Raw genomic sequence first — 55,168 nt, forward strand, 5'->3', positions numbered from 1 at the left:
GTCAGTCGGCTCGTGAAAGATTTGGAATACGAGACGCGCTTGAATTTGTTCGAACGCTCTGGAGGTCGACTTGTTGCAACCGGCGACGCGATGGCACTCTATCGCGAGATCGACCGCTCATTTGTTGGACTTGAGCGTATCGCCGGCTTGGCGCGCGATTTGAGAGAAAGACGAGGAGGTTCTCTGCGCATCGCGGCACTGCCGGGACTAGCAAACGGGTTCCTGCCGGCCTTTGCCGCAGGTTTTCTTGCCAAAAGGCCATCGTTAAATATGTCGCTTCACGGCATGAATTCTCATTTCGTCCTCGAATGGATCAGCACCGGCCATTGTGATCTCGGAATCGTCGAGAACACGCAACTCACCAACGTCACCATCGAAGAACTGCCACCCTGCGATATGGTAGCGGTGCTCCCTCTCCAACACCGGCTCGTGGAACGCGAGCGAATCGTTCCCGAGGACTTTGACAATGAGGATTTCATCTCACTCATACAGCCGTCGGTAATGCATGTCATGGTCGATGCCATAATGCGCGAGCGAGGAATAAACAGACGTATTAAGGCTGAAACTCCACTCTCCATGATTGTTTGTGGTATGGTTTCAGCAGGATTCGGCGTTTCGATCGTCGATCCGTTTACTGCCGATAGATATTCTTCATCTTTGGTAGTTCGGCCAATCGATCCGCCAATCTCTATCAATTGGACAATCGTGCTACCGACGCACATAAAAGCGTCTTCGATTACGAACGAGTTTATAGTCGAGTTTCGAAAAAGCTTTCGAAATTTTCTTTCGGAGCGATCGACTTCAGCAAAGCTTGCCTAGCCGTATGTTATCCTCATCGTCATGAACGACTGATATCGCGAAAATGGGTTTGGGGGCACATTCTTCAGCGCGGTCACTACAGAGTGCGGGCTGATCTGGCAATCCAAGTCCGACGTCAAGCAATCTCCCTCAATGTCAATCGCGCGCAGAACTAAAGCTCCACTTCCAGGGCGAGCCCTCGCGCCCGAGCAATATCCACCGCAACTGACGCCACCGCGAGATCCTGGAGGCCAACGCCCGTGCCGTCGAACAACGTGATCTCCTCCGGCGAGGTCCGCCCCGGCGCCAGGCCGGCGATCACCGCGCCGAGCGGCGTGATGTCGCCGGTCGCGATCAATCCCTGCGCCACCGCGTGCTGCGCCTCACCGATGGTGACGGACTGTTCAACCTCATCGGCAAAGAGCCGAGCGCGTGGGAAAAGAGCCGCCTCTACTTCCTGCTTCCCTTTAGTGTCGGTCCCCATGCAAGCGAGATGGGTTCCTGGGCGAATATGCCCGGAAAGAAGAATCGGTGCGAAGCTGGATGTGATCGTGATGATGACATCGGCCTGTGCCCCGAGTTGTGGCAGGTCGACCACCTCGAAAGGCAGGCCGAGTTCGACCGCCGTGTCGGCCAGCCGCGACAGCATTTCGGGGTGCAAGTTCCAACCAACCACCTTGTCGAATTTGCGCGCCCGCACTGCGGCGCGCATCTGGAAGGCGGACTGGTGACCGGCCCCGACCATGCCGAGCACGCGGGCGTCGGGGCGGGCCAGATGCTTGATCGACACCGCCGAGGCGGCGGCCGTGCGCAGCGCGGTCAGCAGGTTACCGCCGACCGCCGCCTTGATCCGGCCGGTGTCCGGGTCGAACAGCAGCACCGTGGACTGGTGGTTGGTCAAGCCCTTCGCCATGTTGCCCGGCCAGTAGCCGCCCGCCTTGACCCCAAGGACGAGCCCCGCACTGTCGAAGCCAGCCTTGAAGCCGTAGAGCGCGTCGGCATAGCCGATCGCCTCTCGGATGACGGGGAAGTTACGGGCCTCGTCTCGCGCCATGGCAGCGAAGACGCTTTCGATGGCTTCAAAGACAGCGGCCTCGCTCATGAGGTCGGAGATCAGACGCTCCGGTACGATGATCATGGATTGACTCCTCCAAGAATAACACCGGAGCGCCCAGTTGCGCTTCGCAGGTACGTTCTCAATACGCCTTGCCGCGTGCCGACACCGGCCAGACCGTCTCGACCTTACCGTTGCGCACCCCGACATACCAGTCATGGACGTTGCAGGTCGGATCGCAATGGCCGGGCACCAGCCTGAGCTTGTCGTTGACCTTCAGCACGCCCTTGGGGTCATCGATCACACCGTGCTCGTCGCTGCACTTGATGTATTTCACGTCGTCGCGGCCGTAGATGAAGGGCAGGCCGCTGTCGACCGATTGCGCCTTGAGGCCGGCGTCGCAGATGGCGCGGTCGGGCTTGGCGTGGCTCATCACGCTGGTCAGGATGAACAGCGCGTTCTCCCATTCGCCCTTGTCGATGCGGTGGCCATCCTTATCGAGGATGCGGCCGTAGTCAGCGTCCATGAAGGCGTAGGAGCCGCATTGCAGCTCGTTATAGACGCCCGAGCCCGTCTCGAAATAATAGGAGCCGGTGCCGCCGCCGGAAACCAGTTCCGGCTCCAGCCCGACAGCCTTCAGGCCCTCGACGGCGTCCTTGACCATGGCGATCGCCGCGTCGAGCTTCTCCTTACGCGCCTCATAGCTGTCGATGTGCTGCATCGCGCCCTGGTAGGCCTGGATGCCGGTGAACTTGAGGCCCGGCGCCGCGTCGGCGGCCTGGGCGATCTTCACGACGGCGTCGGTCGAGGTGACGCCGCAGCGGCCGGCGCCGCAGTCGATCTCCACGAAGATTTCGAGCTGCGTGCCGTGCTTTTCGGCGGCAGCAGACAGGTCAGCGATGTTGGCAACGTCATCGACGCAGACGATGATGCGCGAGCCGAGCTTGGGCAGGCGGGCCAGCCGGTCAATCTTGGCCGGGTCGCGCACCTGGTTCGACACCAGCACGTCCTTGATGCCGCCGCGCACGAAGACTTCCGCCTCGCTGACCTTCTGGCAGCAGACGCCGACCGAGCCGCCGAGCCTCTCCTGCAGTTTCTGCACGTCAACCGACTTATGCATCTTGCCGTGGCTGCGATGGCGCATACCGTTCGCCTTGGCGTAATCGCCCATCTTGCGGATATTGCGCTCCAGCGCGTCGAGGTCGAGGATCAGGCAGGGCGTCTGGATCTGGGATTCGTCCATGCCGGGGACCGCCGGCACGTCGAAACCGACGTCGAGTTGTTCAGTTTGAGTCGTCGCGTTCATGCTCTTCTCCTCAGTTCCACGGTAATTTGTCGAGATCCACATTGCCGCCCGTCACGATCACGCCGACGCGCTTGCCGGCAAAGACATCAGGGTTCTTCAGGATGGTCGCCAGCGGCACGGCGCTGGACGGCTCCATCACGATCTTCATGCGCTTCCAGATCAGCTTCATCGCGTCGACGATCTCCTGCTCGGAAGCCGTCAGGATGTCGGTGACGTTGTTCTTCACGAAATGCCAGGTCAGGCGTCACGACACGAAAGTGGCGAATCTGTCCGACTTTTAAGAACGTATCCGGAACTCAGGTTGGTTTGACCGTGGTTGTCGTTGCTTTTTCGGCCTTGAGAGCTTCGTAGAGGGCGGTTTTCCCTATTTTCACGCGGGCCGCGGCTTCCCGGACGTTCAAACCGGCCGCCAGATGCTGGCGGGCTTTGGCAAGTTTGTCCGGGGTTACGACGACTTGTCGGCCACCGCGTCGGCCGCGTTCCTCTGCGGCTTGCAGACCGGCACGTGTTCGTTCCCGGATCAGATCGCGCTCGAACTGTGCCAGCGCGCCGAACAGGTGGAAGACCAGGCGACCGCCGGATGTCGTGGTGTCGATGTTTTCGGTGATGGATCGGAAGCCGACGCCTTTGGCCTCCAGTTCGGTGATGATCTCGATGAGGTGCTTCATCGACCGGCCGAGGCGGTCGAGCTTCCAGACTGTGAGCGTGTCGCCGTCGCGAACGTAGCGGATCGCCTCAGCCAATCCGGGGCGGTCAGTCTTCACGCCGGATGCCTTATCCTCGAACAGCCTTTCACAACCTGCTTTGCGCAAAGCGTCGAGTTGCAGGGCGGTGTCCTGCTCGCCGGTGGAGACCCTTGCATAGCCGATAGAGGTCATGAGACGTGGTTTGTCCGTTTTTCCGTTGAATTCGGACATTGTCCGATTTGCCGTTTCATGACAAGGTTTGCGGACAAGAACTGTGGATGCCGCGAAACGTTCGTTTGTCGGACACGCATTTTCCGTTTCGCTGCACTCTCCGCGGCGAAACGGGAAGATCAGAGAATGGCGCGAAGAGCATTACTGAGCGAGGCATGGTGGCAACAGGCGACGATCATCCCGGATAACGAAAGGGAGATCGCCAAACATTACACGCTGGATCGATCGGATCTCGACCTGATCATGCGACAGAACAAGGCCTCGAACAGACTGGGCCTCGCCTGTGTTCTGGCCACGCTACGATACCCTGGCCGACCGCTTGCGGATGGCGAGGTCCTGCCGGCTGGCGTCTTACGATTTCTGGCGCGGCAGATCGGCGTCGATCACCATGAGATCGATCGTTATTTCGAGCGCCCACAGACGCGGCGCGAGCATCTGGCCCTGCTTTTCTACAGAATGCAGATGCGTCCGTTTGTGCCTTCGGACGTGCGGGCACTCACAGGCTGGCTGACACCTGCCGCGCAAACCCTGCGCCAGGCCGATGTATTGGCGGATATGGTCGTGGAAGAACTGCGACGCAGGAGAATTCTTTTGCCAGCGCGGCCAGCGCTCGAAGCCATCATTCATGTGGCAATCAGGCGCGGCATTCGTATTGCTCATCGGGCCTTGGCCGGCGGGATCTCAGAAGGCCAAAAGCTCGATCTGGACAAGCTTCTCGATCCGCGTGAGGGGACAAGCGTGACCATTCTTGCCTGGGCGAGAACGCCGGCATTGTCGCCAGCCGCCGTCAACCTCGACAGAATTGCCGAGCGCATTCGTTTTCTCCGGTCTCTGAACCTGCCGACGACGTTGATGGATCGAATTCCGGCCAAGGTCTTTGACGAATTTGCTGCAGAGGGGACGCGAATGAGCGCGCAGCATCTGCGCGACCTTAACACCGAACGCCGACATGCTGTCCTGGCTGCAACAGTGCTCCACCTTTCCCGCCATCTCACCGATTGCGCGATCGACATGTTCAAGAAACTCATGGGCATCCTGACGCGGCGAGCCAATAACCAGGCGGCTGCTCGCGTCACCCGATCCGTTCGGGAAGTGCAGACGCCGTTGAAGGACGTTTCAAAAGTCTGCCATGCGATCATCAAGGCCAGAGAGAAGGGTGAGGACATGGCCAAAGCGCTTGATCTGGTCATCCAATGGCCAGCTTTTGCAACCAGTGTCCAGGCGGTTGATACGCTGATCGCGCCGGATGTTATCGACGGTAAAATCGAAATGCTCCAGCGCTATCCGACGATCAGGAAACTGGCGCCACAGTTTCTCTCCACTCTCGTGTTCCGCGGTCACGCAGTGGCGGCGAACCTCTTGCGGGCGCTATCCGTGGTCGCGGGTCTATATCGTACGGGCAAAAGGACCATACCCGACAAGGCACCGATCTCCTTTGCGCCGAAGGGCTGGATGCCTCTCATACTCAAAGATGGAAAGATTGATCGCAGGGCTTATGAGCTTTGCCTTTTCAGCGAATTGAAGCGCCGGCTCGATGCGGGCGATATCTGGGTGGAAGGAGCCAAACGCTTCCAGTCTTTCGAAAGCTTTCTCATTCCCACGCCGACATTCGAGCTGATGCGTGAGGAAGGAGCGCTTCCAATCGCCGTTGATACCGATGTCGAGACTTATCTTCGCCAACAGCGCCAGCTGCTGAACGATGGACTGGCTGACCTCTCGCGTCTGGCCGCAGCCGGCGAGCTCGACGATGTAGAACTGACCGGGGCGGGGTTTAGCGTCACGCCGCACAAGGCTATGTTTCCGGATATCGCCAAGTCGCTGAAGCTAAAGGTGGAAAGCCGTCTGCCTGCGATCCGCATCACTGACCTTTTGCTCGAGGTTGACGCCCGAACGGAATTTTCGAACGCCTTTACCCATTTGCGCAGCGGTCGGACGGCCGACAACAAGCTTGCGCTCCTCACCGCCATCCTGGCGGACGGCATCAATCTCGGTCTCACGAGAATGGCGGACGTTTCCCCCGGCATTACGATGCGCCAACTCGCCTGGGCGCACGACTGGCATATTCGCGAGGAAGGTTACACGGCCGCGCACGCCATTCTCGTCAACGCCCAGAGGCAATTGCCTCTGGCAAGCTTGTGGGGCGATGGAACAACGTCATCCTCCGATGGCCAGTATTTTCCGGCGGGCGGACACGCCGAGGCGATCGGCGACCTCAACGGCCGCTATGGTCCCAACCCCGGCGCCAAATTCTACCGGTTCACCTCTGACCAGTACGGCGCTTTCTACATCATCGCCATGAATGCCAATGCGAGCGAAGCCATCTATGTCCTCGATGGACTGCTCTATCATGGCAGCGATCTCGCCATCGAAACCCACTATGTCGATACCGGCGGGGTAAGCGATATGAGCTTCGCCCTTTGCCATCTCGTTGGTTTCCAGATTGTGCCTCGGCTGCGCGGTCTCAAGGATCGCAAGCTCTATCTCTTCCCGGGCGACGCGCCTCCCGAAAACCTGGCGCCGCTCGTTGGCGAGCACATCAACGTCGAGCGGATCAAGGCAAACTGGAACGACATCCTGCGGCTGGTCACGACGATCCGTTCCGGGCAGGTTCGGCCTTCGACCCTGTTGGCAAAGCTGTCCGCATTCCCACGCCAGAACGGACTGGCGTTGGCGCTACGCGATCTCGGTCGCATCAATCGGTCCATCTTTCTGCCCCAGTGGTGGCAGAACCCCGAAATGCGCAGGAACGCGACGGCCGGCCTCAACAAGAGCGAATCCCAGAACACCTTGGCCCGCGCACTGTTCTTCAATCGCCTCGGAGAATTGCGCGACCGGACTTTCGAGAGCCAGTTCTACCGAGCATCTGGACTGAACCTGCTAATCAACGCCATCGTCTACTGGAACACACTCTATCTCGAACCGGCGTTCGCCGAGCTCAACCGCGAGGGCATTCCCACGCCGCTTGACATCATCAAACACATTACCCCACTCGGCTGGCAGCACATCAGTCTCACCGGCGATTACATCTGGACCCCAACAGACGGCGTTGATCTCAGGCCATTGCGGCGCGAAACATCTATCCTCGCAGCGTGATCACCATACGTTCTCAAAAGTCGGACAGATCCAACACTTTCGTGTCGTGACGCCGGTCAGTTCCTTCAGCGGCACTTTCAGGCCGTCGGCGACCGTTTCTGGCGCGTCGTCGGCGATGATGCGGCCGGCCTTGAAGCTACGGTAGGCGTCGTCGGCCTGCTCGGGCTCGGCGGCGTAGATCTTTACGCCGGGCGCGAGATTGGAGAGCGTCAGGCAGCTTCCCGACACCATGCCGCCGCCGCCAATCGGCGCGACCACGGCGTCGAGACCGTCGACCTGCTCGATCAACTCGGCAGAGCAGGTCGCCTGCCCGGCGATGACACGATGGTCGTTATAGGGATGCACGAATTCCGCGCCGGTCTCGGCAACAACCTCGGCAAAGACGGCCTCACGCGACGAGGTTGACGGCTCGCATTCGACGACACGACCGCCGTAGCCCCGGACCGCATCCTTCTTAGCCTGCGGCGCGGTGCGCGGCATCACTACGGTGCAGGGAATGCCGCGCCGACCAGCTGCATAGGAAAGGCAGGTTCCGTGATTGCCGGACGAGTGCGTTGCAACACCCTTCTTCGCCTGCTCGTCGTTCAGGCCAAACACCGCGTTCGACGCGCCGCGCGCTTTGAAGGCCCCAGCCTTCTGAAGGTTCTCGCACTTGAAGAAGAGTTCGGCGCCAGCAAGTCCATTGATGAATGTCGATGTGAGAACGGGTGTGCGATGAATATGGGGTTCGATTAAGGCTCGTGCTGCAAGCACGTCGGTAAGATTCGGAATGTACATATCCAAGCGCGCTCCTTACGCTGTAATCGCTGCGGCGCCTCGATCGGTATCGCTCGGATCGAGAGCAACAGCATCAAGTTCGATGAGGTATCCATGATGAAGCGCCGGGGTGTTGTCACGTTAAGTTTCTCTGGCCGGAAAGGCCAGGGGCTCGTAGATATTCAGGCGAAACAGGCCGCAATTTTCCATGCATCGAAAGCTTCGAGGCGATGGTAGCGAATTGTGTGTGCGGCTCGGCGACGAGATGGAACAGAGAAACAATTGCGGGTCGCTGAGTGCATGGAGACGAACCGTTGCAACGCTCCAGGTGACCGATGACCTTGCATGGTTCGCTCCCGTTTCCTAAACGGCAGATGGCTATTTTCGGCCCGATTATTGAGGCCCTTGTGCGACCAATGGTCAAGGCCGGGTGCCACTTCTGCCTTTGCTGCACCGTAGGAGCGGAGCTTATCGGTGATGATCCGTTTGGGAGCAAAGCCATAGCGCTTCATTAACGCCACAAGCAATCGCTTTGCCGCCCTTTTATCACGCCGCTTCTGCAAGATTTCTTCGAGAACGGAGCCATGTTGATCCACCGCACGCCAAAGCCAGAATTTTTCTCCAGCGCATTTGACGACCACTTCGTCCAAATACCAAATATCGCCGGGGCGCGCCTGACGCCGCCGCAAGTTGCGTGTGATCTGGGGGCCGAACTTGGCGATCCAACGACGAACTGTCTCGTATGATACGTCGATTCCACGCTCAAGCAGCATTTCCTCAACTTCACGCAGACTAAGGTTGAACCGCAGATAAAGCCACACCGCATGAGCAATAATCTGTGGCGGAAAACGGTGACGCTTGAAGATGATATCTGATGTCTGCATCGCCAAAATTTACGCCCAAACCGTCAGGCAGGCAACTGTAGCCCAGTTAACGTGACAACACCAGCGCCGGCACTGGAACGACCGACCGGGCAGGACGCGCTTCACCGAACGCCTTGGCATATGCTGCGTTGAAGCTGCTCCAATGCTCGACGCCGACGATGTAAGCTGTGACTTTCACGACATGAGAAGGCGTCGCACCAGCCGCCTCGAGTACGGCCAGCAAATTCCGGAGAACGAGACTGGCCTGGTTATCGAAGAGATCGTCAGATTGCTCCGACTGGCCTTCTGGTTTGATCGGAAGCTGACCGGAAACATGAATGAATCCACCCGCTCGGGCCGCCTGACTGTAGTGACCCAAAGGCTTCGGGGCGTGACTCGTTAATATGTGTTCTATTTGCGCCATTTCGCGTCTCCGAGGTGATTGCGAGGTGCAGATTGATCTTGACACCGGCTCTGCGCTGTACTCACGACCGCGTAAGTACTTAACTTGCCGGACCCGTTTGCTTGGATTTGCCAATACCAAAGCGGTTTGGTGCGAAGGGCGAAATGTCGATTGAGGTCTTTTCGCCTGCGAGGAGCTCTGAGACGAGCGTTGCGGTCATCGGCGCCCCTGTCATGCCGAGATGACCATGGCCGAAAGCATAGATTACGTCGGGTGTCCGGGTTGCCCGGCCAATCACGGGGAGCGAATCCGGGATGCTCGGCCGGAACCCCATCCATTTGGAATATCGTTCTTCAGAACTCGCAGGCGCGAGGGCTGGAAGAAGTTTTCGAGCGTGCGTATAGAGCACATGCGCACGTTTCCAGTTAGGAGCGGCTGTGAGCCCAGCGAACTCAACCGTACCCGCCACGCGAAGCCCCATTTCCATAGGTGTCGCGATGAATTTTCCTGACGCATCGGTCGTCGGAATGCGTGGAGCGGCTTCCGGATTCGCGATGACGATATGATATCCACGTTCGGTATCGAGCGGGATGTCATCGCCTAGCGAATTAGCAAGTGATTTCGAGTGTGCGCCGGCTGCGACAACCGCTGCATCAACGGCCAGAACGCCGTTCGTGGTTGTAATGCCTTTAAGCGCCCTACCTTCAGTCTCAAAGCCGATGACACGCGCAGATACGAATTCGCCACCGTTCGCGATAAAACGCCGAAACAAGAGGGTCACGAGCCCTTGCGGATTAATCGTGTGACCGTTCTCTTCTATAAGAATGCCCTTGGTAAACGCATGCGACAAGTTCGGATCGAAATCCCGCAACGCATCGGCGCTGAGGATCTGCGTGCGAACACCGTTGAGACGCCGCAGTTCCCAACCTCCGCGGTCCTTGGCGAAGTCTGCTTCTCCACGATATACGGTCAGATGACCTTCATGGCGGATCAGATGGCTCGCATCAGCCTCCTCCGCCAATGACTTGATCAGAGGCACCGTGGACTTGATGAGATTGCGGAGTGCTTTCGCCTGCTCCTTCACCTTGTTTGGTCTTCCGGCTAACAGAAAGCGAATCAACCAGGGCATGATGGTTGGAAAATAGCTGAACCGGATTGACAACGGCCCCATCGGGTCAAGGAGCCACTTCGGCACGCTCGTCAAGTTTCCCGGCATGGACATAGGGACGACGGATGAGCCGTTGAAGCATCCGGCATTCCCAAACGATGCACCTTCGCCAGGAGGGTTCGGGTCAATCAAGGTGACTTTGAATCCGCGGCGCTGAAGCATCAGCGCCGTGCATACGCCGACGATTCCGGCTCCAGCGATGCCTACTTTTTTGTGGTTCTCAGACATAGGATGCTCCCGCGGAGCCGACAGTCTCTCGCTGCCTAGCCACCGTTTCGCGGTAGGTGATAAAATTCGGCGTGCCTTACCTTGCTGCGGTAACGACGATTTCGATCAGGACGTCCTGGCCAAGATCTGAAACCCCTATCGTCGCACGCGCGGGCAAATCCTGTGCGTCGAGCCAAGAAGTCCAGACGTCGTTCATCTCTTGCTTCAGGTTCATGTCAGTGATGAACAAGGTCGCGGAAATTAGTTTCGTCTTGTCGGTTCCCGCTTCTGCGAGGAATTTGTCGAGCTTGGCACAAACTTGCGTCGTTTGGGCCCGCATCGAGGCGCCCTTGAGTTCATCGGCCCGCACGCCACCGAAGTAAATCACATCAGCATATTCAACTGACCGATGCATGATTGGTGTTCTGTCTCGACGTGTGATCATCGTCTTGCTCCTGCATTCATGGAATCGTGCCAACTACAGGTCGCGCTGTAGGCAGGATTCGGTGTTAGGCACTGCAGCTACGTCCGGCTCCACACCTCAGCCCTGGCTGCCTTCATGCCGCCTATATGCATAATATTTCAACATGATAACGCTTAGTCAAATGCCAATTATTGCGCTATCTATAATCAAATATTATATTATCGACGGAGGTTAGAAATATGGTGTTGTCACGTTAACTGGGCTACAGTTGCCTGCCTGACGGTTTGGGCGTAAATTTTGGCGATGCAGACATCAGATATCATCTTCAAGCGTCACCGTTTTCCGCCACAGATTATTGCTCATGCGGTGTGGCTTTATCTGCGGTTCAACCTTAGTCTGCGTGAAGTTGAGGAAATGCTGCTTGAGCGTGGAATCGACGTATCATACGAGACAGTTCGTCGTTGGATCGCCAAGTTCGGCCCCCAGATCACACGCAACTTGCGGCGGCGTCAGGCGCGCCCCGGCGATATTTGGTATTTGGACGAAGTGGTCGTCAAATGCGCTGGAGAAAAATTCTGGCTTTGGCGTGCGGTGGATCAACATGGCTCCGTTCTCGAAGAAATCTTGCAGAAGCGGCGTGATAAAAGGGCGGCAAAGCGATTGCTTGTGGCGTTAATGAAGCGCTATGGCTTTGCTCCCAAACGGATCATCACCGATAAGCTCCGCTCCTACGGTGCAGCAAAGGCAGAAGTGGCACCCGGCCTTGACCATTGGTCGCACAAGGGCCTCAATAATCGGGCCGAAAATAGCCATCTGCCGTTTAGGAAACGGGAGCGAACCATGCAAGGTCATCGGTCACCTGGAGCGTTGCAACGGTTCGTCTCCATGCACTCAGCGACCCGCAATTGTTTCTCTGTTCCATCTCGTCGCCGAGCCGCACACACAATTCGCTACCATCGCCTCGAAGCTTTCGATGCATGGAAAATTGCGGCCTGTTTCGCCTGAATATCTACGAGCCCCTGGCCTTTCCGGCCAGAGAAACTTAACGTGACAACACCGCCATTGCGCAGGATCGTGTAGGCGATGCCCGAGGCCTTGAGCTCGGCTTCGGTTGTCTTGTGTTCGTCGGCAAGGCTTAGCGGCGAGGTATCTGCGGCGAGCAGGCTTGTATAGACGATCCATTTCACGCCGGCTTTCTTGGCCGCAGCAATCACGTTGCTGTGCTGGACGGCGCGCTGACCGACTTCGCTCGACGAGATCAGGAGGAGCGTCTCCACACCCTGAAGGGCGGCAGTCAGTGTCTCCGGCTTGCCGTAATCGGCCTGACGCGCAGGCACGCCGAGGTCGGCAGCCTTTTCCGGCGAGCGGGCAAGAGCGACGATCGAATTTGCATCGACCTTCTGCTTCAGCTTTTCGATGACAAGGCGACCCAGCTGGCCGGTGGCTCCTGTTACTGCGATGGTCATTTTCGAATTCCTTTGTTCATGCAATGACAAAAGTGATATAACGCCGAAACGAACTATTCATAAGTACCAACAAAAAGGTAAGCGATAAAAAATATGAAAGACCCCTCGCAGACCGAAAAGCCAACGGTGCTGCAGACGCTTGGGCGGGGAAATCTGCTTGCCTCTGAATGTCCATCGCGTGTCGTCCTGAAACACCTGACCAGCCGCTGGGGCGTATTGGTTCTGATCGCGCTACAGGGCGGCACCCATCGCTTCAGCGACCTTCGACGGAAGATCGGTGGCGTCAGTGAGCGAATGCTTGCACAGACCCTGCAGTTTCTGGAGGCGGATGGCATCGTCCTTCGACGGGATTTCCAGGTGGTGCCGCCGCATGTTGACTATTCGCTGACACCGCTTGGCGAGGAAGCCGCCGCCCAGGTTCGCTGCCTGGCAGACTGGATCGAGACGAACCTGCCCCAGATCGGAAAGAACTGGGCCGACGGATCGATTGTGGTGGATCGCGACAAGGCGTGACCAGAGTCTTTTGGTCAAATTTACGTCATCTGCCGAGCAATCGTTCGCTTGTGCAACCTGCCCGCTCTTCAATTACCGGAACGCTGCATTCGGACAGTGGGCAGAGGTTGGTGTTGTCACGTTAACTGGGCTACAGTTGCCTGCCTGACGGTTTGGGCGTAAATTTTGGCGATGCAGACATCAGATATCATCTTCAAGCGTCACCGTTTTCCGCCACAGATTATTGCTCATGCGGTGTGGCTTTATCTGCGGTTCAACCTTAGTCTGCGTGAAGTTGAGGAAATGCTGCTTGAGCGTGGAATCGACGTATCATACGAGACAGTTCGTCGTTGGATCGCCAAGTTCGGCCCCCAGATCACACGCAACTTGCGGCGGCGTCAGGCGCGCCCCGGCGATATTTGGTATTTGGACGAAGTGGTCGTCAAATGCGCTGGAGAAAAATTCTGGCTTTGGCGTGCGGTTGATCAACATGGCTCCGTTCTCGAAGAAATCTTGCAGAAGCGGCGTGATAAAAGGGCGGCAAAGCGACTGCTCGTGGCGTTAATGAAGCGCTATGGCTTTGCTCCCAAACGGATCATCACCGATAAGCTCCGCTCCTACGGTGCAGCAAAGGCAGAAGTGGCACCCGGCCTTGGCCATTGGTCGCACAAGGGCCTCAATAATCGGGCTGAAAATAGCCATCTGCCGTTTAGGAATCGGGAGCGAACCATGCAAGGTCATCGGTCACCTGGAGCGTTGCAACGGTTCGTCTCCATGCACTCAGCGACCCGCAATTGTTTCTCTGTTCCATCTCGTCGCCGAGCCGCACACACAATTCGCTACCATCGCCTCGAAGCTTTCGATGCATGGAAAATTGCGGCCTGTTTCGCCTGAATATCTACGAGCCCCTGGCCTTTCCGGCCAGAGAAACTTAACGTGACAACACCCGCCAAATCCTTCGACGCTCCCATTGAGTAAGCTACAGCATCAATGTTTGACCATTTCCGCTCTGCCATTCCCCCGGCCAAACAGACGGCTATTTCTCTGACCAACATTTGCCAAACATCCTCAAGCGTATCTGCAGCAATCAATGGATTTCTATGAACGGACAATCCTAGGTCGCCATCAACTGCCCTGCGATAAACAGATACGCCCACAATTTCCGCACCGAGAACTGATGCAACAAGGGCGTGACCGGCTTCGTGTTTCGCGGTGGAGCGCCGTCCTTGCGGTGCATAGAGCCACCAAATCCATCGCGTGAGCCGTCGAAGCCATTGGATGCATATAACAGCGCTCAGCGTCAAAAGCACGGCTAACACCGCACCTGAAAAAAAAGCAAAGTTCAATGCGTGATCGACGTCAATTGGAGCGTCAGATACAGGTGGCGGTGCAATCATGCTATTATAGCGCCTGTGCAATTAGATCAAAGACGCGGCTTGGCAACCTTGTCCATATCGACGCCCTGCTTCAACTTGGCCTCTATGGCAGCATCCAGGGCGGTCTGATGACCATAGGCCCGCTTGACATCGACAAGGGTGAATTCTGCCGAGTTTAGTTCGGGCTGGAATGTGCTCATGCTGACGACCATGATCCCGTCGCACCGGTCATCCTTAATAACAGAATTTCGCTCCCCAACCTGATATTTCCCTAAGTACTGCCATTGACTGTGAAAGAATGCTGCGCATGGCTTCTGCGCGATCTCAATGTTTCGATTATCGGATGACCGCTGGACTTCTACAAAATCGCAAAGGCTTCCTTCGTTGACGCGATTGCAATTTTCCTTGGTTTTGGGAGCTTCGGTATCCGAGACCAAGCGGCCATTCGCGTAGAGATAGTATAGCTTGAGGAATCCGCCTTCATCTTCGACAATAGAAGGCTGACCGTATTTCTCGGCAACTTGCTTTCGGAAAACGTCTGCGGTCGTAAAGGTCTCAAATCCCACGATACGACGAATCGAAAGCGCTCTGTTATCGTAGACCTCGGAAGCAAAATTCACGTAGACCTGATTCTTTCCGTCACTAGTTCCAGAAGCGATCTCGTTGACGAACTCAATCTCGGCGCGTGCGCCTTCAGGCGTTGATACCGATCCCTTCAGCCGGGTTTCTTCCGGCTCACGACCGTCCGGAAATTCGGCCTTCAGCTTCGTCTTTACGTCCTCTATCGTATCGCCGGGGTGAATACCGAGAATGTCGAAGTTGGCGGATTTCTCGAAACGATCGCCGGCCGGGCTCCTATCGACGGTCTCGAAGGTTTGCGCGATCGCTGTCGAGGCACTGAGCGCCGAGAGGGCGGCTACGATGACAAGGCAAGATTTCATGTCCCCTCCCCTCCCATTTATCGCCAGACGAGCGGCGTAGGCTTGCCGTCAGCGATCGGCATGTCCGACTGGCCGCATGTCTTGCCCTTGTAGGTCATGCCCTTGGAAACCGGTTTTCCTTCGTCAGTGAGGCAGACTGCGGTCAGGTCATAAGGGCTTTTTTGGGCGGCCGTGCAGCCAGCAAGGGCGACCATGGCAAAGGCGATGTAGGTGAACTTCATAAGCGGAAACCTCGTTATAGCTGACGGGAATAGCGATACTTAGCAAAATGCCGCATAAAGCATCAACCGCATCTGCTACATCTCGAAAGTCTTGCCCTGCTCATGTCCCTGCTGGTGGCTGTGAGCCGCCTGCAGGGTGTTGGCCTGCTCGAAGGTTTCTGCGCGTGAGACGATGAACTGCGCGCGCGAAAAGCCCGCCGTGAATGCCTCAAGTCGTTCCGGCGAAGCATTCGGAATCGCACGCGAAAGGCGGTCCCGGTCGAGCTCCAGCGAACCGGGAGCGCCAAAGCGGTCACGAATGTTGGCGATAAAGCCGCGCAATTCGGTCAAGGCTTGCTTATGGTCGCCCTGTCCGAGCACCGCGCCCAGCTCGTGGGCGGGTGTCTTTTCAATCCGGCCGACCAGCTCGCGGGCAGCGGGTGACAGATCGTTGACCGGCTCGCGCATAAGAGTGCGAAAGCGCTCTTCGTCGCGACGAAGGTCCACGGCCAGGGAGCCACGTACCTGCCCGTAATCATGGAGCGCAGCGACGGCGAGCGGAACGGCAGCAAGCGCCTTTTCGCGGGCCGCGTCATCGCGGCCGAAAAGGCTGCGGTTGCCGTGGAGCGAGCCGAAAGCCTCCGGATTGGTTCGCATTTCCTGCGCAAATTCGGAAACGGGACGGCGTTCAACCTCGATGCGGTTGCGCAATTCGGCAAGGACCGCTTGCGGATCTTGCCAGACTGCCGAAACCGCCGTCTCAAGGCGGCTGTTCGCGGCCTGCATGGTCGGCCGGGCCGAAATCCTCTCCGCCACGGTCTCATCGATGCTTCGCGGCCAATCGGTAACGGCGGCAATGAGCGGCGCTTGTGCCTGCTCATACGCGGGTTGGAGTTGGCGAGGATCGGAAGCGGTGAAGGAGAGCCGCGCGCCTGATTCCGGGCGCGGCTCCGGCAGATCGACCACGTTGCCTATGATGATCGCGCCATCATCCCTCTGCATCATGAAGTTGCGACCGGCAGCACCGCTGAAGACGCCGCTATAATCCTGCCCCGGTTCGGTCGTCGCCATATAGATACCGTCCCATGCCGTGACGTGCGGGGCCTGCACAGGGCGGAAGCGCTCAATAGCCTGCTGCGCGACCTCGAGCGCGTTCACGCGATCGGGGTCGGTGATTTCCGCGAACATGCGACGCATGGGCGCCAGGTCGCCGCGTTCATGGGCGGCGACTGAGACGAACGTCATGCGTTCGTCGGAAATCACGCCGAATTCGAGCGGATGCCCTGCCCTTTCGGCAAGGGCCGCGAAGAATTCACGCTGAGTCCGGCCGTTGCCTTCGCGAAAAGGATGGATGGAATTCATCCGGGCGAAGGCGTCGGCCGCTTCCGTTGCGAAGGTTTCGCGATCAAGGCCACGCAAGAAGTTGCGGGATTCGAGATCCGACATGAGGCTACTCAAGCCTCTGTCGATCTCGTTGCCGATCGCGAAATCCTTACCGCCAATCTTGTGCATGGCAGGCATCGAGGCCTGCGTACCGTCAGCGAAAGTGAATGGATGATGGCGCAGCTCGCCCGCCCATTCGAACACGTCCTGAAACAGGTGCTTATGAAGCGCCTGAAGATAGGCCGTGTCGAAAGTGGGTTCGGGGCCGCGACCGCTTCGCAGTTCGAGAAGCCGGATCGCAAGAACCGGGTGCTCGGCCGCTTCTAGCGCCTCGTGTGTCTCAGCCCCTATCTTGTTTCGAAGGGTCTCGCCGTCGGCGAGCGTAAACGACATGCCTACTGGATGCCGAGAATGGACTTAACGCGCGGCATCATCTCGTCAAGCTCGATCTCGCCTGCAATGAACGCGTCAAATACCGGCTGGCATGCCGGGTTCGGGCGAAGACCTTCCATAGCGTTCGAACGAAATGCGCTACGAACCATCTTGCGACGGCGCTCCATTTCATCGGCGGTGATGGCCGGGGCCTTTTGCTTGAGGGCTAATGCCATATTGTCCTCCTGTTCGTTGCGGAATACTCGGAACTCTGTCACATCGGCCTCGCCCTTCGCAAAGGCGAGCGCCTGCTTTGCTGATTCCAAAATCCGTGATCCGGCCTTGCTCATCATTTCGTCCTATCGATGCGTCCGCGCATTTCTCTCAGATAGCGGCGGAAGCGTATCAAAATCTGGTCCATGAAAGGGGCGCTGAACCGGCCTCGTGGCTTCTGGTTCGGATCGAAATAGAACGATCTTTCCAGAACATCATAATTGTACTCGCTGACTGTAATCCAGCCAGCTTTGAAATCGGCCAAACCGGCACGGCGCAATTCCAGCGCCGGGATTGCCAACGCATCCTGATCCGGGCGCGGTTGCGTCGACGATATAGGCAAGATGATCAGATGCGTTATGCCCTGCTTGCTGTCCTTGATGACCATGGCAAGGCAGACAGGCCGCCCTTTTTCTGCGTTCGTGCGGCCTTTCTGCGCCTGCCACTCCCACAGATATTCATACTCCACGATCTCGCCATCATCGAACCGCTTAGTCATCCTGCGGCTCGTCCGAAACATGAGCTAGGCGCTTGTCCAGCTCGGACAGGAGCATGTCAGCCAGCTCGGGCGGGGTTTCACTCGTCCGGTAAACCTTTCGAGGATCTTCGGTGACCTTTGTCATTCGCTCATACAGCTCCACCGGCATAACGACCACGGAAGCACGGCCATGTTTGGTGAGAACAATCGGTTCCCGCATGGCCTCATCATGATAGCGTCCGAAGTGCCGAACGAACTCGACAGAGGAAATTGTTCTATCATTCATGGCTTTAGCCTTCATCTCCTCGTTTTCTGGAAATTCTGTAATAAACAGATTTTACAGAAATGTCAAGCCTTTTCCGTGATTTGGCCGGTCAACAATGAAGAAAATGGGGGGGGTGGACGCGGCTGAGTTAGCGGGGGCTAGGAACCGGTAGGGCTCCGAAACCGCGTCCATCCGTATATAAGCGATTGTTGATATATGGAGCAACCTCCCGGCTGCTCACATCTTCACCACATATTGCCGGGGCGGCGGCGGGATATCCCCCTGCGCGTTGACCCAACAAGGTGAGGGTGGCTGATCTTCCTCCGGTCCCTGCCAGATGATGCGATTTCCTTTCCAGATCGTGACGAAAGCACCGCCGCGCTTTGGCGCTTCCTGTGGTTTCGCCTCGAAATTTCCGCATCGATAATCGCCGCTCGTCGCCGAAAACGAAACCTTGCCGCCGATCAACACGCGGTCGCATGTCCCGCTCGGTCGCTTCACGCGCCGCCCTTTGCCGGTCATCTTGAAGAGCCGATATTCGCTCTCCCAGGACTCGGACGGCGCGCACCAATGCCGACACATGCGGCATTTGCCGTCGATTGCGGGCCGCTCGCTATCGAGTGACGGCCCGCCATTGTGCCCCATACCGCTCATATTCGTGCCCTCAGAAGCGGCACGCGATGCAAAGGGCCTGATTGGCCCGATGGCACGCAAGCGCATAGGCGACAATCTGCGCGACTAAATCCGGGTCGGCTGCGCCGGCCCCTTCCGCCCTGCTCCGAAACTCGGCGGAAAGCTCATTATCATCGGTTCCAACATGGCGGTTTCCGACAAGCCAGCGAATTTGACCGGTTGGGACTTCGGCGCGGGTGGTGACGGTCAACGCTGACACGCGCCCCTTGCGGCGGCTGGCGGCGGCTCCCGCCGCCTGAGCCTCGGCCTCGGTCGCGAAATAGGCTTTGACCAGATTGCGGCGCTGCGCCTCGTGGCTGGCGACAAAGGTTAGTCCGCCGTCTTCTTGATGGTACAGGCACCAATCGGCGGCGTCCCCGCCGAAGAATGGATCGCCGGTCCCGAAAAACTCCATCGCCTGAAAAATCGTGATGCTGCTCATTGTGGATTCCTCGCTCAACGCTTGCGCAAGCGCATGACGCGCTGATTGATGAGTAGGTCACGGCGGGTCTGGAACGTGTATCCGTCCCAATCCTTCCAAGGTTCCCAACCGCTCGGCGTTGCGCGCCCGTACCAGACGCGCACCTCGACCGTTTCCGAATCGATCTCACTCGCAATCGAGACGGTGAAACTACCCCCTAGATTTGAGGGGGTATCGAAAACCGTAACGCTTTCGCCCTTACGCATGGCTCTGCCCTCCCCCGATCCGGATCATGACCTTGCTGCGCCGGATTTCGAGCCGTCCAAAGTCGTTCCATTCCTTTCGCTCGATGACGACGCAGGCGGTATCTCCTGCCCGTTCGGTTATGGAATATCGACGGTGACGGGTGACGCCTTCGCTCCATCCGCGCCGGAGGATTTCCGCGATATGGCGCTTGTCGGTTGCTGTGAGGTGCAGGCCTTCGATAAGGCTGATGCTAATTTTCGACATTGCCCGATCTCCCCTCACAGCAAGGCCAGTTGCTCGGCCTGCCGCATTATTTGCGGCATGGGTCGGGCGGCGATCCGGTCACGTTCGGCCTTCATGCGTTCGCGGCATTCGGCAAATTCAATGCAAACGATCTCGCAAAGGGGGGCAACGTCCTTCCATTTGTCTTGATAAAAAGCCGTGTCGATACCTGCGCCGCCCACCATTTCAAGGCCGGTCTGACGCTCGAAATCGACGCCGCGCCCCTTCTCAAGACGTTGGTAAAGCTGCGTTCCGGAATAGCGAAAGCTGGCGGACTGCTGCGGCACGATGAAAGCGCCATAGTCGGCAAGCTCAGAAGCGATATCGATAACGTGAAGCTCGAAGTCCTGACCGCGATAACGCGGGCCATTCCCCTGCCGCTTCACCCTCCCGAACGGCGGGTTCCCTATGGCGCAATCATACCGGCCTAGATCAAGCTCGCGCCAGTCGAAGACATCGGCATTGATCCAACGGGCCTCCGGCAAGAGTTTGCGCCCGATCTCCACATAACGGGGGTTGATCTCAACGCATGTGATATCGGCCCCCCTACCGCCGCCCCACAGGCTGCGATGATGGATGAAATAGCTCAAAATGCCGATGCCTGCGCAAAGGTCGATCACGCGCCCGCTGCGCGTATCGATCTGGAAATCTGCTGCCATGTCCCACGGCGTGAAGAATGCGCCAGCCGCGCCGGTCTCAAAGTTTGCGCCCTCATGCCAGTTCTGGAAAACAAAATCCTTTTCGTCCTCGGTCAGGCGGTCCTTTGTCAGGATCGCCTCTGCCTCGGCATGGGCCTTGCGCTGTGCTTTGCTGAGTTTCGCCATGGTGTTTTCTCTCCTGATCCGCGAAGCGGTCTTCCTGTCCCGGTGAGGGGCAGGAGCCCGGCTCCTGCTCCCGAGCAGTCGGCGATCCGACCGGAGAGAGGGGGGCAACAGGCAAAACCGGAGGGGGATCACCCGCCCGTAGGGACAGGTTGCGAGGATCCGCGCGGGACGCGCAAAATCCGCGCACCTGGTCCTGCACAAGGGGGAGTTCGCCGGCAACGCCGGCGAGCTCGCCCGCGGAAGGACGGGGAAACCGGTTTTGCCTGTTGCGGGGGAGAGACCGGCGGCCGATCTCTCCCCCTCGAGACAAACAAGCAAGAGCCGCAACGCGGCTCTCCGCTCCTGATTATTTGGGCGATCTTGGCGGGGCTGGCGGCGGGAGAACAGGCGGTTGCTCTGTCGATTCCTCGGGGTTGGAGTGCCGGGAGTCCGAAGTACCGGCCTCTCGTTCCTGTTGTGAGCGTCCGGTCCGGTCAGGTTCTTCAGCGAAAGCGAACGAGCCAAGAACCAAGACGCCGGACATCGCCAGTTGAACAAGCCTTCTCATATGCATGATGAGCATCCTTTTTCTCGTTGACGTGAATAGGACGGCCTACGGCCGGCTTTTATTCTGCGATGGCATGAGCGAAGCGATGGCATCGCCGCGTCAGTCCGGTCGTCACCCGTATGGGCCGAAACGGACGTGCCGGGAGCCTTGACGAAGCAGGCAAGTGACGGGCTTGCGGAGCAAAAGACCGGAAACGCCGTTGCTAAGGCTGGCGAGCGGTGAGGATGGTTCGGTGAGCCGGTAAAGCCGGCGAATAGGGCGGCGGTGCCATAGGCAGACGCAAACAATCCTGCGATACCTCACGCTTCCCTAGTCGCCTTCTCAAAACGGAAACTCATATATCCAGTAACGCAAGCAAACCGGCCGTTAGGTTCCAAATCGCATAATTCTGCATGAAATATCAGCGGTCTAAACTGTGCGCAAAAACCGCATCAACCGGCAAAAATTTCCAGCCAAAGGCCCTCACCCATCACTGTTGCAAGTGCGCTCACCAAGACGATACTGGACGCTTCCTGAAATCTCAACCGATCGACCAGCTCAGGCGAGCGAACCAACAAAGCAGCGACGATCGCCACACCCAAAAGCGCAAACCAGCTCAAAACTGGCTTGGGAAAGCCCAGCGAAGCTGCACCTAGGAAGGCCGCCGCTGCCGCATATCCTGCAATTCGCATCAAGTTCCGATCATCAATCAGCATATACACACACCTTTTTTGGAAACCGCCGTCATTATGCCGCGCGATCTTCGGCTGGTTCAAGACGACGACTTTAGGAATTGCACGGTCGAAACAGCGAGCATGATCGGCGCCAGGACGGGAGATATAGCCAAGGTCAGCGGAAAGACGATCCAATGACCGGTTCTCGACGTATAGAACCTGTTTCGCGACCATTCGGCGATTATCTGTGCAACTGGACCGGTGAACAGGGCTGCAAAGCACATGCCGACGATGATGACCGGAACCGTCATAGCAGTCCCGATATGCCCCTGCAGGAGGATTAGGAAGAGCGTCGCGGCGATCAGAAGCCCGGCGAGCGCAGCGCGCCGGGCATAGATCCGCCGCGAAAGCCTGGGGCTGCTAACCGCGTTCGCAAACGCTTGCCAGCCCTCCCCTACCCGGCCGCCGGGCATTAGCCCTGGGCGGCCGCCTGTTCGGCCGCGCGAGCGCGAGGGTCTATGCCCTCGTCAAGTTCTTTCTGAAGTGCGCCAAGTGCGAGTTCCAGGACCTCGGCAATCGCGTTGCATTCCAGGCGGTCGGCAAACTCATAGATCAGGTTGTTCGTCTCGACCTTCAGCTTCACGGCAAAAGGAGTGTTACGATTGGTGGTTCGTTTTCTACCACGGCGACGTGCTTCGCCCTCTCCTTCTGATGCAACTGGCGCTACTGGCGCGGCCGGTGCAGGTACGGAGTCGGGTTTCGGGGAAGGTTTCGGCTCATTGCGGGTCTGTTCCGGTGCATGGCGTGTCTTGAAACCGGTTGCCTCGGCAAGCTTTTCCACGGACGCCTTTGCAGCAGGATCGGCCTTCTTAGCCTCTGGTTTAAACTCATCCAGATCAAGGCGAATATTGTGCGTGCTCATGTGCGGTGCTCCTTCAGCAAGGCGATGATTTCACCGGTGAACGCGGCGGCGTTAGCCCGAGCCTTCTCAAGTGAGGGAACCTGATCTTCGGTCAGGTTCTCCAGCGTCCTGCCGTAGTTGAAGATGCCCCTGAAGGCTTCTCGTTCGATCAAGCTGGTTTCGAGAAAGCCGATTCCTGCCTCCTCGAATTGCGAGCCGATATCGCGAGCGCTGCGCGTAATATAAGCGGCTGGCGTGCGAGCCCAAAATACTCGTGCAGGCATTGTCTTCCCACTGCTTTTTCCCTGTCTGAGGATGAACTTCAGGGTTTTGGCCGCTTCGTTGGCATCGAGTTTGGACGGCTGCAACGGGATAAGTATCAAATCGCTTTGGGTCAGCGCGTAGCCGGTCGATAGGTTTGCCGAGCCTTCGAGATCGACAACCACAAACATATGCTTGGCGGATTGTTCTTCGATCGTCTCGATGATGTTGTCCTCATGTACATCGCCGATCACCGTCAACGATTTAGGATGAACCGCCTCTGTGGCCCAACCGACAAGCGGCTGATTGGGGTCGGCGTCGATCATGCATACCGAAGCGCCCTGCTCTGCTAGTACGGTCGCAAAAAGCGTGGCGCTTGTGGTTTTTCCACCGCCGCCTTTGGTGGTCATGAAGGAAACGACAGCCATACGATCATCTTCCGTATCTAGTTGCTATTCGGATAGTCGACACATCCGAAACCATGCGAATGTCTTCACTATCGGTTTTATCATCGGATTATGAACGGATGGTAAACGCAATTCCTACGTTTCGCAAAGGTTTTATTATGGTATACCTATTTAAAGCCTATGGAAAACGTTTTGCTTGTATTTGCCATTAGGAAATGAATGCGAAGAAAAAAATAGCCGCTTATTCAGCGGCTAATGGGAGTCTGCCCGCCTGTGTCTCGACAGGTTCGGACTCCGTTAATGCCGGAGCCTTCTGAGCGGGTATCGGGGGAGGGGAGGGGGAGCGGCGATATTCGAATCCGTAGTCTACGGCTTCGCGATAACGTCTCTGATAGAACGCCGGCCTCCTATGGCCGGCAAAGGTGGCCCTGATCGTCCTGAGAGCACTCGGGAAACGATATCCAGCCCTTTCAACGAGCCAGAACACAAGCATTGCTGCCAGGAGAAGAACGGCGGTCCAGACCGCAAGATGGACCGCCAGAAGCAGGAAAAAGAAGACCAGGCGGGCATCAAAGATCATGAGACGGGGTTCTCGCATGGAGTCGCGCCAATGGACCTTTCTTTTGAAGCGGTTGCCGTCTTCGAATTCCTGTTCACTCATCGCGTAGCAACCGAATTAAGCGTGGCCTGAACGTTGGGTACGCCCTGCATGAATAGGACGCCAATGGTGTAGCCGCTGCCAAGCTTGACGAGCGGTCCACTCGGGGCCATGTCCTCGATTTCGCTGGCGAGCTGATCGCCAACACGGCCAGCGCCGGCATATAACGCGTCCTTCAGCTCGGTCTCGCGATCAACGACAGTCGTGGAGTTATTGCCAATGATGATTTCCTGGCTTGGGCGCGACATGGTTTCGCCAAGGCCGGAAATGAAGGCACCGGCAAGTCGCGGCCCATAGCGGGCAAGCCACCGATGATCTACGTCTGATTTGACGGCGATGGAGCCTTTGGCTCCATCAACGGCATATGCCGAGATCGGTACTTCGGTGCCATCTGCCATCACAAGGCGGCTAAATTCGACAATCAATGCGTTCGTGTTGCGGTTTTGCTGAAATGACCCGAGCATTCGAGCGCGATAGAGAGGGCCTTTCTGGAATATCTCGGCGACGACGGGACCGGGCGTATCGGAGTCGGACGCATTGACGGTGCGTGCAAATAGGATCTGACCGGCTTTGATGAGCATGTTTGCGCCGTCGACAACGCCGCCATTGCCAGAAAGGGCGGCCTGTCGTGCTGCCTCGGCCTCGGCCTGTCGCTGTTCGGGCGACTTGTAGAGCGTCTGATTGAGAACGATCGTATTAACTGATCCCTTGGGAGACCATTGCGACGCAAGGCTTGCAGCTTGGGCGGCCATCGCACCGGCAAGTGTATTGATGTCACTGTAGTCATCCGGGGTCATGGCCTGGCGGCGGTCAGGAGTGAAATTCTCAACTCGCTGCGTCGGAACTTCGTTGGCAGGAGCCACCGGACGTTGGCGAGGGTAGGGCTCCTTCGTGACGTCGCGAATATCGTCAATATTGCGCAACGGTTCGTCTGGCGTAGCGAGGAAGCTGCCCCCGCTTTGATCGGCCGTTTGCGCGCCCTGCTGATTAACCGCATCAAGCGATTGCTGATACCGTTCGGAATCGGCCTGCTGCTGTCCGGCTGGCGTAGCATCGACATTGGGGCCACGCGAAATACGGGATGGTGCAAGGTCGTTTTGCTTGAACATGGAGTAGCCGACATAGCCGACGGCTGACGCGAGCAAACCGATTACGACGTAGGTCTGAACTCGTGATCCGCGTTTGCGGCTCGAACGGTTGACGGTTGCTGCACCGGCCAGTTCCGGAGCGGCGTCCTCGCGCTCGGCCGAATTCTTGGCGTTTTCGTCGCTTGCGTCGCTCATTGGGAAATCCTCACTCTGGAAATCGTGCCATTGCGCGAGATCAGCACAACGGGGGAGGGCTTGATTTTCACGGCATGGACACCTCCCGGTCCCGTCAGCATGGCTTGCGGCGACGGAGAGGTGTATGTGTCAGATGTCCGGAGATAATAGGCTCCATCGAGAAGCCAGGCCTCAACATTGCTGTCAGATGTCCGCAATTTGATTGCCGATCTTGGAAGATCCGCACCTTGTGCGAAGGCCATCATCGTGCCGTTGGAAGGCGGCTCTTTAACGGAAACTTCCGTCGGCGAGACCGCGGCATTTGGGCCGTACCCCTCAACGGTGATGTCACGGCGGAAATGTGTCTTGGTATCGCTTGTCTCGAGATTGATCACGATCGGGCGATCTTCCTCGACAAGCGAGATTATCAGGTTCGAATAGCCGTGCGTCACGAGCGGCGTGACTGCGATCTGGTTCGAACCTTCCTGCAGCGCATAGACTTGGAAAGAATCGGCTCGACCAACGACAAAGCTGGCAATCGGCCATGCTTTGCCTGTGCGGTCGTAGAAAGCCATTACCGATACCGTGTTTGGCGTCGTGTACAGGGTTTGGAGCGCCTGATTGGACTTGAGCGACATACGCACGGAATCAGATATTGGCCGGGCTCTGAAACCGCTTGGCGGCATCGCCGCGGCCTTCTGGCTTTCATCGACCCTACGCCGATAATCGCGGATGATTTCCGGAGACATAGGCATTAACGACTGAACAGTTGCGCCATAGGCCGTAATCTCTTCTGGCGTCAGGGGACGGTCCAGTTCGGAAAGTGACTGCATCAGACGGCGGGCGCCGATGATCGGGACATTCGGGGCTTGTCGTGGCTGGCGTTGCGCGGCCTGTCCGGGCATTGCTTCGCCGTATTTGGAGTATGCAGGCTGGCCTTGCCCTTGAGTTTCCTGCTCGTCGGCAGGTTGAGATACCTGCTCTTGTTGCTGAGGCTGTTGGACAGGCAGTTCGGCGGCGGCCTCTGGCGTTGGAGGCGTGTATGTTTGCGCAGGCTGTGCAGCCTGTTGAGCAAGTGCGGACCCACTCAAGGCAAGGAGAAAAGCGATATTGCCGGCGAACATTCTCATCAAGCACCTCCGGGGGCCGCGAGGAAGCGGGAGATAGCCGCGCCGCGCGGGTGTTCATAGCTTTGCAAACGCTGCAGGGTGATCGTGACCATCAAATTTTGGCCTGTCACTTCGGATGCAGACTGATAGGTGACGCGCACCGGCATCTGAACGATCCACTCGTAGACGCCATTGGCATTGACGCCTTCTCGCACGATAACTGCGCGTTGTGCGATCGCAGTCGTGTTGAGACGGCGGTTTTTCACAAGTTCGAGCGTTCCGGATTTCTGAACAGCATCAACGAATGAATTCCAGCCTTGCGGCTTGGTGAAATACTGCTGCGCGTCCTGAAAATCCTGCTGGTACGTGGCGAATGAATAGGTAAAGGACCGGGTGACGGCTTCTGCCGCATAGGTCGCTATCTCAGCGGCGCTCAAATGTGGTTGATCGAGCGGTATGAGCGGCTGAATGCGCCCGTCGGCTGTCGTTGCGAAATATCGCGGCTCCGGCCTTGTCAACGCGAGGCTAACCGCCGCCAGGACGGCGATCACGGCGACGACAAGCAAGGCAAGGGCGATGATGCTCATGCGACGATAGGCGGTCCGATAAACGTCCGCCCGCATGAGGATTGTTTCGATCTGGCCGTAATCGGCGTTCTGGCTCATTGGGCGGCGGTTCCGGCGTTGTTGGCGGTAGCGGCTGGCTGCGCGTCGGGGAGAGCGGTTGCTAGTTGTGCATCATTGAGAGCGCCAAAGGCGAACTGAGCACCTTCCTTCGTGCGATAGAGATAAAATGGGGTTCCGGGAACGCCATTGAGACGCATCCAATCGACATTGCGTTGCATAGCTGCGACCACGGCGTTGTCGAAGTTCTTCGGATCGACCTTCGGCGCTGGCTTGCCCGATCCGATCACGGATGCGAGCTGGTCACGCAAGCTCGTAGCAATATCCTCCTGATGCATGATTGAAGCCGCGATCTGCGCAGCCTCGGGCGAAAGGATCGGGGCCATGATGACGCGCAGGTCAATCGTGTTGTCATCGATCCGCTGCTTCAGATGCTCGAACGACCATGCGCAATGCGGGCAGGTGGGATCAACGAAGACGTAGACGAGAGGCGAACCGGGCTTTGGCTTATTGGCAGGGAACCACATAGCGAAATCCTGAGCCTGCTGCATAAGCTGTTCAATGCTGGCTGCCTTGGGAACGTCTGGAACGGTTTGCGAGCCCACCGATGCGAGCTGTTGCGGAGGGGTAGCGGTTTGCGCCTGCTGTTGCGGCTGAGCCTCTGGTGGCGGCGTTGCGGCGGTAGGGGCCTGCGTGGATTGATCGGCTTGCGTTGCGGGTGCTGCCGATGCAGCGACCGAATTGTTGCTTGCTGGCCTCTCAACAGACGGGGCAGCCGAAGCAGCCTGTTGCGGCTCTGCCGTGGATGGTTGTTCAACCGGGGCAGGGGAGGACTGTCCGATTTGTGGTGCGGCGGCCGCGGCCGCTATCTGCGCGGCGGTTCCTACTCCGGGAACCGACCGGATAACATTAGCGGCAGCCTGAGAGGTCGTCGTTGATGAGGTGGCTGGCGACTGCGGATCGAACGGCGAAGGTTCCGGTGTGACGGTTGGTGTGGTCGCCAGAAGAGCGGCGGAAATGTCTTCACCCTGCGGGCCGACGATGCGACCGTAAATCGTCAGACCGTCCGGTGTGGTGAGCGCGATTTGCTGGCCGCCATCAGCAGTTGGAACCGCCCATGCGTTCATCCCGGCAATTTGCATGAGCGGGCGAACCTTCGACGCGTCCTTGAAAAGGACCTGCGTTGTATAGGGTGAAGATGAGACCGAGCAGCCCACAAAATTCTGCTGCCAGAGATTCAATTCCGCCTTGGCGGGCAGACCTGTAGCGAAAATGGCACATGACGCGAGGAGGATTTTGTAGGCATTCATTCCCGCATTTTCCTTTTGCTTTATATTGCAATATCGTCTGAATATGCCATAAAGAGTCTCATTGTCACCCCCAAAAGGCCACAATCGAAAATTGTTCGATTCGTGTTGTCGAAAGCACACGCAGAGCACAAGATGAGTATAGGCAGGCATGATGACAATCTATCTCGGCTACCTACGGAGGATAGCGACAGAGGCATGCTATTCCGGGTAGTCTTGATAGTCGGAATTTGTGCAATTGCTGGTGGCGGACTATATTTTGCTGCGGGTAGTGCGCACGGCGAAAAATCAGATTTAGTCAAAATAGAAAAAACATCTACGCCAACCCCGATTGAGCGTGAAATTATTGCGTTAAAACGTCAGGTAGCTGATTTGCGTGCCGACAACGATGCATTGCGTGCGGAGGTCACAACGCTGACTTCGCAGAACGGCGTTGTGGATACGATCATCACGCATCTGCGAGAACTCAAGGCACAGGATCAGGCAATTATCGGCCTGATCCAGCCGGGAGGAAACGGCTATTCCGCTCAAGCTGGCAATGACGGGGAAGCTCCGGCAGACGAGGCGGTTTTCGGCAATGCCCGACATCAGATTGTGACCCCGAAGGCGAAGGCACCACCCGTTCCAACTCCGAAGCCGGAAAAGGTAGCGGAAGCGAGCGCCGCCGGAGATAAACCGAAAGAGGATGCTGCGGCGACGCAGTAAAATGGGTGAGCCATGGGCGGAAACGGTGAAGCACTGAATGGCTTGGTGGGATTGGTTCAGCGGCTCGCTGACCTGATCCCGCCGGCACAGGCGCTTGTTGCCGCGACATGCTTCATTATCGGTATTGTTCTGGCTCTATCATCTATCCATGGGTTCGCGTTAGCGAGCGAACGTCGCTCGTCTGGTCAATTCATTGGGCGAGGTGATTCTGTAGTTTGGGGGCCAACGGCAGGGATCATCACTGCCGTCCTGCTAATTTCCCTGTCATCTACAATATCGGCATTCCTGATGTCGTTTTTCCAGGTGGACGAGACGGTCGCAGCCTCGGAAATTTTTGCTTACGCGCCAGAAATGCTCGCTCCGCTCGATCATGAACAAGCACGGTCTGTTCTGATCGCTCTCCTGCGGGTTGTCCAGTTTATCGGATTACTCGGATTCATACGCGGTCTGCTGATGTGCAACAGGTCTGTAACTGCGCATTCGCCGGACCTTCTAGGCTTCGGCATCGCACACCTAATCGGCGGCACACTCGCGATGAATATCGTGATGTTCGTCGGCTATATCGAAGAACTTGTGCTCGGCTAAGAAAGGAAAGCACTTATGAAGAAGGCATGGATACAAACGGCGGCACTCTTTGCCGGGACGTTTGCTTACCAGACCATGGCGCTCGCTCAATCGAGTGGCGGCCTTGGCGAAGTTCTGACGAATGTTCGCAATGATACGCTCGGCCCTGCCGGTGACTTCCTCGGCGCGGCTTCGTTCATCATTGGTGTTGTGTTCGCCATGCTGGCGATCAACAAGCTGGTGCAGCACAACCGCAACCCGCATGATACGTCTTCAAGGCCAGCTACGGCGATCTGGTTCGGCGTTGCGGCCGCACTGTTCATTGCCGTTCCGGAATTCCTCGGCATGGGTGTGACGACGTTCTTCGGCTCTGGTGCCGATACCACGTCGGTTGACGGAACCTTGCGGTCGATCAACTGATGATGGGAGGGATCGGAATTCTGGACACGCTGGCGGCTGTTATCGGTCGGTCGGCGCTGCGGAAGTCGCTGGACGGCTATTGCCGGCTTGTGACATCTGAAGGCGAAAACATGCTTGTTGCCGATGACGGTTCGTTGGTGACGGTATTTCGGCTTGAAGGCTTCCGGTCCATGCCGGGCGAGAAGGAAATCAGCAAGGCGGTGACGGATCTCCGCCTTGCCTTCAGCTCGCAATTGGGAACTGCCGGCTATACGCTTCAGTTCTGGTTCGGGCACACCCCGGAACTAGGTGCGGCCGACATCAATCGTGCACTTGCGGTAACTGAAGGCGTTGCGGCCGATACGGGCCTCGATATTCACGATCTCATAGACGAGCGGCGGCAATTGTTGCCGAAACGTCTGACCGGCGAGCGTTGTTTCATGGCGCTGTGGTCGCGGCCTACCTTGCTCACGCGCCAGGAGCTGAAAACCAGTTCGGAAAAGGCCCGCAAAGATATGCAGGGTGCGCCGCAAATGCGGCATGCACAGTGGCCGGCGCTGGCGATCGACGCCCTCGTTACAAGGCATCGCTCCTTCTGCGAGGCTATGGTGCGAGAAGCCAACATTGTCGGTATCGAAATCGAGCCGCTGGAAGTGCATGAGGCCCTGTCGCAGATCAAAGGCGTGCTGAACCCGGAATATCTGATCGCGGGGGATAGCTGGAAGGCGATCTTACCCGGAGATTATGCGCGGGCTCGTATGCCCAAATCTGTCAAAGAACTCAAGAAAAGCGAGGTTTCGAACCTCCTTTGGCCGTTGCTTTCTCGACAGCTCATCAATGAGCATGGCGAAATCATTGACCAAACGACGGTGCAACTTGGTGAAACAGTCTTCTCCGGTTTCGACATATCGCTTGGACCGGAAGTCGTTGTGCAATTTAATGACCTGATCCGGAGGGTGCTCGACAGCAATCAACGCATTTCCTGGCGGATGTCGATGCTGATCGATTCCGGCGGTTTCCAAGGGCAGATGTTCAAGGAAACATATACGAATATCATGACGTGGACCGCACCGATCCACAATTCACGCATCAAGAAGGCTTTCGAGAAACTGCGTCTTGATGACGGCGCGGATGATACCGTCGTTCGGTGGCGCTGCTCGTTTGCAGCATGGGCGCCAAAGACGGATATAGAGACGCTGCAGCGGCATGTGGCGACCCTGCGGCGGACGGTAGAACGATGGGGCAACTGCCAGACGGACGCACTGGTCGGAGATCCCGTCCAGTGCGTGATGTCGTCGGCTCTAGCGCTCAATGCACAATCGACAGCACCGGCGGCCGCCGCCAGCCTTGCCGACGCTTTTGCCCTTGCGCCGATCGCACGACCTGCAAGCCCATGGCAACAGGGTTCCGTCATGTTCCGGACGAAAGACGGCAAGCTGTGGCCGTATCAACCCGGTTCCTCGAAACAGTTGGGCTGGGTTGACCTGATCGTCGGCACGCCGGGTTCCGGCAAATCGGTCCTGATGAATTCGATCAATCTCGGCGTGGCGTTGTCACGCCAGTCAGGTCGAAGCAGGTCTAACGAGGGCCTGTTGCCGCGTATTTCGATTATCGACATTGGTCCATCGTCGTCAGGCCTGATCAGCCTCATTCGCGATGCTCTACCGGTCCAGCGCCGCCATGAAGCCGTCTTTCATCGGCTGAAAATGTCGGAACAATATTCGGTCAACCCGCTCGACCTGCAACTGTGCATGCGTCACCCCTTCGAATATGAGCGAGCTTACCTTGTAAACCTGCTCTGCCTCATATGTACCCCGGACGGTGAGGAGGCGACCTATGACGGTATCAGTGCGCTTGCGGGCGCAACGATCGACGAAGCCTATAAGTTCTTCAGCGATAGCCGCTCACCGAAGCGCTATTCCAAATCCGATTCCTTCGAGGTTGACGCCGCGCTCGAAGAGCTTGGTTTCGAGATCGACACCGCGACGACATGGTACGAGATCACCGACTATCTGTTCTCGAAGGGGAGATATCATGAGGCTGCACTAGCGCAGCGCTATGCCGTCCCGACCTTGGCCGATCTCGTGAATGTCTCTAACTCCGAAATCGTACGAGAGCCATTCCGAGATATGAAGGCACCAACCGGCGAGGATGTGCTGAAAGCTTTCCAGCGCATGTTGACGGCGGCTTGCCGCGATTATCCGATCCTGGCCCGACCGACGCGGTTCGATGTTTCGAACGCCCGCATCATCGCGTTCGACCTTGCCGGCGTAACCGCGAAGACAGGTCCACACGCCAAGCGACAGACCGCCATCATGTATATGGTCTCGCTTCAGACCCTGACCACCGATTTCTGGATGGATGCTGACGAGATCCGTGCTCGTGATCTAAGCGACGAGGTTCGCGCCTATCATCTTCAGCGGATCGAGAACAACCGGCAGATGGGCAAGCGCCTCTGCGTCGACGAATATCATTTGACTGGCGGCCTGGACAGCTTCCGCGACCAGATGATCAATCTCGGCCGCGTCGGTCGTAAGGCCGGCGTGCAAATCACGCTTGCGTCTCAGCTTCTCGAAGATTTCGACACGAGCATTCAGAAACTCGCCAACAGCTTCTGGTTCTGTAACGTGCCGACGGAGGAATCTATCCGTCAGATTGCATCGACCTACAATCTTACCCCATCGATCATGGACATTATGCGCGGGCTTCGTGGTCCGATCGAAGGGGAGGGCGCACCGCTGCTGGCGATGCTGAACCTGCGGTCAGGCACGTATGTCCAGCACGTATTCAACCAGCTCGGCCCGATTGAAATTTGGGCGCTCTCAACGACGGCTGAGGACACCTCGCTACGCACGATGCTTTACGAAAGCCTCGGTTCGAAGGCAGCCCGGCGCATTCTCGCGCGCCGTTTCCCTTCAGGTTCGGCAAAGGACACGATCGAGCGCCGTCTTGCAGACATGGAAGATCGTGGCGTCGCAATTGATGACAAGGTTCGGGGCAACGCAATTCGCCAGCTCGCGGACGAACTGATCAAGGAGGCCTCGTGATAAAGGCAATTACAGCCGCGCTGTTGGCAAGCGCGATTGGTAGCGTTGCTCTGGCTCAGTCCAACATTGACGACCTGGTGACGGAAACCATCAATTTCGAAAAGCAGGACTCGGATGCGACGGCGACGGCGCGGAAAATGTATGGGCGTGATTTTCGTATCGTGCAGGCAAAGCGCGTCTGGCTCGAAGAACCGACAGATGGTTACGACCAGATGGTGGTCTTGCTCGGCGAGGCCCGCGGTTGTGCGACCGGGTGTTTCGTGTCCGCTTTGTACTATGACGATAAACAATGGCTTGAGGTTTGGCGGGTGCCGGGCAAGTCCGTTGGGCTTGGTCCCGTTGCAGCGACGGGCATGAAGCCGCTCTATGATGGTCATCGCCTCTGGCAATGGTCGGGAACGGCTTATATGGCTCAACCCGTACCCCAAGAGCGCAAGAACAGAACTCCGACAGAAGATGAGCTGAAGGCCGCAACCGAAGCGCTGAAAGAGCGCTTCAAGGGAGGGTCAGAACCGCTCGAGCCGTCGAATGTTCTCGCTCAAGACGTCAATATTAAGGATGGTGACGAGACCGCTATTCTGGTGCGGTCAAATTACTATTGCGGCAATTCGGCGTGTCCCGTGATCTTTCTCGATGGGAAAAAGCAGCTCATCGACGTTCTCGAAGCATGGGGACCAGATTTTTCAGTCATTGACGAGCGTGACGACAATAATCGTCATCTGATCGAAGTCGCGACGCAGGACGGCGTTGCGACCTATTCGCTTGGCGACAAAAACCCGCGCTCCGTCATCAACGCCATGAAGATCACGATAGCGGGGCAGAAGCGATGAAACGCTCGATTATGGTCATACTGTGCTTGGCATTGCTGCAGCCGTTTACTGCGTGGGCGGACTATAATGAAAACACGTCCAAGCTCGAAGGCGGCAACTCCTATTCAATCTTCAACGGAAACGGCGGTAGTGCCGTCGGTCGTTATCAGATCACGGCCGGCACATGGGAATCTCTCGGATATTTCAAATATACGGGTAGTGGTTCCACCGGCAATTGGAACAATTATGTCGCTACCGACAAGGCCAGAGCCGCAGGCGTCAATAGCCTGAATGATCTTCGCTATTCGAGCGCGGGGGCCGCTCTTCAAGATGCGGCGAATATGGAGCTCGCTTCCCGCAATTGGTCATCCCTGAGCAGTCAGGCGCGCGGCCTCGTCGGACAGACGATCAACGGTGTCGAGATCACCCAGGACGGATTGCTCGGCGCGGCTCACTTCCTCGGCGCCGGTGCGCTCAACGATTGGGTCGCCAGCGGCTTTGACCCCTCTGTCTTGCCTGCCTCGTATCTGACGGCGAATGGCTTCTCCTCCTATGCAGAGCTTCAAGCTCACTTGCTGAAACGCATGGCGGCCATGAACGGTCAATCCTTCGCAGGTTTGGAGGGCGGATTAGGCGGAGAGACTGGCGGCGGCATGTACGACCAGACCGAAGGGTTCCCCGGAATCGGCACAAAACGGCCGATTCTCATCCGAGAAATCCCACCATTCCAAGGGGAGAAAGCAACGCTATGAGAATCATCCGACTTCTATCGGTCTGTGCCGTTAGTGGCCTGGCAATGGCGACCTCGCCGGCTCATGCAGACCAAATCGAGCAGCTTTTCAAAGATAGCGGCAAAGGCTGCGTCGATACGGTGAAAATCAACCTCGTCGAGGCCATTCGCGCGGGTATCGACAAGGAAGTGAAGCGCCATGAAGCAGCCCTTCAAAAGCCACCGTCACTGGATTCGCTCGGCTGCCTCGACAATCTGATGAAGGTCAATCTTGATTTTGCAATCCAGGTTCCGGACCTGAGCCAGATTTTCAATCAGGCTTTGTCGAACGCCGAACAGCAAATCTGCTCCTATGCGCAAGAGCAATGGAACAAGGTGACTGAACCGCTCCAGTCCGCGCTTCAATTGCCATCCTTCGATTCCTTGCAGTTGCCCGGCGGTATGGGCGGCGGGTCTGTGCCGACGTTGAACTATGATTACAAGGGCGGCTCGCTAAATATGGACCAGCCCTCGGTCAACAACTCCGGGCGGCGTGAGAATGACGGCTCGCTTTTGAATAATCTCTATAACGATCTCTATGGACCGGGAGGCCTGTGATGAAGGCAGTCATCAAATCGTTGCTGTTTGCTGGAACGGCTTTCGCGTCCCTTTCCGTCGGTAATGCGGCACTGGCCGCTTGCTCCTGCGGCGGTGTTCAAAACATCGTCTACCGCGCTCAGGAGAACATCAATTCTCATACGACTGACGTTGGCAACCAGATTGCGCAAACCATTCTGAAGGGCGTCGCGCAATTGAGTGCCTATCAGAACCGCGCGATCGAAGCTAACTCCCGGACCCAGGAAGCCGCTCAGATGGCAGAAACCATCCGTGAGCGACAGAAGGCCCGAGCTGCAGCGGAAGGCGGTCGGTACGATCCGGCTACCTCGGCCTGCCTCGACTTGTCGGGCATCTTCAGCATGGGCAAGCCAGGGCAGGGGGTCGCGGGCTACGGCGGCAACGATGTTGCCAACGCATCCCGCAATTGGTCATACGGCAACGAGGATATTGGCAAACCGGTAACGGAAGGTGGGTTGGCGGTCGCAAACGCGATCATTGCAGACCGTGACGAGTTGAGGAATGTCGCCGGCTTCGCTGATCCGACTTCAGATGTTCGCCTCCTAACCGACGCGATCACTCTCGATACGTCGGATGGAGAAGTATCCAAGGCTTACGTCCGGATGATCAACAACATGGTCGATCCGATTCCGCCAAAGCCGATCACTCAAGCGGAAATGAGATCGCCGGCCGGCAGGGCGCAAGTTGCGGCTCGTCAGGTCGATGCTACCCGCCGTTCGGCAGCACATTCGATCTACAGCTATCTTGGTGACATTGCGGCTCCTACGGGTGGCAAAGAACTTGCGGATTGGGCGAAAAAAGCCGTGACGGAATCCTATCCCTACGAAGTAGGCGAGCATGTTTCCGAACTGCAGGCGGTAGATATTTTCGTCCGCTCCCGCTTTTCCAATCCAGAGTGGCACAAGGAACTGGCTGGCATGTCTCCCGCCGCTGTGCAGCGCGAACAACTGCTAACCCAGGCTCTCAACCTTCATGTCGATTGGATGAGGTTCAATCTCGAGCGCCGCCAAGCAGCGGCAATTGCAGCGCTGTTGTCGAACAGCCTTGACGAGCGCGACAGTCGCACGACCGTAACGACAGCGAGCGCAGCGCAATGAGTGAGCAAGGTCGCATCCGTCGTTTCGCCTCTTGGAACCTGAAACGGGCTTTCGGCATCAAGGTCTTTTTCAACGCAGCATCACATGCTGCGGAAGATGCTGCCGACAATGTTCAGAACACGATCGACGAGTTGCGGCCGAAAGGCCGGTTGAAGGCGAGAAGCTTCGGAGATCGATATGCCGATGGCGGCATTCAGCGCTTCAAAGAACTGAGTGACGGGCTCGACGCAAAGGAAATAGATGCAGCGCTGGCGGCGTGGGACAGGGATTCCAGCATCTACATGGTAGCAGGTTGCATTGCACTCGCTGCTATCCCGGCTCTCTACGTTCTCGGCTATCGGTCCTTCTATCTTCTCATCGGCGGGTGCCTGGTGGCAGTCATCACCTTCGCTTTGGCGATGAAGGCTGACTTTCGGGCATGGCAGATCCGTCAAGGCCGGATCGGCGCTGTGCGCGATTACTTTAACGACCGTCTGCCTTCAAACATGCAGATCCTATCAAAGGACGATTAATCATGAACCGGGTGGGACTTCTCGCTACTTTTTGGATGATCTCGGCAAGCGTCGCGCACGCCGACGACATCAATATTGCCGATATCATCAAGGGCGAGGGAGACGCACGGTCCAATTCCTTCTTGAATATGATCTTTGGGCCGCTCTTCACCGGCCCTAACGACGAAACCCTCATTTCCTCGCTGATCGCGAATTTCAATGTTCTGTTCTTCGCGATTGCGGCAATCCTGTTCATCTACAATGTTGTCGTAGGCGTCACGGAAACCGCCCACGAGGGCGAGATACTTGGAAGACGGCATTCAGCAATGTGGGTGCCGTTGCGCACTATCCTCGCGGTAGGTGCCCTCATTCCCATGCCAACCGGATATAATGCCGCTCAGCATGGCATTGCCTACATGGTCAACGTGAGCACGGCCACCGCCTCATTCTTCTGGAATGAGACGGTCGATCTCATCGTTGAACAGCGATTGCCAGTCGTGGGCGGTGACTATGACGCCCTTGACGGTCAATTCTTGCAGGGATTGTGGCGGGCCGAACTTTGCCAGGCGGTGTACAATCTCGAAGTGTCCAAAGGAGGTGATGGACTAGACGGAATCTCGCGCGGGTCTTGGCGAACGGTATCAGGTGTACCGCAAATGGCATATAGCCTGCCGAATTCTTATGGTGCTTGTGGCATCGTCAGCCTGCCCGGCCAAACGACGGGTTTCCAGCGACTGGCTGAAGCTGCCGGCAAGTCCTATAACGACTACATTCAAGCCATGCAGCAAGCTGTTACCAAAACCGCTGACAGCTTCTCTGGCACTGCTGCGCAGCTCGCCCAGGCGATCAGCAAGCGTGAACAATTGCCGGCCTATCGTGATCTTCGCAAAGATCTCAACGACTGGCGCAAGCAGCACGCGGATATCCTGAAGCAATATATCGGTGATGATAAATTGCAGAAAGCCGGCAAAGACGTTGCGGAAGCAGATGATCCACTGCAGGTGACGCCCGTCGGAGATTCACAAAGCCAGGCACTAGCCGGCAATCTCAAGAACGGCGGCTGGTTGCAAGCGGGATTCTATTATCAGCTCATCGCACGGCTGTCGGCTGACTCTAATTCGGTAGCAACTGCGCTTCCGAAAGTGACGCCAGGAGGAGCGATCGGCGCCGCGTCGAATCCGGGTGGATCGGTGCGCAATGCGATTGCTTCCCAATACGCGGATAACAACTGGTACTTACTCGGCTCGGCTGACGGCGACGCCAAGAAGTTCCTCGACCAGATTTCGGCGACTTACAACGGTACCGTTGAGTGGTGGAACGAAAGCGTCGCCAGAAGCGGGATCAGGGCGTTCGTAAATGAACGCGTCGCGTTCGCGGACAGCGGCGGCGATATTTCCGACTGGATGCCATCTGCTGGTTCGCTTTACGAGGCACTGGAGTTCCTTAATCCTATGAGGCCCACCAACGATCCAATGATCGGTCTCGTCACGTTTGGAACGCAGGTCACGTTCTATACGACCGCTGCGATCATCGCGTTGTCTGTCCTTGCAGTGGTGCCATACGTGGGAACCGGTATAACAGTCCTTTCGAACTTCGTCGGTTGGGTCATAAGTGGCATTGGGGCCATGGGCATGTTCCTTGCCTTCGTGCTTCCAATGGTTCCGATGGTGACATGGGTGATCGGAATTGGCGCGTTCTTCCTTCTGGTAATGGAAGCCATCTTCGCCGCCCCACTTTGGGCGATCGCGCATCTCTCTATGGAAGGGAAGGGGATGGGCGGCAGCCAGGCCCGGCGCGGTTATGTCATGGTGCTGGCGCTCACTCTGACGCCGGTCCTCATGCTTTTTGGGCTCCTCCTCGGAATGATCCTTTTCCGGATCATGGGTGTTCTCATTAATGGCGGGCTCTACTACGCTCTGACCTCTGCTCAATCACTCGTGGGAGATAGCTTTGTCAGCTTGGCATGGTTCCTCGGTATTTTTGTCGTCATGTTTTTCATGGCGGCGGTCTATCTCGTCATCATTGAGCGATCGTTCTCCCTGATCGCAGAATTTCCGGGCCGGGTGTTCCGGTGGTTCGACCATATCGGCGACGACCTCGATGCACATTCTGCGATGCGAGCTAATATTGCAGCCATGGGTACGACCAAGGAACTCGGCCGACTTTCTGAAGGGGCGAAGCATATCCCAACTACAGTCGGAAAACTCCTGCCTCGGAAGTAACAGGTGCCGGCCGAACCTTCCTATAAAAGCGGTTCTGAGTTATGGTTCAATGATGGCAACAACGGCGCGAAAGGAGCCGATATGACCTTACCGAAGTATCTGCGTCCCATTTACGACGTTGACGCCCACGGTCTGACAAAGACTGAAAAAGTGGTGCGGATGGTGATCTTCACTCCGCTGCTTATCGTTTTCTCTGTCCCGACGGTCCTCGCCGTCGTCTTCGTCTGCTTGGCCGGCTATTGGGCTTTCATGCTGCTAACGAGTGGAGTTGGAAACATCTTTGCTAATCCCGCCCAATATAGCTTCGAAATATCGATTTTTGCGGCACTTGCCGCGTTGCTGATATTCTCAAACGTGATCGCCAGGAAAATTCGGCGTCATTTCCTGCCGTTCGGCTAAGAACGGTCGTCCAAGTGCAGAAGGCCCGCCTTGCGGGCCTTCTTCATTTCCGCCACCAAGCAAACGGCCCATACCGTTGCATAAGAAAAAAATTCCTCTTGACGGGAACCGCCTCTCCGTTGTTCTGTTTTTGTTCTATTCAGGAGCGAAGACAGAATGCGCAAGCCGGAGACGATCGAACGGCTCTACCTAGATTTTGACGGATTCTTCGCAAGCGTTGAGCAGCAGTGTGACCGACGCTTGAGGGGGCGGCCGATCGGCGTCGTGCCGTTCGCCGGCACGACCCGCACGGCAGTCATCGCGTGCAGTCGTGAGGCAAAGGCCTACGGCGTCAAGAATGTAATGCCGATCGACGAGGCAAAGCGGCTCTGTCCAGACCTGGTGCTTGTTCCACAAAAGCCCGACCTTTATCGGCGGGCGCATAACGCGCTCCTGTCCGAAATAGAGACCGTTATTCCGATCGACGCGGCTAAATCGATTGATGAGCTGACTTGCCGCCTCGATGAGACCGGCCGCAATGACCCGGAAGGGTTGTCGGCTCGCATCAAGGCCGCGATCGCAGAGAATGTCGGTTCCTTTATCACCTGTTCGATCGGCTTCGCCGCTAATCGCCAGCTTGCGAAAATTGCCTGTAAGGAAGGTAAGCGCGGGGCAGGGCGGTACGGCGACGGATTGGCGATCTGGCGGCCGGCTGACCTGCCTGCGCCGTTGTTCGCGGTTGCGATGGAAGATATTCCAGGAGTCGGCGGGAATATGGCGAAGCGGCTCTATCGATCGTCCATCTACACAACCGAACAGCTTTATAATCTCCAGCCCAAGCACATGCGTCGGCTTTGGAACAACGTCACTGGGGAACGACTCTGGTATGCTCTCCATGGCTACGACATACAGGCCCAGGCATCGAGCCGGGGCATGTTCGGCCATGGGCGCGTGCTTCCTCCGGAATCGCGCACCATGGCCGGCGCGCGCGAGATCTCACGGTTGCTTCTGATAAAAGCGGCGCGGCGTCTGCGGCGCGAGAATTTTTATGCCGCCGGCCTCTGGCTCTGGCTCTCGATTCGTGATGGATCGTGGATGGGAAAGCGCCACCTACCGGTCGTCAACGACGACCAGGCCATCCTTGCCGCCCTTTCCGAACTTTGGGAAAAGGTCGCGCTGGACTATCCGCGCGGACTCACGATCTTCCGGATAGGCGTCACCCTCTATGATCTGACGCCTGCGCATGAACGCCAGCTTGATCTACTTCACAATGATGACCGCCAACGCCGGCGTTGGGAAAACGCCAGCAAGGCAATCGACAACCTCAATGCGCGCTATGCTGCCACTGTTGTCAGCCTCGGCCAATGGCGGCCGCCGGCCGGCGGCCACGTCGGCGGCAAGATCTCGTACACGCGCATTCCATCCGCGGAGGATTTTTGGTGATGGGCTGGAAACAAAGCGTCAAGGTCGGCGACCTGGCCGACAATCAGAAGCTCGAGGCGCGGTGCAAGAAATGCGGTCATGTGCATTACCTCACCCGTGCCATCGTATGCGTCTCGCCGGAACGCGAATTCCTGTACATCGACGAGCTCGAGCGCGAAACAATCTGCAGAGCGCGCGGCTGTCGTGGCACAGTACGGATTTCGATGGTGCGGCTTGATGAGTTAAGCGGGTTTGTCGGCGGCCTTGCGTAACGCCCTTACGACAAGAACAGCCACGCCAAATAGCAGATTGCTGCCAGAATCATTAATCCAACTGGTATTTCATACCACCGCTCGCCGGGCCTCTTGCCACCACACTTAGGACAGTATGGAGCGTTGCTGGCGACAGGTGAGTACGAACAATGACGACAAGAAGTAGTAGCCATATTTATTCCAATAAATTCAATGGCTTAGTCGCATAAGGTTTATTATGGAACTAACTTGTTGATTTTATTGAGCAATATCATATTGCACTTTGTTAGTCACCTTCGCCGGGTGTCCTGAATCGAGCAGAAACCGGCGATCCATCCGTCAATTTAGCGCAATTCCAAACGGCTAGCATATCCGTGCCAAATTCTGCTTTGCATCGTGAGACACTTGCCGCATCGATTTCTCTGATCGAGCCAAGGGCAACGGCGACCTTATCCCATTTCGCAATGCAATCACTTGTGCTCTCATACGGACTAGGTTTTTTTTCACAGAACGTTCTCGCTGATTCATCCGCGGGTGAGCGTACTGAAAAAATCACAAGAACGATCAGAAAGTTTATGACAATAACCATCATGATCCTATGCAGCATCTTTTCATTGGGGGTCTTTGGTTGAGGTCCGCCAAACAAACTACCGACAATGGATTCTATCAACATGAAGCTTGCTCACGTAAATATTGTACTGATGATTTCGTATTGATCCTTTAGCTGTTTAGTTGGACGACGGCCAACTTCCTCCAGCCAACCCACTTTTCACCAACCCGGTATGCTTGGAGATCAATCCAGAAATGGGCTGCCATATCAGAAAGGTTGGCTATCATACGCGCAGTATGTTTTGTGATGCTTATTTGCTCTCGTCCATCAGAGCAAATGCGAATGGTACCATCTGCCTCGAAGCTGACTTTGAGAAGATTACCCTCGTGATCCTCTAAAAACCCCACAACCGAAGGCGAATCGGTGCCATCATCAAAGATTAATGCTCTGTTGGTCGGATAATCATCAGTGGCCCTTATCGTCAATATTCTTGCATCTCCTATACCTTTCGGATCGATGTCCCGCTGTAACCTCGTGTATCAGCGCGTCGGCCGAACAATAGATTTCGCCCTACAGCCCAAATAACTTTTGCAACAAGAACGGCTGCAACTGTAATGATAAAAATCCGCATTTCCTGATCCGACATGCGCTTTGTCTCCTATCAGCCTCATGATCACTTAGTTAGCCATATAATGAAAGAACGCATCACCCGCTTTGTTACCCAACGGCCAAAATACTATAAATATTAAGCCTATCAGGATTGGCCATAAAATCCCCATGGATTTGCGCACTTCTTTCTCGCCATAGAAACACCATTTAATGAACTTTGACACCAGCTATCTCCTTTACGACATTACCGCTGACATGTGAGAATAGCATTGCCACCTTTCCATATTAGTGTGAGCATAAAAACTACTGTAAGGACACCGGATAGTGCCCCCATGGCCTTGTCCGCATATTCCAAGGGATATCCATTGCCCGTCATCAAAGCATTGCCATTGGAACACAGCATTTCTATAAAAAATGATGCTGCGCCGATACTAATTGAGTCGAATACTACTACCAATATGAGTAATAATAGTATTCTTATCCTTGAGGATCGACCTAAGCCGATGCTTCCAGCATACTTCACATAAAAATAAAACTCACCGCGCTGCTCTTGCGGAACTAAATCGGTTTTCGTAAGAATGACGGCCGTTCCGGCTTGCATCACCAAACTTACCAACACGGCGATTGCCAAATTATCAAGGACAACGCGTGGCATTTGAGCAAACGTATTGAGAAGATAATCCATGTCATCGTGCCTTTTTTGGGTGCCTAATTGCTCCGCGGCCTGACAGCCTCTGAACGTTTCCTTTTGTCGTCATTGTTCCTTCACTCCCAGGAAGCGCAGCCCCTTGTCGGTCGGATCTAACGACCTCACGCTTCCCTGGGTGTGCACGGGAAAAGAAATCACGACGAGCTCGTGATCTAAAAGCCTCCTTAATCGACCCCAAGGTAGGTCCAGTTCTTCGCCGCGTATGATCATAGTCAAATCTACCCGCGCGTCTCGTTCCTGGGCCTCGGTCATAGGCCTAACTGCATACCAATCCTGATCAGCCATCCCGTTTCTCCATTATGCAAGGATCTCGAACATCGACCGCGGAATAAAGCTCCGTGCCTCGCTCATCGTGATCCAGCCTTCATCGACGAGTTTCATGGTGGATTGCGCGAGCGGTCGTGCAATCACCTTGTCGGACTTCATGCCTTCCTTCAGGAGCTGGCGCACCACAGCGGACCATCCGTCGATCGGCTTATCCAGAAACCGGTCGCGAACATCATCATCGAACACAAGGAATTCGCGGACTGCAAAGCGCCTTGTACCGTCCGACGTGCGGATAAGATGCTGTGTGATGAAGATCTGTAACGAGCTGATCAGGTCGAATGCTCGCGCTGCCTGCTCCTCGGCAGGGAACTCCATCGCCATGCGCCGTAGGCCCTCGGCAACCGACCCGGCATGAGTGGTCGTATTGACGATGTGGCCCTGAATGCTGGCCGCGATGCAGCCGCTCATAGAGCCATGATCGCGTGCCTCACCGACATTGATGATCGCCGGCGCTCGCCGAAGGGATGACCAGATTCCGGCTGCAAAGGTCGGAAGGTCACGGCCCTCCCCGATCTCTGATTGGCCGATCAGGCTCGCAGAATCGCCCTGCTCGCTAAGGATGTCGGCGAAGGTGAATTCGATCGGTGCCTGAAAGTCGACAATCTTTCGAGGATTCTCATGGTTTTCAAGGTGATGGCGGGTGATCGCCGCCATGGTGGTCGATTTTCCATGTCCAGTGCCGCCGGCAATGACGATTATGCCGGACTTTGGATTGAGAAACGGCCTCAACTCTTCTTCAAACTGAACGTCGTCCAGGGTGGGAGTGCGCGACGGCAATGAGCGCATCGTCAGTTCGACGCCGGAGCCACCGTTTTTCGTGATTGGTGTTGCGTTGACGCGGAAACGATGCCGCTCATGGCGACTGACTTGGACTTCATAGGAGAAGTCGAGACAACGGCCCTGCCGCAAGATGCTCGGCGCATCGCTCGATCGCCAGATATATGACAGCAGCAGATCGACCTCGGAGCGAAGCAACATGCGCTTGGTGCCGAAATGCTGGCGAGAATTGATCTGGATGCGCGGCCGGGCTTCCGACTGGATGGTAATGTCAGACGCCCCGCGCTTGCCGGCCCCAACGATGAATGTGTCGAAAATCTCGGGCGAGGAATCGAACCGCGTCGGCTCTTCCTTCAGAACGGGTACGAAGGAGTCGGTTGGCTTGAATGGAGTATCGTCCAGACGCGATTCGTCAATCATTTCCCTCGCCTATAGAGCCAATAGCCAGCAACCACAGCAATCAGCGCTACGACGATGACGAGACCGCCATACCCCCCTTCCTGCTTGCGAAGGCCAAGGGGGTCGGCGGGATCGACCGTGCTTGTCTGGCTCGATATAGAATTTCCGTTCACTTGGAGACCTCGAATCTCCGAGTGATCGGTTTCCAACGCCGCGGGTCGGAAACGAATGTTGCGGCATTCTCGATCTTCACCCGGCGTTGGCCGATAAACAGCTCTTCCGGCGTGCCCTTGGCACGAACCTCGCTCGACGTCACTACAAGGCTCTTGACCAGGCCAGCATCAACAAGACGCCGATATTCGACCATTCCCAAATAGTCGCGGCGAAGAAGATTCATGTTCTCCTTCAACGCTTCCTCGGCCTGCATCCGCCCCTGCCGCCAGCCTTCAGCCATATAGCGGTCCCAAATCTTTCGCTCTTCCTTTCCAGAAGGAAGAAACTGGTCTGAGGGATCTGGAGTCTTATCGACGCCGATAACCAGATAATCGCGCCAGCTCGGTATCACGGCCACGAGGCGACCCGGCTTCTCGATGCGGTAATATTCATCGGCCGCAACGCTTTCGCGGCCGCCGTCCGTGATGGTGATCGCTTCCTTGGCCCTGCTCACAACAGGAGGAACGACATAGCCCGCCTCTTTCGGTGCCTTGTAGACCACATCATTGAAATTGAACTCTTGCGAAAGCCTCGACGACTGCGCCTCAAGCTCTCTCAGGATCTCCCATGAACGTCGCTCATAGGCGGCCTGAGCGGCATATGAGAGCGCTGCGTCGCGCAGTGCCGAATACCGCTCTGAATCGACCGCGTTCGCGCCGGTCCCGCTGCGCGTCTTACGGGCAAACTGCTCGTAAGTCATCGGTGCGGCCGTCCCGCCAGTTAGGTTGTCCACTCCGCCAAGGGTTGGAGGTGGAGGCGGCTCGTCCGGATTTGATGAACCGGTCGTGGTGCAACCGGCCAGGGCAACGGAGACGGACAGTGCGGCAAGGATTGTTGGAAACTGCTTCATAGCTTGGTGTCGTCCAGGTGCGGGACCGGGCTTTTTTCAGGCCGGGCGTAGTGGATGGTCATGACGCGTGCAAACTGGTCAATTTCCAGCCATGCACGCCCCTTTCCTTGGCCGAAGGCTTCCCGCAAAAGGCCAAGAAGCGTCATGTCAGCCCAATGGACCGAAACCAAGATTGGAGACCCTGAACGTTCTCCATTCGCCCTAACGGAATAACCGGCCATGCGGGCCGCCTTCCGTGTGATATCATCCAGAGTACCGTTCCAACGGGCATGGACCGGCTGTAAAAGCTCTTGTCCGGCGGTCTCCGGATGCAGCCTGACAGTATTACTTGCATGAGGCTCTAGTGCTCTCGGATATAGCGAAGCATATCGCTTTTCCTCGTTCACAGTCACCAACGACGAATCGAGATATTTTCTAACCGATAGAGTATCGAAATTCTCTTTCTTGTTCGCGCAGGCACCCAATAGGAATGCCAGAGCTACAATTACTGAGTTCCGCATCAAAAGTCGCCTTGTCTCTCATTATGGACAAGCGATCAATGGAATGATCACCCTCTCAAATTCAGTCCTACCCAATTTGACGGATTTTGCAATATACAGCATCACCAAAGCGGGCATTTTCCTACAATCTTAATACGAGATTCCGTGCCCCTTCTCTCGTCCGCGCGTTTGCTGCTGCTCGTGTGCCATCTCTATTTTCTGCGCCTGTTGAGCGGCCTGAACAGTCGTCACAAGCTGGTCAGCTTTCGCGTACCCGGCTGCGAACGCTTCAACCCGCTCCTGATCAGCACCGGGCATCGCCTGGGCGAGGCGATCGCGATCAAGCTCATTTGTTCCCGGCAAACCGAACCGGTCGCGAACTGTCTCGACAAACCGGCGCAACTCACCCATTGCCTGCTGATCATCCGCCGATCTAATCAACGTCCCTAGACGATCTGCAGGCGTTCTCTCGATACGACCGACAAGCTCGCGTGCAGCCTGCGAAAGATCATCAACTGGCTCCCGCATCAGGGTACGGAACCGCTGCTCGTCCTTGGTCAGATCATTCCTCAGATTGCTTCGAACCTGGCCGTAATCCTGCAAGGCCGAGATCGCCGGCGAGACCGCTGCCAGCGCCTTCTCTCGCACGCCGTCATTTCGGCCGAACATGCTTCTGCTGCCGTGAAGCTCGCCAACAGATGCTGGATTATCCCGAATGGACTGCGCTAAATCGGCGACTAGAACCCGCCCGTCATCTATCAGGTTCCGCAGCGCAGAAAGCACGGCTTCAGGCCGCTGCCAGACGGCTGCAACCGCCGTCTCGAGACGGCGTGTTGCTGATTGCATGACCGGCCGGGTTTCCATCCGTGCCGCAACCGTCGCCTCGATGCTATCGCGCCAGTCGGAGATTGCTGCAACAAGTGGCTTTTCTGGTGTCGCAAACATCGCCTGCCTCCTTTCATACTGTTCGACTACCAGCCTCTCTTTCGCTTCGCTGTTGAGCGTCTGCGCGAGTTCGAGGCGCGTGAGATCCTGACCGGCTTTCTGCCCGGCATGGATCAGCGGCCAGTTGTCGATGAAAGCCTCTCGAACCGACTCCGGTAATAGCGACTGAACCTGATTGCGATCGTCGGCGCCGAGATCCGGACCGATGGCAACGACAGTCGCTTGCGGAATAATGGAAGCAATTTCCCGATTGAAGCGCTGAAGATCCGTGGCGGCTGAACCGTCCCTTAATTCATATCCAGCACTCGTGAACCAACGCCGACGTGCTCGATCCGTATCGGAGATTTGGGCATGTCCTAGATTATGCTCCAATCGGGAAAGGGCTTGACGAACCGCAGAAGTCATTTCGGGGAATGTGATGTCCGGAACCGTTACGACCTGCCGCTGTGACGGTTGATATTCCGGCCGATGTTCGGCGGCTTTGCCCTGTTGCTGCTCAGGCCGAATGACATGGGCGAATTTCTTGCCAATGGCTTCCAGCCGCTCGGCAACCTTCGTGAAGCGCTCTCGCAATGCCGCAAGCTGATGACGGAACATATCCCCAATTTCGCTGAATGATGGGATGCCGCGCCGTTCAGCAAATTCCTTCACGCTCAGACGGTAATCGTCAGTCCGTTCATAAGCGAGAGTGGTATCCTTCATGCGATCGCGTGAAAGTGTGTCCACCAACTTATCAAGAGTTCCGAATTCATCGGAACCTGCATAAAGGGTCGCACTGTCTCGATGCCGGCTCATCGCCACATACGTCATGTGCGCGTCCATCGTCGGGCTCGCCAGAACGTGGGCACGATCGACCGTCGCGCCCTGACTCTTGTGGATCGTCGCTGCGTAGCCATAATCGATATTCGCGTAACCGTTCTGTGCGACGGTGACGCTTCGGCCGTCAAACAGACCAATCACGAGACGGCCGCGACTAGCCTCCTCTACATTGCCGAATGAACCGTTCTCGACACCAAGTTCACGGCTCTTCTCCAGAAATACGATACGATCCCCAACCGCAAACTGACGCTGGCCCCGATCAGTCCGGAACCCATGTTCCTCCTGAAGACCGCCTCCCTCTTTGATAACGTTTCGGGCAGCCATATTCAGAGCAAGGACATCGACATTGCGATGCGCAAGCATCAACACATCGACGCCGGCCTCCCAATCACTCCGCCAATTGCCGATCAAAGAATTCCGAGCCGATGCACTGTCAGATTCGAGCTGGACGAGATCATGTTCGACGTAGCGCCCGATCGCGTCCGCGGTATTCCCCTTGCCGAATTCAATAGTCGCATTCTGCATCCATTCTTCGCGCTGGCGGCGAACGCCCGTAAGCTCGATGTACCCTGCGTCATCGGCAATAGCCCGGAAGGCGGCACCAGCTTCAATCGGCTGCAACTGGCGCGCATCACCGAGTAAGATGAGCTTCGCTCCGGCTTCTTCCACCGCAGAAACAAATCGCTGCATCTGCGCTGAACCGACCATGCCTGCTTCATCAAGTACGAACACATCGCCCGGCCCCAACTGGCGAAGGCCGTTCTTCCAAGACGCCTCCCAGGAGGCAAGTGTGCGGGATTCAATGCCTGCACTTTCCTGCAAGCCGACTGCAGCCTTGCCGGCCAACGCTCCGCCTACGACACGTCTCCCCTCTCCCTCGTAAACCGCGCGTACAGCGTTCATCACAGTCGATTTGCCGGCACCTGCGTAACCGACCATGACGGCGATACCCGCCTTTTCAGTTAGGCGAGAAATGACAACCTTTTGCTCTGGATCGAATTTGAAACCGGCACGTTTCTCAACCTCTGCGACAACCTTATCAGCGCTCTTCTGATTGACCGCAAAACCGTCCCGACCGACTAGCGACCGCGCAGAAGCGATCATAGTTCGTTCGGTATCGAGCACTTCCGTCGTTGTATATTTTGCGCGCTCAATGATCTTGTCTGTCATAGGATCGAAGATCGGTGATGCGATCATCACCTGATTTTCAAGCGCGCCTACGCGGAGGAACAGCGCCTGAAAATCCTCGTAGGAATCGGTGTAGCGATGGACTGTTCGCGCAACGTCGCGCTCATCGAAGACAGACTTTTCAGCGGTGATCAGCTTCAGGATGATGGAAGGATCTGCCATCACCTGCTGGCGGCGTGTCGCTTCGATCTCTGCATTGATCTCTATGCGATCCGACTTCACCCCTTTCCGGTCCATCCCCTCGGCGGTAGGCCCGCGGTGCATGGTTGGTTCGATCGCAATTCCCTGCTCTGAATAGGAGCGGTGGTCAACACGAATATCGAACCCGTGTGAGGCAAGATGATGGTTCTGCACATCCGCCCATGCTTCTCTCAGTGCAGGGATGAGCTCCTTGTCTCCGGCGAACTGGCGATAGAGGGCATGGCCGTTCTTCGAGAATTTCGGCTCACCATTCTCATCAACCGCGCGAACATTTTTTGCTCCAAATCCCTCATCTGTCAGAGGCCGCAAAGCGCTCATGATATGAACGTGCGGATTGCCCTTGATCTCGTGATACGCCCAATCCGCCACGACCCCCTTCTTTGAAAAGTTCTCCTCCACGAATTCGCGGACCAGGGCAATGTTCTGTTCTCGCGAAAACTCAATGGGCAGGGCAAGTGTCATTTCACGAGCAAACTGCGCGTCCTTCCTGTTCTCGGATGCCTCAACTTTATTCCAAAAGGCCTCCGACGCCTGAACCGGGGAAAGGTTCGCGAGAGCCTGCGCCCATTCCGGCGCATTAGCTGGTATCGCGAATTCGCTGTGAACGTTTCCCTTCTTGTTGGAAAAATCATAGGACCGTTCATAGGTCTGATTAGTCATGGCGGCGCAATGGCGATATGATGCTGCTGCGACCGCGCTTTGCCCGGTCGCCCTGCTTAAAACCTTCGCATGAAGATGAAATATCGCCATGCGAACACACATAACAAGCAGGTATCGACTTGTCGATACATAAGTGCGCCCTTAGAAACCGGAGCGCTGCGCGGCTCCGGACGGGACTGACAATGCGTTGGCTCCGCCAACACTTTGTTTTTCTTATTGGCTCGCTACCGCTCGACAGCTCATCGAGTGGAATTCAATCTTGCCGTATAGAGCAACTGGCGGTATCAATGACGAGTGTACAGCGAAACAACGGAGGCTACTCGTGGCACGCACCTCAAAGGTATCGAAGATTCAGGAAGAGATCGCACGCTTGCAACAACAGCTCGATGCGGAACGCGCAAAGGAAGCTGAACGGCTAGGTGGACTGGCTGTCAAAGCTGGACTTGCTGACGTCGATGTGTCCGACCGCGAATTACTCAAGGCTCTGAAGGAAGTGGCCGACCGATTTCAACAAACACCCGCTGAGTGAAGCAGGGCGCTTAGCACTCCTGCTTGGGAAGCGACATAGGGAGTATCGAGACAGGATGGCGGCAAATCGACAGAAGGATGCGCATGAGAAAATCATGCTTGGCGGCCTCGTCGTGAAGGCGGGTCTTCGCAATGAAAACCCCGCTTTCATCCTCGGTGTGCTGCTGACGGCTTTTGAGCAAAAGGATAACGAGAAGCTTCGCACTGCGATGATTGAAAAGGGCAGGAAGGCTTTTGAGAAATGATACGGAAACCGCCTGAACCTGCTGTTGGAGTTCTCGTTATCGCCGCTATTGTGGCGGCGGTCATGACGCCGCTCTTGTGGTACTTCCGCTTCGTGAACCCATCATGGCCTACGGCGAATGGTCATTTCGTCCAGCTCTCTTTTTCGCAGGCATGGGATTGCCTGACGATATGGAAATGGGGCGCTTGCCGATCCCATCTTGAAGCGATTGGAAGCCCCCTCGCCGGTTCAGCTATTCGCAACCAGGTAGTCGTTATTGCGCCTCTTATAGTCGCTCTCGCCCTCCTCGGAGTATTCATTTATCAGAAGTGGCTCGTGGTTCGGCAACGCGTCATTATCTCGGGAATGGTCGTAGAGGGAATGGACGCTTTGTTGCGTGCTGCTCGTTACGAGCAGAAGCACAATCGCTATCCGAAGACTCGCGGAATCCATATGTTCAATGGATGGCATTACACGCTCCCTCGCGAGACAAATCACACATTCATCCTTGGCGCTCCCGGGGGTGGCAAGACGGTAACTTTTCGTCGCATGATCGGCTCCGTTGTCGAACGCGGGGACAAAGCTATCATCTTCGATGAGAAGGGTGACTATACCCGCATAACACCTCCATCGGTTCGTGACGGAAAAGAGGTTCCTCCGCTTCTTCTGGCGCCACAGGATGACCGTTCGGCGGTTTGGGATATTGCGGCCGATTTGATCGTGTCACAGGACGCTGTTGAATTGGCGCAACGTATCATTCCCGATGACGGACATCCGTTTTTTACGCAGAGCGCTCGCGCTGTCCTCGCCGGCTGCGCTATCAAGCTGATGGCGGAAAAACCGAAGGAATGGACATGGCTCGATCTGCTCAATGAAACGCGTCAGGATCAGGAAAAACTGCTCCGGATCATGCTCAAGTATCAGCGCGGAGCCGACATCTTCTTGACCGCAGATTACAAGCAGGTCATGTCCACGCTCGGCCAGCTCGAAACGAACATGCGTCTGCTCGAAATGCTGGCGACAGCATGGCCCACCTATGAGGGAAGGCAGCGCTTCCGGTTACGTGAATGGTTGGTCAACAAGACCGATCAGAGAACGGTTATTGTCCAACACTCCGGCCGGTATGCCGAACTCTCCGACGGCTGGATTTCCGCGCTATACGCTGTTGCTGTCTCAACCGTCACGGACAGCAACCTGCTTTCAGATCATGACCTGCGCCGCATTTGGTTCTTTCTCGATGAATGGGGGCAGCTTCCGGAAATTCAGGATTTCGAGCGCTTCGTTACTCTCGGTCGGTCCAAGGGGGTCTGCGCCGTACTTGGTCTGCAAGACCTGTCACAGATCGCCAAAAACTACGGACAGGAAGTCCTCGACGTCCTCATAGCGTCTGTTGGCACAAAGGTCATAACTCGCATCAACTTTGGACCCACAGCAGAACGCATGGAACGTGACCTGGGCGAGACGACATTCTATGAATATCGCCGGGACATGATGACCGATGGCACGACGAAATGGCTGAAGGAGACGCATCGCGCCAGCCCTATCGAACGATCGGAATTCAGCACGGAATTGGGCGTCGATGATAAAGGTGTGACCGCCTTCGTTACCGGGATCGGCAAGAACGTCTATCAGGTCAAATTCCCCTTCCCTGAAGACGCAAAGGATCATCGCCCGTCGAACGTTCCGGCCGAGTGGACCTACACCTTTAAACCAACCGGCACCTTCACCAGTGACGCCGATATCGACGTCTATGTGAAGGCGGTTCTTGGTAAGAACTCACCGCCGCCACGAGGTGCGCTGCCTTCGACCGAAGATACCGAACAAGAGGACTTGCCGCTTGAAGAAGCCTTCAAAGCGGCGGCCGCGGCCGCACGCAAAAATGCGAGTGCTCCGGCACATTCTGAGGAGGCCGGAGACAAGCCCGAACAGGTCGATCTTTTTGAGAAGTACCGCTAGTTGCCCTAGTGGTAGGCCTCCATATCGGACGCCGCCCGCACATCAATCGACACGTGCTTTATGACATTCCCGTCCTTGTCTTTCGCGACAAGCATTTTGGGATTGTAAGCATAAACGCCGTTGTAATTGACGCGATAGATCACGCCGATCTTTTGCCAACGCTTTTTGGCGCGCATCACTGTATCTCGAAAGACTTCGAGTTTAGCCGCCAACTCGTCATTTGTCGGAGTTGTCCCATCCGCTCGCGGATTTAACACCAACTCCCGAAGCATCTTAGACCAATGCCTGTTTTTTGGAGGAGGGTTATCCGCGAGTTCTGTCAACCAAGAGAGATTCACGCCGGCTTCACCCGGTTTTATTTTCTCTGGTTCAGGTGGGCCGTCAAACGTTATTACCTTTGAGATGCCCTTCATCTGTTCCGCCCGTCTGTCGTTCCCACGTTCGATTTTATTTGGTGCGCTTATTGGTGTACTTTTATACAAGAGAACGTCCTAACCGTTATCATCTCCCTTAATGGAGTCAATGTTTTGCTCCATCCAGCAGAATCATTTCACAATGAATCCTGCGACATTTTCAATGTCAAATACGACTAGCTTGGCAGGAGCTTTTTCCCCTCGGTCCGCAAGGTGCCGTCTGGCCCGACATGCCGATAAAGGGTCGATCGGGTAATGCCTAATTCCCGGCATAGTTCCCCGACCTTCGTTCCCGGCTGGCTCATCGCAGCCATAGCCAAACGTAACTTCGCCTTTGTCATTTTCGGCGGTCTCCCTCCTACTCTCCCGCGCGCTCGCGCAGCAGAGAGGCCCGCCACAGTACGTTCTATTGTCAGTTCGCGTTCATACTCAGCCAGAGCGGCGAAGATCCCGAAAACCATCTTGCCCGCCGGCGTCGTCGTGTCGATTGATGCGAGTCCTATCCGGACATGGCGAGAAAACCCGTAACAAAAACAACATATCAAAAACGTCAGTTTTGGGACAGCGTTTTACGGCGGCCTTCGGCCGCAGGGTTTTCCCACAGGCTCCGGCCTTCTCTACGGCGCCATTGGGGGCGCGCTCAGGCCTCCGCCTGCTACGCCTGCTTTCCCTCGAAAGCAGGCTTCGGCCCTCCGGGCTGGAAAAACCCTTACTGCATGGAAGGCCGGCTTCGCCGGCGACTATTTCCTTGTTGAAATGCACCGATCCTCGATCCGGTCAAATTGCAGAGCCTCGCCATGCTCGCGGGCTCGCCGCTGCGCGTGGCTCCGGTTCCGGTCGCAAGCGACCGAGTTTGACCGGATCGGGCGGTTCGGTGCCATCCTGACCTATCGGGACGAGGGGCATCGCCCCTCGCCCGTTGGCGAGAAAGTTCGATCCGCCTCCGGCGCGGATCGAACAAGGGGCAAGTCCTATTCGAGGAGAGACAGGGCACGTATGAGCCCGCTTTCACTGTCGGGCGTCCAGCGTTGATAGTCGTAGACGCGGACAATGGTGCCGGCGGGTTCATCAGCGCTCGAGATGAGCGGAACGATCAGCTCGGGCAGCGTATCGAGCGATACACACGGATAGCAATCCAGGGCGCCATTTGGGCGTTCGAGCTCCACACGAAACAGGTGGGTTTGGGAATCAGTCATTGAACTCTCCGTCTCAGGGAAGGCGAAAGGGAAGCCCCCGCCGAAGCGGGGGCCGGGTGGATCAATCCCAGGGGATGACCGCCATCAGGCTTTCGTCATCCTGCCCCGGATAGCGGCCCAGGTTCGCGTTCAGCTTTGCAAAGCCGGTGTTGACGGTGAGCGTATAGTATTCGCCGCCCCTCTGGTTCTTCTTTTTCCAGATGCCGCCGATCTCGATCCGGCGGTTGCGCGGGGACTTCGCGTAAAGCCGGTAGACCGGAGCCTGAGGGTTCGTGCTCTCAACCGGCTCGCCGGTGATGTCGATGTCGAAGGTCAGCGTTGCGAGGTTGCCGGTCAGCGTGTCGGTTTCGGCGTCGATCTGGATGAAGTTTACGAGGTCAGACATTGCGCGATCTCCTTTGCTTGCGTTGTCGATGGACACGAGAAAGGACCGCACAAAGACCGGGCTGCACCCGAAGGGCCGCAGCGCAGCGGAGGACGGCATTGGCGGGCGATTTTGACTCGCGAGGAAGCGCCGCAGGCGCGGGGAAAATCGTTCGGTTATGCTGTTGCTGGCCGGGCGGACGGTCCTAGTGGCCTATTCGATCGACAACGCTGCCATGCAAAGGGATTTGATCGCTATGTCTTTGCTCTCGTCCCATTTCATTCCATAGCCGAAACCGGCATTTTGACCGGCACGGCTTCACAGTGTTCGTCCCGACGACATTGACATCAATGGCCTAGGCGTCGCGCGCACGAAACTTCCTGCTCCGTGCCGCCAGCTACGCTACACAGCTTTCGCGCCCGTCTATCGAAATGACAGTCGGCAATCTGGAACATGAACCAGGCCGGTAGCTTGGTCCTTCACCTCAAACTGTCAGCGCCGCTTTGCAAAGCGTGCACAGCTCCCTACATCTTGCCGGCAGGACCTCGATGCCAATGACCATCATCGGTATTCGCGCCGTCCCCCCGGCCTGCTTCGGCGGGGGCTTCCCTTTCGCCTTCAACA

The 55,168-nt window shown here is 56.7% G+C and carries 61 protein-coding genes and 3 pseudogenes; 21 read left to right on the plus strand and 43 right to left on the minus strand.

The window, feature by feature from the left end; translation table 11 throughout:
* Positions 1 to 819, plus strand: an 819-nt coding sequence (locus MKS82_RS29035; RefSeq protein ID WP_240579663.1) for a LysR substrate-binding domain-containing protein, incomplete at its 5' end; no start/stop codon positions are given.
* Between the two features lie 151 nt (positions 820 to 970).
* Here the strand turns inward: MKS82_RS29035 and bhcD are convergent.
* The 4 genes and pseudogenes from bhcD to MKS82_RS29055 form a co-directional block, all read right to left on the minus strand.
* The gene (gene bhcD, locus MKS82_RS29040; protein WP_011578816.1) at positions 971 to 1,936 is read right to left on the minus strand and encodes an iminosuccinate reductase BhcD; all 966 of its coding nucleotides are present in this window, start codon (positions 1,934 to 1,936) and stop codon (positions 971 to 973) included.
* 58 nt (positions 1,937 to 1,994) lie between these two features.
* Positions 1,995 to 3,158: a 3-hydroxy-D-aspartate aldolase BhcC gene (bhcC, locus tag MKS82_RS29045; RefSeq protein ID WP_055976388.1), complete on the minus strand. Its 1,164-nt coding sequence runs from the start codon at positions 3,156 to 3,158 to the stop codon at positions 1,995 to 1,997.
* 10 nt (positions 3,159 to 3,168) lie between these two features.
* Positions 3,169 to 3,399: pseudogene (locus tag MKS82_RS29050) on the minus strand (pyridoxal-phosphate dependent enzyme); the annotation flags it as partial.
* 55 nt (positions 3,400 to 3,454) lie between these two features.
* Positions 3,455 to 4,036, minus strand: coding sequence for a recombinase family protein (locus tag MKS82_RS29055; RefSeq protein WP_109614887.1), 582 nt, complete (start codon positions 4,034 to 4,036; stop codon positions 3,455 to 3,457).
* Between the two features lie 165 nt (positions 4,037 to 4,201).
* Between MKS82_RS29055 and MKS82_RS29060 the strand changes: the two genes are divergently transcribed.
* Positions 4,202 to 7,168, plus strand: coding sequence for a Tn3 family transposase (locus MKS82_RS29060; RefSeq protein ID WP_109614870.1), 2,967 nt, complete (start codon positions 4,202 to 4,204; stop codon positions 7,166 to 7,168).
* A 54-nt stretch (positions 7,169 to 7,222) separates the two neighbouring features.
* On the opposite strand, the pseudogene MKS82_RS29065 reads toward MKS82_RS29060, so the two are convergent.
* The 5 genes and pseudogenes from MKS82_RS29065 to MKS82_RS29085 form a co-directional block, all read right to left on the minus strand.
* Positions 7,223 to 7,945 (minus strand): annotated as a pseudogene (locus MKS82_RS29065) (pyridoxal-phosphate dependent enzyme); the annotation flags it as partial.
* Positions 7,946 to 8,106: 161 nt separating this feature from the next.
* The gene (locus MKS82_RS29070; protein ID WP_055661736.1) at positions 8,107 to 8,808 is read right to left on the minus strand and encodes an IS6 family transposase; all 702 of its coding nucleotides are present in this window, start codon (positions 8,806 to 8,808) and stop codon (positions 8,107 to 8,109) included.
* Positions 8,809 to 8,854: 46 nt separating this feature from the next.
* Entirely contained in the window at positions 8,855 to 9,211 is a 357-nt protein-coding gene (locus MKS82_RS29075) for a RidA family protein (RefSeq protein WP_240579664.1), read from the minus strand.
* A gap of 79 nt (positions 9,212 to 9,290) precedes the next feature.
* Positions 9,291 to 10,586 carry an NAD(P)/FAD-dependent oxidoreductase gene (locus tag MKS82_RS29080; protein ID WP_055976397.1) on the minus strand — a complete coding sequence of 432 codons (1,296 nt, stop codon included), beginning with the start codon at positions 10,584 to 10,586 and terminating at the stop codon, positions 9,291 to 9,293.
* A 76-nt stretch (positions 10,587 to 10,662) separates the two neighbouring features.
* Complete coding sequence (locus MKS82_RS29085; protein ID WP_240579665.1) at positions 10,663 to 11,010, minus strand: RidA family protein; 348 nt, start codon at positions 11,008 to 11,010, stop codon at positions 10,663 to 10,665.
* Between the two features lie 282 nt (positions 11,011 to 11,292).
* On the opposite strand from MKS82_RS29085, the gene MKS82_RS29090 reads away from it, so the two are divergent.
* On the plus strand, positions 11,293 to 11,994 hold the full coding sequence (locus MKS82_RS29090; RefSeq protein WP_055661736.1) for an IS6 family transposase: 702 nt from the start codon (positions 11,293 to 11,295) through the stop codon (positions 11,992 to 11,994).
* Here MKS82_RS29090 and MKS82_RS29095 read toward each other — a convergent pair.
* Positions 11,940 to 12,455: an NAD(P)H-binding protein gene (locus MKS82_RS29095; RefSeq protein ID WP_445558114.1), complete on the minus strand. Its 516-nt coding sequence runs from the start codon at positions 12,453 to 12,455 to the stop codon at positions 11,940 to 11,942. The genes MKS82_RS29090 and MKS82_RS29095 overlap by 55 nt on opposite strands.
* Positions 12,456 to 12,548: 93 nt before the next feature.
* Between MKS82_RS29095 and MKS82_RS29100 the strand changes: the two genes are divergently transcribed.
* Both MKS82_RS29100 and MKS82_RS29105 read left to right on the plus strand, forming a co-directional pair.
* Positions 12,549 to 12,968, plus strand: a complete 420-nt coding sequence (locus MKS82_RS29100; RefSeq protein WP_240579666.1) for a winged helix-turn-helix transcriptional regulator — start codon at positions 12,549 to 12,551, stop codon at positions 12,966 to 12,968.
* Positions 12,969 to 13,139: 171 nt separating this feature from the next.
* Entirely contained in the window at positions 13,140 to 13,841 is a 702-nt protein-coding gene (locus tag MKS82_RS29105) for an IS6 family transposase (protein ID WP_240579667.1), read from the plus strand.
* Here the strand turns inward: MKS82_RS29105 and MKS82_RS29110 are convergent.
* The 21 genes from MKS82_RS29110 to MKS82_RS29210 all read right to left on the minus strand — a co-directional run bounded on the left by MKS82_RS29110 (position 13,787) and on the right by MKS82_RS29210 (position 28,411).
* Positions 13,787 to 14,344, minus strand: coding sequence for a hypothetical protein (locus tag MKS82_RS29110; RefSeq protein ID WP_240579668.1), 558 nt, complete (start codon positions 14,342 to 14,344; stop codon positions 13,787 to 13,789). The genes MKS82_RS29105 and MKS82_RS29110 overlap by 55 nt on opposite strands.
* A gap of 26 nt (positions 14,345 to 14,370) precedes the next feature.
* Positions 14,371 to 15,264 carry a hypothetical protein gene (locus MKS82_RS29115; RefSeq protein ID WP_100560367.1) on the minus strand — a complete coding sequence of 298 codons (894 nt, stop codon included), beginning with the start codon at positions 15,262 to 15,264 and terminating at the stop codon, positions 14,371 to 14,373.
* A 17-nt stretch (positions 15,265 to 15,281) separates the two neighbouring features.
* On the minus strand, positions 15,282 to 15,485 hold the full coding sequence (locus MKS82_RS29120) for a hypothetical protein (protein WP_113439536.1): 204 nt from the start codon (positions 15,483 to 15,485) through the stop codon (positions 15,282 to 15,284).
* A gap of 75 nt (positions 15,486 to 15,560) precedes the next feature.
* Positions 15,561 to 17,240 (minus strand): Fic family protein, encoded by a 1,680-nt coding sequence (locus tag MKS82_RS29125; RefSeq protein WP_240579669.1) that lies wholly within the window; start codon positions 17,238 to 17,240, stop codon positions 15,561 to 15,563.
* Between the two features lie 2 nt (positions 17,241 to 17,242).
* Complete coding sequence (locus MKS82_RS29130) at positions 17,243 to 17,545, minus strand: antitoxin VbhA family protein (RefSeq protein WP_240579670.1); 303 nt, start codon at positions 17,543 to 17,545, stop codon at positions 17,243 to 17,245.
* A gap of 23 nt (positions 17,546 to 17,568) precedes the next feature.
* On the minus strand, positions 17,569 to 17,991 hold the full coding sequence (locus MKS82_RS29135; protein ID WP_240579671.1) for a hypothetical protein: 423 nt from the start codon (positions 17,989 to 17,991) through the stop codon (positions 17,569 to 17,571).
* Positions 17,984 to 18,256 carry a type II toxin-antitoxin system Phd/YefM family antitoxin gene (locus MKS82_RS29140; protein ID WP_151591840.1) on the minus strand — a complete coding sequence of 91 codons (273 nt, stop codon included), beginning with the start codon at positions 18,254 to 18,256 and terminating at the stop codon, positions 17,984 to 17,986. Before MKS82_RS29140 ends, MKS82_RS29135 begins: the two co-directional genes overlap by 8 nt.
* A gap of 216 nt (positions 18,257 to 18,472) precedes the next feature.
* Positions 18,473 to 18,889 carry a hypothetical protein gene (locus tag MKS82_RS29145; RefSeq protein ID WP_240579672.1) on the minus strand — a complete coding sequence of 139 codons (417 nt, stop codon included), beginning with the start codon at positions 18,887 to 18,889 and terminating at the stop codon, positions 18,473 to 18,475.
* A gap of 10 nt (positions 18,890 to 18,899) precedes the next feature.
* Positions 18,900 to 19,349: a hypothetical protein gene (locus tag MKS82_RS29150; protein WP_240579673.1), complete on the minus strand. Its 450-nt coding sequence runs from the start codon at positions 19,347 to 19,349 to the stop codon at positions 18,900 to 18,902.
* A gap of 14 nt (positions 19,350 to 19,363) precedes the next feature.
* Positions 19,364 to 19,594, minus strand: coding sequence for a hypothetical protein (locus tag MKS82_RS29155; RefSeq protein ID WP_240579674.1), 231 nt, complete (start codon positions 19,592 to 19,594; stop codon positions 19,364 to 19,366).
* Entirely contained in the window at positions 19,587 to 19,838 is a 252-nt protein-coding gene (locus MKS82_RS29160) for a hypothetical protein (protein WP_240579675.1), read from the minus strand. Before MKS82_RS29160 ends, MKS82_RS29155 begins: the two co-directional genes overlap by 8 nt.
* A gap of 14 nt (positions 19,839 to 19,852) precedes the next feature.
* A complete protein-coding gene (locus tag MKS82_RS29165; protein WP_240579676.1) occupies positions 19,853 to 20,680 on the minus strand; it encodes a methyltransferase in 828 nt (275 codons plus the stop codon).
* Positions 20,681 to 21,658: 978 nt separating this feature from the next.
* Positions 21,659 to 21,922, minus strand: coding sequence for a hypothetical protein (locus MKS82_RS29170; protein ID WP_240579677.1), 264 nt, complete (start codon positions 21,920 to 21,922; stop codon positions 21,659 to 21,661).
* A gap of 56 nt (positions 21,923 to 21,978) precedes the next feature.
* Complete coding sequence (locus MKS82_RS29175) at positions 21,979 to 22,353, minus strand: hypothetical protein (protein ID WP_240579678.1); 375 nt, start codon at positions 22,351 to 22,353, stop codon at positions 21,979 to 21,981.
* Complete coding sequence (locus tag MKS82_RS29180) at positions 22,353 to 22,802, minus strand: hypothetical protein (RefSeq protein ID WP_113397795.1); 450 nt, start codon at positions 22,800 to 22,802, stop codon at positions 22,353 to 22,355. Before MKS82_RS29180 ends, MKS82_RS29175 begins: the two co-directional genes overlap by 1 nt.
* Entirely contained in the window at positions 22,799 to 23,470 is a 672-nt protein-coding gene (locus MKS82_RS29185; RefSeq protein ID WP_100560340.1) for a ParA family protein, read from the minus strand. The genes MKS82_RS29180 and MKS82_RS29185 overlap by 4 nt, the downstream gene beginning before the upstream one ends.
* Positions 23,471 to 23,690: 220 nt before the next feature.
* Positions 23,691 to 24,110 (minus strand): IcmT/TraK family protein, encoded by a 420-nt coding sequence (gene icmT / locus MKS82_RS29190; protein WP_320109284.1) that lies wholly within the window; start codon positions 24,108 to 24,110, stop codon positions 23,691 to 23,693.
* Positions 24,107 to 25,390, minus strand: a complete 1,284-nt coding sequence (locus MKS82_RS29195; protein WP_240579680.1) for a TrbI/VirB10 family protein — start codon at positions 25,388 to 25,390, stop codon at positions 24,107 to 24,109. The genes icmT and MKS82_RS29195 overlap by 4 nt, the downstream gene beginning before the upstream one ends.
* A complete protein-coding gene (locus MKS82_RS29200; RefSeq protein WP_198513220.1) occupies positions 25,387 to 26,499 on the minus strand; it encodes a DotH/IcmK family type IV secretion protein in 1,113 nt (370 codons plus the stop codon). The genes MKS82_RS29195 and MKS82_RS29200 overlap by 4 nt, the downstream gene beginning before the upstream one ends.
* Positions 26,499 to 27,143: a type IVB secretion system apparatus protein IcmL/DotI gene (locus MKS82_RS29205; RefSeq protein ID WP_100560336.1), complete on the minus strand. Its 645-nt coding sequence runs from the start codon at positions 27,141 to 27,143 to the stop codon at positions 26,499 to 26,501. The genes MKS82_RS29200 and MKS82_RS29205 overlap by 1 nt, the downstream gene beginning before the upstream one ends.
* A complete protein-coding gene (locus tag MKS82_RS29210; RefSeq protein ID WP_240579681.1) occupies positions 27,140 to 28,411 on the minus strand; it encodes a thioredoxin fold domain-containing protein in 1,272 nt (423 codons plus the stop codon). The genes MKS82_RS29205 and MKS82_RS29210 overlap by 4 nt, the downstream gene beginning before the upstream one ends.
* 132 nt (positions 28,412 to 28,543) lie before the next feature.
* On the opposite strand from MKS82_RS29210, the gene MKS82_RS29215 reads away from it, so the two are divergent.
* From MKS82_RS29215 to MKS82_RS29275, 13 genes are all read left to right on the plus strand, one after another.
* Positions 28,544 to 29,113, plus strand: coding sequence for a hypothetical protein (locus MKS82_RS29215; RefSeq protein ID WP_240579682.1), 570 nt, complete (start codon positions 28,544 to 28,546; stop codon positions 29,111 to 29,113).
* 12 nt (positions 29,114 to 29,125) lie between these two features.
* Positions 29,126 to 29,698 (plus strand): hypothetical protein, encoded by a 573-nt coding sequence (locus tag MKS82_RS29220; protein ID WP_240579683.1) that lies wholly within the window; start codon positions 29,126 to 29,128, stop codon positions 29,696 to 29,698.
* A gap of 15 nt (positions 29,699 to 29,713) precedes the next feature.
* Positions 29,714 to 30,097 (plus strand): hypothetical protein, encoded by a 384-nt coding sequence (locus MKS82_RS29225; protein ID WP_100560328.1) that lies wholly within the window; start codon positions 29,714 to 29,716, stop codon positions 30,095 to 30,097.
* A complete protein-coding gene (locus MKS82_RS29230) occupies positions 30,097 to 33,123 on the plus strand; it encodes a hypothetical protein (RefSeq protein WP_100560326.1) in 3,027 nt (1,008 codons plus the stop codon). The genes MKS82_RS29225 and MKS82_RS29230 overlap by 1 nt, the downstream gene beginning before the upstream one ends.
* On the plus strand, positions 33,120 to 33,953 hold the full coding sequence (locus MKS82_RS29235) for a hypothetical protein (protein ID WP_183657164.1): 834 nt from the start codon (positions 33,120 to 33,122) through the stop codon (positions 33,951 to 33,953). The genes MKS82_RS29230 and MKS82_RS29235 overlap by 4 nt, the downstream gene beginning before the upstream one ends.
* Positions 33,950 to 34,684, plus strand: coding sequence for a hypothetical protein (locus MKS82_RS29240; RefSeq protein ID WP_100560323.1), 735 nt, complete (start codon positions 33,950 to 33,952; stop codon positions 34,682 to 34,684). Before MKS82_RS29235 ends, MKS82_RS29240 begins: the two co-directional genes overlap by 4 nt.
* A complete protein-coding gene (locus MKS82_RS29245; protein ID WP_100560321.1) occupies positions 34,681 to 35,259 on the plus strand; it encodes a hypothetical protein in 579 nt (192 codons plus the stop codon). Before MKS82_RS29240 ends, MKS82_RS29245 begins: the two co-directional genes overlap by 4 nt.
* Positions 35,259 to 36,374 carry a hypothetical protein gene (locus MKS82_RS29250; RefSeq protein ID WP_240579684.1) on the plus strand — a complete coding sequence of 372 codons (1,116 nt, stop codon included), beginning with the start codon at positions 35,259 to 35,261 and terminating at the stop codon, positions 36,372 to 36,374. Before MKS82_RS29245 ends, MKS82_RS29250 begins: the two co-directional genes overlap by 1 nt.
* A complete protein-coding gene (locus MKS82_RS29255; protein ID WP_100560318.1) occupies positions 36,371 to 36,886 on the plus strand; it encodes a hypothetical protein in 516 nt (171 codons plus the stop codon). The genes MKS82_RS29250 and MKS82_RS29255 overlap by 4 nt, the downstream gene beginning before the upstream one ends.
* 2 nt (positions 36,887 to 36,888) lie before the next feature.
* Positions 36,889 to 39,087 (plus strand): DotA/TraY family protein, encoded by a 2,199-nt coding sequence (locus MKS82_RS29260; protein ID WP_100560316.1) that lies wholly within the window; start codon positions 36,889 to 36,891, stop codon positions 39,085 to 39,087.
* 3 nt (positions 39,088 to 39,090) lie between these two features.
* Positions 39,091 to 39,486, plus strand: a complete 396-nt coding sequence (locus MKS82_RS29265) for a hypothetical protein (protein ID WP_100560314.1) — start codon at positions 39,091 to 39,093, stop codon at positions 39,484 to 39,486.
* A 156-nt stretch (positions 39,487 to 39,642) separates the two neighbouring features.
* The gene (locus tag MKS82_RS29270) at positions 39,643 to 40,908 is read left to right on the plus strand and encodes a Y-family DNA polymerase (RefSeq protein WP_240579685.1); all 1,266 of its coding nucleotides are present in this window, start codon (positions 39,643 to 39,645) and stop codon (positions 40,906 to 40,908) included.
* A complete protein-coding gene (locus tag MKS82_RS29275) occupies positions 40,908 to 41,159 on the plus strand; it encodes a hypothetical protein (RefSeq protein WP_112700661.1) in 252 nt (83 codons plus the stop codon). The genes MKS82_RS29270 and MKS82_RS29275 overlap by 1 nt, the downstream gene beginning before the upstream one ends.
* 265 nt (positions 41,160 to 41,424) lie before the next feature.
* Here the strand turns inward: MKS82_RS29275 and MKS82_RS29280 are convergent, their stop codons facing one another.
* The 8 genes from MKS82_RS29280 to traA form a co-directional block, all read right to left on the minus strand.
* Positions 41,425 to 41,811 (minus strand): hypothetical protein, encoded by a 387-nt coding sequence (locus tag MKS82_RS29280; RefSeq protein ID WP_240579686.1) that lies wholly within the window; start codon positions 41,809 to 41,811, stop codon positions 41,425 to 41,427.
* Positions 41,812 to 41,858: 47 nt separating this feature from the next.
* Positions 41,859 to 42,173: a hypothetical protein gene (locus MKS82_RS29285; RefSeq protein WP_240579687.1), complete on the minus strand. Its 315-nt coding sequence runs from the start codon at positions 42,171 to 42,173 to the stop codon at positions 41,859 to 41,861.
* A 368-nt stretch (positions 42,174 to 42,541) separates the two neighbouring features.
* Entirely contained in the window at positions 42,542 to 42,982 is a 441-nt protein-coding gene (locus MKS82_RS29290) for a hypothetical protein (RefSeq protein WP_240579688.1), read from the minus strand.
* Between the two features lie 321 nt (positions 42,983 to 43,303).
* Positions 43,304 to 44,530, minus strand: a complete 1,227-nt coding sequence (locus MKS82_RS29295; protein ID WP_121987183.1) for an ATPase, T2SS/T4P/T4SS family — start codon at positions 44,528 to 44,530, stop codon at positions 43,304 to 43,306.
* Entirely contained in the window at positions 44,527 to 44,682 is a 156-nt protein-coding gene (locus tag MKS82_RS29300) for a hypothetical protein (protein WP_162995425.1), read from the minus strand. The genes MKS82_RS29295 and MKS82_RS29300 overlap by 4 nt, the downstream gene beginning before the upstream one ends.
* Positions 44,679 to 45,572 carry a type IV secretory system conjugative DNA transfer family protein gene (locus tag MKS82_RS29305; protein ID WP_100560303.1) on the minus strand — a complete coding sequence of 298 codons (894 nt, stop codon included), beginning with the start codon at positions 45,570 to 45,572 and terminating at the stop codon, positions 44,679 to 44,681. The genes MKS82_RS29300 and MKS82_RS29305 overlap by 4 nt, the downstream gene beginning before the upstream one ends.
* Positions 45,569 to 46,072 (minus strand): DotD/TraH family lipoprotein, encoded by a 504-nt coding sequence (locus MKS82_RS29310; RefSeq protein ID WP_240579689.1) that lies wholly within the window; start codon positions 46,070 to 46,072, stop codon positions 45,569 to 45,571. The genes MKS82_RS29305 and MKS82_RS29310 overlap by 4 nt, the downstream gene beginning before the upstream one ends.
* 129 nt (positions 46,073 to 46,201) lie before the next feature.
* Positions 46,202 to 49,966 carry a Ti-type conjugative transfer relaxase TraA gene (gene traA, locus MKS82_RS29315; protein WP_445558115.1) on the minus strand — a complete coding sequence of 1,255 codons (3,765 nt, stop codon included), beginning with the start codon at positions 49,964 to 49,966 and terminating at the stop codon, positions 46,202 to 46,204.
* A gap of 220 nt (positions 49,967 to 50,186) precedes the next feature.
* Here traA and MKS82_RS29320 point away from each other — a divergent pair, with 220 nt between their 5' ends.
* Genes MKS82_RS29320 through MKS82_RS29330 form a run of 3 tightly spaced genes read left to right on the plus strand, consistent with a single transcriptional unit; the run spans position 50,187 to position 52,571 of the window.
* On the plus strand, positions 50,187 to 50,393 hold the full coding sequence (locus MKS82_RS29320; protein WP_151678445.1) for a TraC family protein: 207 nt from the start codon (positions 50,187 to 50,189) through the stop codon (positions 50,391 to 50,393).
* Positions 50,394 to 50,448: 55 nt separating this feature from the next.
* Positions 50,449 to 50,637 (plus strand): conjugal transfer protein TraD, encoded by a 189-nt coding sequence (locus MKS82_RS29325; protein ID WP_240579691.1) that lies wholly within the window; start codon positions 50,449 to 50,451, stop codon positions 50,635 to 50,637.
* Entirely contained in the window at positions 50,634 to 52,571 is a 1,938-nt protein-coding gene (locus tag MKS82_RS29330) for a type IV secretion system DNA-binding domain-containing protein (protein WP_240579692.1), read from the plus strand. The genes MKS82_RS29325 and MKS82_RS29330 overlap by 4 nt, the downstream gene beginning before the upstream one ends.
* A 5-nt stretch (positions 52,572 to 52,576) precedes the next feature.
* Here the strand turns inward: MKS82_RS29330 and MKS82_RS29335 are convergent, their stop codons facing one another.
* The 4 genes and pseudogenes from MKS82_RS29335 to MKS82_RS29350 all read right to left on the minus strand — a co-directional run bounded on the left by MKS82_RS29335 (position 52,577) and on the right by MKS82_RS29350 (position 54,565).
* Positions 52,577 to 52,984, minus strand: a complete 408-nt coding sequence (locus MKS82_RS29335; RefSeq protein WP_100560291.1) for a hypothetical protein — start codon at positions 52,982 to 52,984, stop codon at positions 52,577 to 52,579.
* 176 nt (positions 52,985 to 53,160) lie between these two features.
* Positions 53,161 to 53,478: pseudogene (locus MKS82_RS29340) on the minus strand (recombinase family protein); the annotation flags it as partial.
* Between the two features lie 477 nt (positions 53,479 to 53,955).
* Positions 53,956 to 54,180 (minus strand): hypothetical protein, encoded by a 225-nt coding sequence (locus MKS82_RS29345; RefSeq protein ID WP_100560287.1) that lies wholly within the window; start codon positions 54,178 to 54,180, stop codon positions 53,956 to 53,958.
* 61 nt (positions 54,181 to 54,241) lie between these two features.
* Positions 54,242 to 54,565: a DUF736 domain-containing protein gene (locus MKS82_RS29350; RefSeq protein ID WP_100560382.1), complete on the minus strand. Its 324-nt coding sequence runs from the start codon at positions 54,563 to 54,565 to the stop codon at positions 54,242 to 54,244.
* Positions 54,566 to 55,168: the final 603 nt, after the last annotated feature.

It is taken from the genome of Ochrobactrum sp. A-1 (assembly GCF_022488005.1).
GTDB lineage: Bacteria > Pseudomonadota > Alphaproteobacteria > Rhizobiales > Rhizobiaceae > Brucella.

Excerpts from the sequence above, each read along its gene's own strand:
- bhcC (WP_055976388.1), bottom strand. The coding sequence starts at position 3,158 with ATGAACGCGACGACTCAAACTGAACAACTCGACGTCGGTTTCGACGTG.
- MKS82_RS29290 (WP_240579688.1), bottom strand. The coding sequence starts at position 42,982 with ATGGATTATCTTCTCAATACGTTTGCTCAAATGCCACGCGTTGTCCTT.
- MKS82_RS29060 (WP_109614870.1), top strand. The coding sequence starts at position 4,202 with ATGGCGCGAAGAGCATTACTGAGCGAGGCATGGTGGCAACAGGCGACG.
- MKS82_RS29145 (WP_240579672.1), bottom strand. The coding sequence starts at position 18,889 with ATGAGCGGTATGGGGCACAATGGCGGGCCGTCACTCGATAGCGAGCGG.
- MKS82_RS29305 (WP_100560303.1), bottom strand. The coding sequence starts at position 45,572 with ATGAAGCAGTTTCCAACAATCCTTGCCGCACTGTCCGTCTCCGTTGCC.
- traA (WP_445558115.1), bottom strand. The coding sequence starts at position 49,966 with ATGTGTGTTCGCATGGCGATATTTCATCTTCATGCGAAGGTTTTAAGC.
- MKS82_RS29140 (WP_151591840.1), bottom strand. The coding sequence starts at position 18,256 with ATGAATGATAGAACAATTTCCTCTGTCGAGTTCGTTCGGCACTTCGGA.
- MKS82_RS29155 (WP_240579674.1), bottom strand. The coding sequence starts at position 19,594 with ATGCGTAAGGGCGAAAGCGTTACGGTTTTCGATACCCCCTCAAATCTA.
- MKS82_RS29150 (WP_240579673.1), bottom strand. The coding sequence starts at position 19,349 with ATGAGCAGCATCACGATTTTTCAGGCGATGGAGTTTTTCGGGACCGGC.
- MKS82_RS29055 (WP_109614887.1), bottom strand. The coding sequence starts at position 4,036 with ATGACCTCTATCGGCTATGCAAGGGTCTCCACCGGCGAGCAGGACACC.
- MKS82_RS29175 (WP_240579678.1), bottom strand. The coding sequence starts at position 22,353 with ATGCCCGGCGGCCGGGTAGGGGAGGGCTGGCAAGCGTTTGCGAACGCG.
- MKS82_RS29205 (WP_100560336.1), bottom strand. The coding sequence starts at position 27,143 with ATGAGCCAGAACGCCGATTACGGCCAGATCGAAACAATCCTCATGCGG.
- MKS82_RS29215 (WP_240579682.1), top strand. The coding sequence starts at position 28,544 with ATGAGTATAGGCAGGCATGATGACAATCTATCTCGGCTACCTACGGAG.
- MKS82_RS29325 (WP_240579691.1), top strand. The coding sequence starts at position 50,449 with ATGGCGGCAAATCGACAGAAGGATGCGCATGAGAAAATCATGCTTGGC.
- MKS82_RS29255 (WP_100560318.1), top strand. The coding sequence starts at position 36,371 with ATGAGTGAGCAAGGTCGCATCCGTCGTTTCGCCTCTTGGAACCTGAAA.
- MKS82_RS29125 (WP_240579669.1), bottom strand. The coding sequence starts at position 17,240 with ATGTCGTTTACGCTCGCCGACGGCGAGACCCTTCGAAACAAGATAGGG.
- MKS82_RS29085 (WP_240579665.1), bottom strand. The coding sequence starts at position 11,010 with ATGATCACACGTCGAGACAGAACACCAATCATGCATCGGTCAGTTGAA.
- MKS82_RS29115 (WP_100560367.1), bottom strand. The coding sequence starts at position 15,264 with ATGAAATCTTGCCTTGTCATCGTAGCCGCCCTCTCGGCGCTCAGTGCC.
- MKS82_RS29165 (WP_240579676.1), bottom strand. The coding sequence starts at position 20,680 with ATGGCGAAACTCAGCAAAGCACAGCGCAAGGCCCATGCCGAGGCAGAG.
- MKS82_RS29180 (WP_113397795.1), bottom strand. The coding sequence starts at position 22,802 with ATGAGCACGCACAATATTCGCCTTGATCTGGATGAGTTTAAACCAGAG.
- MKS82_RS29120 (WP_113439536.1), bottom strand. The coding sequence starts at position 15,485 with ATGAAGTTCACCTACATCGCCTTTGCCATGGTCGCCCTTGCTGGCTGC.
- MKS82_RS29220 (WP_240579683.1), top strand. The coding sequence starts at position 29,126 with ATGGGCGGAAACGGTGAAGCACTGAATGGCTTGGTGGGATTGGTTCAG.
- MKS82_RS29230 (WP_100560326.1), top strand. The coding sequence starts at position 30,097 with ATGATGGGAGGGATCGGAATTCTGGACACGCTGGCGGCTGTTATCGGT.
- MKS82_RS29225 (WP_100560328.1), top strand. The coding sequence starts at position 29,714 with ATGAAGAAGGCATGGATACAAACGGCGGCACTCTTTGCCGGGACGTTT.
- MKS82_RS29280 (WP_240579686.1), bottom strand. The coding sequence starts at position 41,811 with ATGTTGATAGAATCCATTGTCGGTAGTTTGTTTGGCGGACCTCAACCA.
- MKS82_RS29200 (WP_198513220.1), bottom strand. The coding sequence starts at position 26,499 with ATGAGAATGTTCGCCGGCAATATCGCTTTTCTCCTTGCCTTGAGTGGG.
- MKS82_RS29210 (WP_240579681.1), bottom strand. The coding sequence starts at position 28,411 with ATGAATGCCTACAAAATCCTCCTCGCGTCATGTGCCATTTTCGCTACA.
- MKS82_RS29080 (WP_055976397.1), bottom strand. The coding sequence starts at position 10,586 with ATGTCTGAGAACCACAAAAAAGTAGGCATCGCTGGAGCCGGAATCGTC.
- MKS82_RS29090 (WP_055661736.1), top strand. The coding sequence starts at position 11,293 with ATGCAGACATCAGATATCATCTTCAAGCGTCACCGTTTTCCGCCACAG.
- MKS82_RS29270 (WP_240579685.1), top strand. The coding sequence starts at position 39,643 with ATGCGCAAGCCGGAGACGATCGAACGGCTCTACCTAGATTTTGACGGA.
- MKS82_RS29185 (WP_100560340.1), bottom strand. The coding sequence starts at position 23,470 with ATGGCTGTCGTTTCCTTCATGACCACCAAAGGCGGCGGTGGAAAAACC.
- MKS82_RS29110 (WP_240579668.1), bottom strand. The coding sequence starts at position 14,344 with ATGATTGCACCGCCACCTGTATCTGACGCTCCAATTGACGTCGATCAC.
- MKS82_RS29275 (WP_112700661.1), top strand. The coding sequence starts at position 40,908 with ATGGGCTGGAAACAAAGCGTCAAGGTCGGCGACCTGGCCGACAATCAG.
- MKS82_RS29245 (WP_100560321.1), top strand. The coding sequence starts at position 34,681 with ATGAGAATCATCCGACTTCTATCGGTCTGTGCCGTTAGTGGCCTGGCA.
- MKS82_RS29100 (WP_240579666.1), top strand. The coding sequence starts at position 12,549 with ATGAAAGACCCCTCGCAGACCGAAAAGCCAACGGTGCTGCAGACGCTT.
- MKS82_RS29260 (WP_100560316.1), top strand. The coding sequence starts at position 36,889 with ATGAACCGGGTGGGACTTCTCGCTACTTTTTGGATGATCTCGGCAAGC.
- MKS82_RS29070 (WP_055661736.1), bottom strand. The coding sequence starts at position 8,808 with ATGCAGACATCAGATATCATCTTCAAGCGTCACCGTTTTCCGCCACAG.
- MKS82_RS29350 (WP_100560382.1), bottom strand. The coding sequence starts at position 54,565 with ATGTCTGACCTCGTAAACTTCATCCAGATCGACGCCGAAACCGACACG.
- MKS82_RS29160 (WP_240579675.1), bottom strand. The coding sequence starts at position 19,838 with ATGTCGAAAATTAGCATCAGCCTTATCGAAGGCCTGCACCTCACAGCA.
- MKS82_RS29335 (WP_100560291.1), bottom strand. The coding sequence starts at position 52,984 with ATGAAGGGCATCTCAAAGGTAATAACGTTTGACGGCCCACCTGAACCA.
- MKS82_RS29195 (WP_240579680.1), bottom strand. The coding sequence starts at position 25,390 with ATGAGCGACGCAAGCGACGAAAACGCCAAGAATTCGGCCGAGCGCGAG.
- icmT (WP_320109284.1), bottom strand. The coding sequence starts at position 24,110 with ATGAGTGAACAGGAATTCGAAGACGGCAACCGCTTCAAAAGAAAGGTC.
- MKS82_RS29250 (WP_240579684.1), top strand. The coding sequence starts at position 35,259 with ATGAAGGCAGTCATCAAATCGTTGCTGTTTGCTGGAACGGCTTTCGCG.
- MKS82_RS29240 (WP_100560323.1), top strand. The coding sequence starts at position 33,950 with ATGAAACGCTCGATTATGGTCATACTGTGCTTGGCATTGCTGCAGCCG.
- MKS82_RS29170 (WP_240579677.1), bottom strand. The coding sequence starts at position 21,922 with ATGCTGATTGATGATCGGAACTTGATGCGAATTGCAGGATATGCGGCA.
- MKS82_RS29310 (WP_240579689.1), bottom strand. The coding sequence starts at position 46,072 with ATGCGGAACTCAGTAATTGTAGCTCTGGCATTCCTATTGGGTGCCTGC.
- MKS82_RS29105 (WP_240579667.1), top strand. The coding sequence starts at position 13,140 with ATGCAGACATCAGATATCATCTTCAAGCGTCACCGTTTTCCGCCACAG.
- MKS82_RS29135 (WP_240579671.1), bottom strand. The coding sequence starts at position 17,991 with ATGACTAAGCGGTTCGATGATGGCGAGATCGTGGAGTATGAATATCTG.
- MKS82_RS29330 (WP_240579692.1), top strand. The coding sequence starts at position 50,634 with ATGATACGGAAACCGCCTGAACCTGCTGTTGGAGTTCTCGTTATCGCC.
- MKS82_RS29295 (WP_121987183.1), bottom strand. The coding sequence starts at position 44,530 with ATGATTGACGAATCGCGTCTGGACGATACTCCATTCAAGCCAACCGAC.
- MKS82_RS29075 (WP_240579664.1), bottom strand. The coding sequence starts at position 9,211 with ATGGCGCAAATAGAACACATATTAACGAGTCACGCCCCGAAGCCTTTG.
- MKS82_RS29095 (WP_445558114.1), bottom strand. The coding sequence starts at position 12,455 with ATGACCATCGCAGTAACAGGAGCCACCGGCCAGCTGGGTCGCCTTGTC.
- bhcD (WP_011578816.1), bottom strand. The coding sequence starts at position 1,936 with ATGATCATCGTACCGGAGCGTCTGATCTCCGACCTCATGAGCGAGGCC.
- MKS82_RS29345 (WP_100560287.1), bottom strand. The coding sequence starts at position 54,180 with ATGACTGATTCCCAAACCCACCTGTTTCGTGTGGAGCTCGAACGCCCA.